This window comes from Altererythrobacter sp. Z27 (assembly GCF_052683155.1).
On the sequence record NZ_JBQYMC010000001.1, the window covers coordinates 2,169,662 to 2,225,698 of the forward strand.

Annotated in this window: 52 protein-coding genes (1 of these 52 running past the window's edge); 25 read left to right on the forward strand and 27 right to left on the reverse strand. The window is 64.8% G+C overall.

From position 1 onward, the window contains the following. Positions 1–76: 76 nt before the first annotated feature. The 4 genes from ACUJ47_RS10620 (at position 77) to holA (ending at position 4,732) form a co-directional block, all read left to right on the forward strand. Positions 77–529: a DUF3576 domain-containing protein gene (locus ACUJ47_RS10620; protein ID WP_445538366.1), complete on the forward strand. Its 453-nt coding sequence runs from the start codon at positions 77–79 to the stop codon at positions 527–529. 120 nt (positions 530–649) lie between these two features. Next, a complete protein-coding gene (gene leuS, locus ACUJ47_RS10625) occupies positions 650–3,184 on the forward strand; it encodes a leucine--tRNA ligase (RefSeq protein ID WP_445538367.1) in 2,535 nt (844 codons plus the stop codon). Continuing rightward, complete coding sequence (lptE, locus tag ACUJ47_RS10630) at positions 3,184–3,684, forward strand: LPS assembly lipoprotein LptE (RefSeq protein ID WP_445538368.1); 501 nt, start codon at positions 3,184–3,186, stop codon at positions 3,682–3,684. The genes leuS and lptE overlap by 1 nt, the downstream gene beginning before the upstream one ends. Before the next feature lie 7 nt (positions 3,685–3,691). Continuing rightward, entirely contained in the window at positions 3,692–4,732 is a 1,041-nt protein-coding gene (gene holA, locus ACUJ47_RS10635) for a DNA polymerase III subunit delta (protein WP_445538369.1), read from the forward strand. 6 nt (positions 4,733–4,738) lie between these two features. On the opposite strand, the gene ACUJ47_RS10640 is transcribed toward holA, so the two are convergent. The 3 genes from ACUJ47_RS10640 to ACUJ47_RS10650 are packed head-to-tail and all read right to left on the reverse strand — an operon-like array spanning position 4,739 to position 6,614. Further along, positions 4,739–5,305, reverse strand: a complete 567-nt coding sequence (locus ACUJ47_RS10640) for an LptA/OstA family protein (RefSeq protein WP_445538370.1) — start codon at positions 5,303–5,305, stop codon at positions 4,739–4,741. Then, entirely contained in the window at positions 5,305–5,970 is a 666-nt protein-coding gene (locus tag ACUJ47_RS10645) for an LPS export ABC transporter periplasmic protein LptC (protein WP_445538371.1), read from the reverse strand. The genes ACUJ47_RS10640 and ACUJ47_RS10645 overlap by 1 nt, the downstream gene beginning before the upstream one ends. A 26-nt stretch (positions 5,971–5,996) precedes the next feature. Continuing rightward, positions 5,997–6,614 (reverse strand): ribonuclease D, encoded by a 618-nt coding sequence (locus ACUJ47_RS10650; protein ID WP_445538372.1) that lies wholly within the window; start codon positions 6,612–6,614, stop codon positions 5,997–5,999. A 78-nt stretch (positions 6,615–6,692) separates the two neighbouring features. Between ACUJ47_RS10650 and ACUJ47_RS10655 the strand changes: the two genes are divergently transcribed. Genes ACUJ47_RS10655 through ACUJ47_RS10665 form a run of 3 tightly spaced genes read left to right on the forward strand, consistent with a single transcriptional unit; the run spans position 6,693 to position 9,028 of the window. Then, a complete protein-coding gene (locus ACUJ47_RS10655) occupies positions 6,693–7,394 on the forward strand; it encodes a uracil-DNA glycosylase (protein WP_445538373.1) in 702 nt (233 codons plus the stop codon). After that, entirely contained in the window at positions 7,391–8,233 is an 843-nt protein-coding gene (locus ACUJ47_RS10660; protein WP_445538374.1) for an acid phosphatase, read from the forward strand. The genes ACUJ47_RS10655 and ACUJ47_RS10660 overlap by 4 nt, the downstream gene beginning before the upstream one ends. A 9-nt stretch (positions 8,234–8,242) precedes the next feature. Continuing rightward, positions 8,243–9,028 carry an enoyl-CoA hydratase gene (locus tag ACUJ47_RS10665; protein ID WP_445538375.1) on the forward strand — a complete coding sequence of 262 codons (786 nt, stop codon included), beginning with the start codon at positions 8,243–8,245 and terminating at the stop codon, positions 9,026–9,028. Between the two features lies 1 nt (position 9,029). On the opposite strand, the gene ACUJ47_RS10670 is transcribed toward ACUJ47_RS10665, so the two are convergent. The 4 genes from ACUJ47_RS10670 to ACUJ47_RS10685 form a co-directional block, all read right to left on the reverse strand. After that, entirely contained in the window at positions 9,030–10,385 is a 1,356-nt protein-coding gene (locus ACUJ47_RS10670) for a carbohydrate porin (protein WP_445538376.1), read from the reverse strand. Between the two features lie 209 nt (positions 10,386–10,594). Beyond that, positions 10,595–12,031, reverse strand: coding sequence for a glutamate synthase subunit beta (locus tag ACUJ47_RS10675; protein ID WP_445538377.1), 1,437 nt, complete (start codon positions 12,029–12,031; stop codon positions 10,595–10,597). Between the two features lie 18 nt (positions 12,032–12,049). Beyond that, positions 12,050–16,690 carry a glutamate synthase large subunit gene (gene gltB, locus ACUJ47_RS10680; protein ID WP_445538378.1) on the reverse strand — a complete coding sequence of 1,547 codons (4,641 nt, stop codon included), beginning with the start codon at positions 16,688–16,690 and terminating at the stop codon, positions 12,050–12,052. 241 nt (positions 16,691–16,931) lie between these two features. Next, positions 16,932–17,516, reverse strand: a complete 585-nt coding sequence (locus ACUJ47_RS10685) for a hypothetical protein (protein WP_445538379.1) — start codon at positions 17,514–17,516, stop codon at positions 16,932–16,934. 271 nt (positions 17,517–17,787) lie between these two features. Here ACUJ47_RS10685 and ACUJ47_RS10690 point away from each other — a divergent pair, with 271 nt between their 5' ends. From ACUJ47_RS10690 to ACUJ47_RS10705, 4 genes are all read left to right on the forward strand, one after another. Then, a complete protein-coding gene (locus ACUJ47_RS10690) occupies positions 17,788–18,237 on the forward strand; it encodes a MaoC family dehydratase (protein ID WP_445538380.1) in 450 nt (149 codons plus the stop codon). Between the two features lie 56 nt (positions 18,238–18,293). Continuing rightward, on the forward strand, positions 18,294–19,475 hold the full coding sequence (locus ACUJ47_RS10695) for an acetyl-CoA C-acyltransferase (protein WP_445538381.1): 1,182 nt from the start codon (positions 18,294–18,296) through the stop codon (positions 19,473–19,475). A 1-nt stretch (position 19,476) separates the two neighbouring features. After that, positions 19,477–20,070, forward strand: a complete 594-nt coding sequence (locus ACUJ47_RS10700) for a carboxymuconolactone decarboxylase family protein (protein ID WP_445538382.1) — start codon at positions 19,477–19,479, stop codon at positions 20,068–20,070. 149 nt (positions 20,071–20,219) lie between these two features. Further along, a complete protein-coding gene (locus ACUJ47_RS10705; RefSeq protein WP_445538383.1) occupies positions 20,220–20,783 on the forward strand; it encodes a DUF4760 domain-containing protein in 564 nt (187 codons plus the stop codon). Positions 20,784–20,818: 35 nt separating this feature from the next. Here ACUJ47_RS10705 and ACUJ47_RS10710 read toward each other — a convergent pair whose 3' ends face one another. Beyond that, positions 20,819–22,054 (reverse strand): polyhydroxyalkanoate depolymerase, encoded by a 1,236-nt coding sequence (locus ACUJ47_RS10710; RefSeq protein WP_445538384.1) that lies wholly within the window; start codon positions 22,052–22,054, stop codon positions 20,819–20,821. A 148-nt stretch (positions 22,055–22,202) separates the two neighbouring features. Here ACUJ47_RS10710 and ACUJ47_RS10715 point away from each other — a divergent pair, with 148 nt between their 5' ends. The 4 genes from ACUJ47_RS10715 to ACUJ47_RS10730 all read left to right on the forward strand — a co-directional run bounded on the left by ACUJ47_RS10715 (position 22,203) and on the right by ACUJ47_RS10730 (position 27,618). Next, positions 22,203–24,074 carry an ABC transporter transmembrane domain-containing protein gene (locus tag ACUJ47_RS10715; protein WP_445538385.1) on the forward strand — a complete coding sequence of 624 codons (1,872 nt, stop codon included), beginning with the start codon at positions 22,203–22,205 and terminating at the stop codon, positions 24,072–24,074. A gap of 142 nt (positions 24,075–24,216) precedes the next feature. Next, complete coding sequence (locus ACUJ47_RS10720; protein ID WP_445538386.1) at positions 24,217–26,349, forward strand: M13 family metallopeptidase; 2,133 nt, start codon at positions 24,217–24,219, stop codon at positions 26,347–26,349. Between the two features lie 115 nt (positions 26,350–26,464). Beyond that, positions 26,465–27,277 carry an undecaprenyl-diphosphate phosphatase gene (locus ACUJ47_RS10725; protein WP_445538387.1) on the forward strand — a complete coding sequence of 271 codons (813 nt, stop codon included), beginning with the start codon at positions 26,465–26,467 and terminating at the stop codon, positions 27,275–27,277. A gap of 86 nt (positions 27,278–27,363) precedes the next feature. Continuing rightward, the gene (locus ACUJ47_RS10730) at positions 27,364–27,618 is read left to right on the forward strand and encodes a GlsB/YeaQ/YmgE family stress response membrane protein (protein ID WP_445538388.1); all 255 of its coding nucleotides are present in this window, start codon (positions 27,364–27,366) and stop codon (positions 27,616–27,618) included. Between the two features lie 22 nt (positions 27,619–27,640). Here ACUJ47_RS10730 and phhA read toward each other — a convergent pair whose 3' ends face one another. Beyond that, positions 27,641–28,582 carry a phenylalanine 4-monooxygenase gene (gene phhA / locus ACUJ47_RS10735; RefSeq protein WP_445538389.1) on the reverse strand — a complete coding sequence of 314 codons (942 nt, stop codon included), beginning with the start codon at positions 28,580–28,582 and terminating at the stop codon, positions 27,641–27,643. 34 nt (positions 28,583–28,616) lie between these two features. Between phhA and ppk2 the strand changes: the two genes are divergently transcribed. Beyond that, on the forward strand, positions 28,617–29,444 hold the full coding sequence (ppk2, locus tag ACUJ47_RS10740) for a polyphosphate kinase 2 (protein WP_445538390.1): 828 nt from the start codon (positions 28,617–28,619) through the stop codon (positions 29,442–29,444). Here ppk2 and ACUJ47_RS10745 read toward each other — a convergent pair. The 5 genes from ACUJ47_RS10745 to ACUJ47_RS10765 form a co-directional block, all read right to left on the reverse strand. Continuing rightward, a complete protein-coding gene (locus tag ACUJ47_RS10745) occupies positions 29,441–30,292 on the reverse strand; it encodes an FAS1-like dehydratase domain-containing protein (protein ID WP_445538391.1) in 852 nt (283 codons plus the stop codon). The genes ppk2 and ACUJ47_RS10745 overlap by 4 nt on opposite strands. A 2-nt stretch (positions 30,293–30,294) precedes the next feature. Beyond that, entirely contained in the window at positions 30,295–31,521 is a 1,227-nt protein-coding gene (locus ACUJ47_RS10750) for an acetyl-CoA C-acetyltransferase (protein ID WP_445538392.1), read from the reverse strand. A gap of 105 nt (positions 31,522–31,626) precedes the next feature. After that, positions 31,627–32,853, reverse strand: a complete 1,227-nt coding sequence (locus tag ACUJ47_RS10755) for a CoA transferase (RefSeq protein WP_445538393.1) — start codon at positions 32,851–32,853, stop codon at positions 31,627–31,629. A gap of 10 nt (positions 32,854–32,863) precedes the next feature. Beyond that, positions 32,864–34,042, reverse strand: a complete 1,179-nt coding sequence (locus tag ACUJ47_RS10760) for an acyl-CoA dehydrogenase family protein (RefSeq protein WP_354143645.1) — start codon at positions 34,040–34,042, stop codon at positions 32,864–32,866. A gap of 213 nt (positions 34,043–34,255) precedes the next feature. Then, the gene (locus ACUJ47_RS10765; RefSeq protein ID WP_445538394.1) at positions 34,256–34,537 is read right to left on the reverse strand and encodes a hypothetical protein; all 282 of its coding nucleotides are present in this window, start codon (positions 34,535–34,537) and stop codon (positions 34,256–34,258) included. 158 nt (positions 34,538–34,695) lie between these two features. Between ACUJ47_RS10765 and ACUJ47_RS10770 the strand changes: the two genes are divergently transcribed. Continuing rightward, on the forward strand, positions 34,696–35,589 hold the full coding sequence (locus ACUJ47_RS10770; protein WP_445538395.1) for an SPFH domain-containing protein: 894 nt from the start codon (positions 34,696–34,698) through the stop codon (positions 35,587–35,589). 18 nt (positions 35,590–35,607) lie between these two features. Beyond that, positions 35,608–35,811, forward strand: coding sequence for a toxin-antitoxin system HicB family antitoxin (locus tag ACUJ47_RS10775; RefSeq protein ID WP_445538396.1), 204 nt, complete (start codon positions 35,608–35,610; stop codon positions 35,809–35,811). Between the two features lie 106 nt (positions 35,812–35,917). On the opposite strand, the gene ACUJ47_RS10780 is transcribed toward ACUJ47_RS10775, so the two are convergent. Both ACUJ47_RS10780 and ribA read right to left on the reverse strand, forming a co-directional pair. Beyond that, positions 35,918–36,652: a hypothetical protein gene (locus ACUJ47_RS10780; protein ID WP_445538397.1), complete on the reverse strand. Its 735-nt coding sequence runs from the start codon at positions 36,650–36,652 to the stop codon at positions 35,918–35,920. Between the two features lie 115 nt (positions 36,653–36,767). Continuing rightward, positions 36,768–37,694: a GTP cyclohydrolase II gene (gene ribA / locus ACUJ47_RS10785; protein ID WP_445538398.1), complete on the reverse strand. Its 927-nt coding sequence runs from the start codon at positions 37,692–37,694 to the stop codon at positions 36,768–36,770. On the opposite strand from ribA, the gene ACUJ47_RS10790 reads away from it, so the two are divergent. Beyond that, entirely contained in the window at positions 37,687–37,845 is a 159-nt protein-coding gene (locus ACUJ47_RS10790; protein WP_445538399.1) for a hypothetical protein, read from the forward strand. The genes ribA and ACUJ47_RS10790 overlap by 8 nt on opposite strands. Here ACUJ47_RS10790 and ACUJ47_RS10795 read toward each other — a convergent pair. After that, positions 37,835–38,629, reverse strand: coding sequence for an exodeoxyribonuclease III (locus tag ACUJ47_RS10795; RefSeq protein WP_445538400.1), 795 nt, complete (start codon positions 38,627–38,629; stop codon positions 37,835–37,837). The two genes, ACUJ47_RS10790 and ACUJ47_RS10795, sit on opposite strands and share 11 nt — an antisense overlap. A gap of 136 nt (positions 38,630–38,765) precedes the next feature. On the opposite strand from ACUJ47_RS10795, the gene ACUJ47_RS10800 reads away from it, so the two are divergent. Then, the gene (locus tag ACUJ47_RS10800) at positions 38,766–40,208 is read left to right on the forward strand and encodes an alkaline phosphatase (protein ID WP_445538401.1); all 1,443 of its coding nucleotides are present in this window, start codon (positions 38,766–38,768) and stop codon (positions 40,206–40,208) included. Positions 40,209–40,566: 358 nt separating this feature from the next. On the opposite strand, the gene ACUJ47_RS10805 is transcribed toward ACUJ47_RS10800, so the two are convergent. From ACUJ47_RS10805 to pabB, 5 genes are all read right to left on the reverse strand, one after another. After that, positions 40,567–41,232 (reverse strand): LolA family protein, encoded by a 666-nt coding sequence (locus ACUJ47_RS10805; protein WP_445538889.1) that lies wholly within the window; start codon positions 41,230–41,232, stop codon positions 40,567–40,569. Between the two features lie 72 nt (positions 41,233–41,304). Continuing rightward, positions 41,305–41,472, reverse strand: a complete 168-nt coding sequence (gene rpmG / locus ACUJ47_RS10810) for a 50S ribosomal protein L33 (protein ID WP_034961594.1) — start codon at positions 41,470–41,472, stop codon at positions 41,305–41,307. A gap of 122 nt (positions 41,473–41,594) precedes the next feature. After that, on the reverse strand, positions 41,595–42,014 hold the full coding sequence (gene arfB / locus ACUJ47_RS10815; RefSeq protein ID WP_445538402.1) for an alternative ribosome rescue aminoacyl-tRNA hydrolase ArfB: 420 nt from the start codon (positions 42,012–42,014) through the stop codon (positions 41,595–41,597). Further along, positions 41,996–42,673 carry an RluA family pseudouridine synthase gene (locus tag ACUJ47_RS10820; RefSeq protein ID WP_445538403.1) on the reverse strand — a complete coding sequence of 226 codons (678 nt, stop codon included), beginning with the start codon at positions 42,671–42,673 and terminating at the stop codon, positions 41,996–41,998. The genes arfB and ACUJ47_RS10820 overlap by 19 nt, the downstream gene beginning before the upstream one ends. Continuing rightward, positions 42,670–44,478 carry an aminodeoxychorismate synthase component I gene (gene pabB / locus ACUJ47_RS10825; RefSeq protein ID WP_445538404.1) on the reverse strand — a complete coding sequence of 603 codons (1,809 nt, stop codon included), beginning with the start codon at positions 44,476–44,478 and terminating at the stop codon, positions 42,670–42,672. Before pabB ends, ACUJ47_RS10820 begins: the two co-directional genes overlap by 4 nt. Positions 44,479–44,587: 109 nt before the next feature. On the opposite strand from pabB, the gene ACUJ47_RS10830 reads away from it, so the two are divergent. Then, positions 44,588–46,162 carry a helicase HerA-like domain-containing protein gene (locus ACUJ47_RS10830; RefSeq protein ID WP_445538405.1) on the forward strand — a complete coding sequence of 525 codons (1,575 nt, stop codon included), beginning with the start codon at positions 44,588–44,590 and terminating at the stop codon, positions 46,160–46,162. 13 nt (positions 46,163–46,175) lie between these two features. Then, positions 46,176–47,258 (forward strand): glutathione S-transferase family protein, encoded by a 1,083-nt coding sequence (locus ACUJ47_RS10835; protein ID WP_445538406.1) that lies wholly within the window; start codon positions 46,176–46,178, stop codon positions 47,256–47,258. Here ACUJ47_RS10835 and ACUJ47_RS10840 read toward each other — a convergent pair. The 5 genes from ACUJ47_RS10840 to ACUJ47_RS10860 all read right to left on the reverse strand — a co-directional run bounded on the left by ACUJ47_RS10840 (position 47,255) and on the right by ACUJ47_RS10860 (position 52,586). Then, positions 47,255–48,676, reverse strand: coding sequence for an ATP-binding protein (locus tag ACUJ47_RS10840; protein ID WP_445538407.1), 1,422 nt, complete (start codon positions 48,674–48,676; stop codon positions 47,255–47,257). The genes ACUJ47_RS10835 and ACUJ47_RS10840 overlap by 4 nt on opposite strands. Beyond that, positions 48,673–49,407, reverse strand: a complete 735-nt coding sequence (locus ACUJ47_RS10845) for a response regulator (protein WP_445538408.1) — start codon at positions 49,405–49,407, stop codon at positions 48,673–48,675. The genes ACUJ47_RS10840 and ACUJ47_RS10845 overlap by 4 nt, the downstream gene beginning before the upstream one ends. A 55-nt stretch (positions 49,408–49,462) precedes the next feature. Next, entirely contained in the window at positions 49,463–50,071 is a 609-nt protein-coding gene (locus ACUJ47_RS10850) for a hypothetical protein (protein WP_445538409.1), read from the reverse strand. A gap of 217 nt (positions 50,072–50,288) precedes the next feature. Further along, on the reverse strand, positions 50,289–50,681 hold the full coding sequence (locus tag ACUJ47_RS10855; protein ID WP_445538410.1) for a VOC family protein: 393 nt from the start codon (positions 50,679–50,681) through the stop codon (positions 50,289–50,291). Between the two features lie 99 nt (positions 50,682–50,780). Beyond that, positions 50,781–52,586: an aminopeptidase P family protein gene (locus ACUJ47_RS10860; protein WP_445538411.1), complete on the reverse strand. Its 1,806-nt coding sequence runs from the start codon at positions 52,584–52,586 to the stop codon at positions 50,781–50,783. A 128-nt stretch (positions 52,587–52,714) separates the two neighbouring features. Between ACUJ47_RS10860 and ACUJ47_RS10865 the strand changes: the two genes are divergently transcribed. The 3 genes from ACUJ47_RS10865 to ACUJ47_RS10875 all read left to right on the forward strand — a co-directional run. Further along, positions 52,715–54,898 (forward strand): S9 family peptidase, encoded by a 2,184-nt coding sequence (locus tag ACUJ47_RS10865; RefSeq protein ID WP_445538412.1) that lies wholly within the window; start codon positions 52,715–52,717, stop codon positions 54,896–54,898. Next, positions 54,898–55,302: an acyl-CoA thioesterase gene (locus ACUJ47_RS10870; protein ID WP_445538413.1), complete on the forward strand. Its 405-nt coding sequence runs from the start codon at positions 54,898–54,900 to the stop codon at positions 55,300–55,302. Before ACUJ47_RS10865 ends, ACUJ47_RS10870 begins: the two co-directional genes overlap by 1 nt. 149 nt (positions 55,303–55,451) lie before the next feature. Then, positions 55,452–56,037, forward strand: the 5' portion of a protein-coding gene (locus ACUJ47_RS10875) for a TonB-dependent receptor domain-containing protein (protein WP_445538414.1). 2,303 nt of this gene lie beyond the right edge of the window; only the first 586 of its 2,889 coding nucleotides appear in the window; its start codon is at positions 55,452–55,454; its stop codon lies off the right edge, out of view.

Here is a 56,037-nt window from a genome sequence, read left to right on the forward strand (position 1 = left end):
GCGCGCAGGGAGGGCTATAGAGCCTGTTGACGAACCGGCCCGGCAGGGCCCCTTCCGTTTGAGGACGATTGCAACAATGAGCTTGATTGTGTCTGCCACCAGCCGCCCCGCCCGTCTCGTGCTTGCCTGTGCGGCGCTGGCCACGCTTGGAGCATGCGCCGGGCGCGACCGCCCGCGGGCTGACCTTGCCGCAGCGCAGGTCAACACGATCGGGGTCAATTCCTATCTCTGGCGCGCGGCGCTCGAAACCGTCAGCTTCGCGCCGCTGCTGCAGGCCGACAGTGCGGGTGGCGTGATCGTGACCGACTGGTACGCCAACCCCTCGAACCCGGGCGAACGGGTCAAGGTGACGGTGACGATCCTCGACCAGGACCTGCGCGCCGATGCGCTGCGCGTCGCGGCGAGCCGCCAGGTGCAGCAGGGCGGCGGCTGGGTCGATGCCCCGGTGCAGGCGGCCACGGTGCAGAAGCTTGAGGACATCATCCTCACCAAGGCCCGCGAGATCCGCCGCCAGACGATGGCGTCCTGATCCCGCTAAGCGGGGCCTGCGTGCCGCGCGGGCCTTGCCCTTCGCTGGGCAAGTGTTCAAATCGACATTCCGGCAGCGTGCGATCTTCCAATCGCGCGCGAAATCCCTAACAGGTTGGCCATGACCGACACGCGTTTCGATCCGTCCCAAGCCGACGCCCGCTGGCAACGCGCCTGGGAAGAGGCAGGCACTTTCCACGCCGACAGCAATTCGGCGAAGCCCAAGAGCTACGTGCTCGAGATGTTCCCCTATCCTTCGGGGCGCATCCACATGGGCCACGTCCGCAATTACACGATGGGCGACGTGCTGGCGCGCTACAAGAAGATGCGCGGATATGAAGTGCTCCATCCGATGGGGTGGGATGCATTCGGCATGCCGGCGGAAAACGCCGCAATGGAAAAGGGCGTCCACCCCGGCGGCTGGACGCGCGAGAACATCGCCAACATGAAGTCGCAGCTCAAGCGGATCGGCTTCGCGCTCGACTGGAGCCGCGAATTCGCGACCTGCGATCCCGAATATTACGGCCACGAACAGGCGCTGTTCCTCGATCTTTACGAGGCGGGGCTGGTCTATCGCCGCCAGAGCGAAGTCAATTGGGACCCGGTCGACATGACCGTGCTCGCCAATGAGCAGGTGATCGACGGCAAGGGCTGGCGCTCGGGCGCCGAGGTCGAGAAGCGCAAGCTCGACCAGTGGTTCCTCAAGATCACCGATTTCGCCGAAGATTTGCTCGACGGGCTGGGCGCGCTCGACAACTGGCCCGACAAGGTCCGGCTGATGCAGGAAAACTGGATCGGCAAGTCGACCGGGCTCGAATTCAGCTTCGACTTGTCGAATGGGGATCGCGTGCCGGTCTATTCGACCCGGCCCGACACGATCTTCGGCGCGAGCTTCGTTGCAGTCGCGGCCGACCACCCGGTAGCGCAGGGCGTCGCTGCGGCCAATCCCGACGCGGCGGCCTTTATCGAGCTGTGCAAGCGCGGCGGCACCACCGCGGCCGAGCTCGAAACCGCCGAGAAGCTCGGCTTCGACACCGGCATCACTGCGCGCCACCCCTTCACCGGCGCGCCGCTGCCCGTGTTCATCGCCAATTTCGTGCTGATGGATTACGGCACCGGCGCGATCATGGGCGTGCCCGGGCATGACGAGCGCGATTTCGAATTCGCCACCAAATATGGCTGCCCGATCCTGCGCGTGATCGCCGCTTCGGCCGAAGCGGCGGGCGATCCGATGACCGAAGCCGAAACCGGCGACGGCATCTGCGTCAATTCGGATTTCCTCGACGGGATGAGCGTCGAAGAGGCCAAGGCCGCGGTCAACGCGCGCGCCGAAGCCGAAGGCTGGGGCAAGGGCACAACCGTGTGGCGCCTGCGCGACTGGGGCGTTTCGCGCCAGCGTTACTGGGGCACGCCGATCCCCTTCATCCATTGCGGCACTTGCGGCGTGGTGCCGGTGCCCAAGGACCAGCTGCCCGTTACCCTGCCCGACGATGTCGACTTCAAGACCCCGGGCAACCCGCTGCTGCGCCATCCGACCTGGAAGCACTCGACTTGCCCGAAGTGCGGGGCAGTCGCCGAGCGCGAGACCGACACGCTCGACACTTTCGTCGACAGCTCGTGGTATTTCCTGCGCTTCGCCAGCCAGCCGGCCGACAAGCCGTTCGACCGTGACGAAGTCGCCAAATGGCTGCCGGTCGAGCAATATATCGGCGGGATCGAGCACGCGATCCTGCACCTTCTCTATGCCCGCTTCTGGACCCGCGCGCTGCAGCACATCGGCCAGCTCGATTTTGCCGAGCCTTTCGCATCGCTGTTCACGCAGGGGATGGTGACGCACGAGACCTATTCGCGCGCGGTGGACGGGCGCACCGTCTATTTCCTGCCCGAAGAGGTCGAGCGCAGCGGCAATGGCGCGACACTGAAGCAGGACGGCCAGCCGGTCGAGATCGGCCGCGTCATCAAGATGTCGAAGTCGAAGAAGAACACGGTCGACCCCGACAATATCATCGACACCTATGGCGCGGACGCGGCGCGCTGGTTCATGCTGTCGGACAGCCCGCCCGAGCGCGACCTGCCGTGGTCCGAAGCCGGGATCGAAGGTTGCTGGCGTTTCGTCCAGCGGTTGTGGCGGCTGTTCGGCCAAGTCGGCGCGGGCGGGGCCGGGGCCGATATGCACGAGGACAAGGCGCTCGACCGCAAGACGCACCAGACGGTCGCCGCGGTGGCGCAGGACATCGAAGCGCTGGGCTTCAACAAGGCGGTTGCGCGGATCTACGAACTTACCGCCGCGATCGAAAAGGCCGCGCCGTCCGCAAGCCGTTCGAATGCGATCGTCACGCTGGTTCACCTGGTCGCCCCGATGATGCCGCACCTTGCCGAAGAGGCATGGTCGACGATCGGCGGCGGCGGAGAAGGGCTGATCGCGGATGCCGCATGGCCCGAAGTCGATCCGGCGCTGCTGGTCGACGACCAGGTCACCATCGCAGTCCAGCACATGGGCAAATTGCGCGATACGCTGACCGCGCCCAAGGGCGCTTCGAAGGAAGATCTCGAAGCGATGGCGCTCGCCAGCGAAAAGGTGCAACGCTCGATCGACGGCGCTGCGATCCGCAAGGTGATTGTGGTTCCCGACAGATTGGTCAATATCGTCACCTGATGCGCGTCCTGTTCCTCCTCGCTGCCAGCCTGGCGCTTTCGGCCTGCGGACTGCAGCCGATGTATGCCGGTAGCGGCGGTGCGGCGGTGGCGCAGGGGCTGGCCGAAGTCGAAGTGAGCCCGATTGCGGGGCAGGACGGCTGGCTGGTGCGCAATGCGCTCAACGACCGGCTCAAGATCACCGGTAGCAATGCCGCGCCGCGCTATCGGCTCGACGTGATGCTCGACGATTCGCTCGAAGGGCTGGGCGTGCTCAATGACGATACGATCAGCCGCGAACGCCGTATCCTGCGCGCGCGCTTCCAGCTGGTCGACATCGCCAGCGACGAGATCCTGCTCGATTCCACCGCCGGTTCCGACGCCGGGATCGACGTGGTCAGCAGCGAATACGCCACCATTGCCGCCGAACAGACCGCGCTCGAAAACCTCGCGCGCGACGTGGCCGACCGGATGGTGCGCCGGATCGCGCTGAGGCTGCGCGAAGCCGGCCAACCGCAATGAGGCGGGCGTGAAGGCGACCCAGCGCGATTTCGCTTCCAATGCGCGCCGCGCCGCCGAACAATGCGGCATCTTCTTCTTCTGCGGGCCCGACGAAGCCGGCGCTTCGGCGGCGGCGCAGTCGATCGCGCAATTGCTGCCCGAAGCGGGCGAGCGGATCGAACTGTCGGGCGCCGATTTGCGCAAGGATCCCGCGCTGCTGGGCGACGAGGCGCGGTCGGGTTCGCTGTTCGGCGACAAGCGCCACATCTATGTCTGCGCCAATGGCGATGAAGCGCATGACGCGCTGCAGGTTCTGATCGAAACCGGCGACGCAGGCGCGGGGGCGGCTGCGCCGGTGCTGGTGGTGGCGAGCGCCGCGACCGACAAGTCGCGCACCGCCAAGCTGCTCGAAAAGCGCAAGGATGCGCTGGTGGCGATGTTCTATCCGCCCGATCTCTTGTCGGTTTCGGCTTCGGTGCGGCAAATGGCCGACGCGGCGGGGCTGCGGCTGGGCGGCGACCTGGCCGAACGGATCGCGCGCGCTGCCGGGCTCGACGTGCGGCTGGCGCAATCGGAGATCACCAAGCTCGCGACCTATTGCGACGCTTCGCCGCAATCGCCGCGCCAGCTTTCGGCGGAAGACCTCGAAGCGGTCGGTGCCGCGACCGAGGAAGACGGCTTCATGCCGCTGGTCAACGCCGTGCTCAAGGGCGACACCGGGCGGCTGGACCGCGAGCTGCGGCGCATGCGCGAACACGGGATGAACCCGGTCGGCGTGCTGCTGGCGGTGGAGCGGCGCGCGGCTCAACTGGCGCAGATCGCGGCGGCGCTGGGCCCGCGCGGCTCGTTCGACGGGCTCGATCGCGGGGCCAAGGCGCGGCTCGGCATCTTCTTCCGCGACGAGCGCGACATCCGCGAGCAGCTGGCCAGCTGGCATCGCCGCAAGCTCGAACGGCTCGGCCCGCGGCTGATCGAATTGCATCGCCAATTGCTCGGCAACAGCCAGGCGGCCGAAATGCTGCTGGCGCAGGGACTGACCGAGATCGCGCGCTTTGCCGCGCGCCGCTGACTTCGCTTACCGCTCGTCGTCTTCGTTGGCCTGGCGCTCGCGCTGGGGCACGTTGAAGCTGCCCGTCACTTGCCCGCCGGTGGCCTGGCCGCCGGTGGCGCCGCGCCCGTCGACGCTGGCGCGGCCTGAAGCGAGATCGATTACCAGCCGCCCGCCCGACAGCCGGTCGCCGCCGCGGCGCAGCTCGACATTGCCGGCCATGGTGATGATGCGCCGGTCAAGGTCGTATACCGCTGCGTCGCCGGTGGCCGTTTCCCCACCGCGCGCCACATGGACCCCGCCGGTGGCGGTGATGCGCGAAATCGAAAGCCGTTCGGCATCGCTGTAGTCGACGATCATGCGCTGCGACCGCACCGTCAGCCCGGCCTGCGTCACCGTGACCCCGCCCGACAGCACGCCGCGGTTCTGGCGGTCATCGATGTCGAGGTCGGACGCGCTGAAATCGACCCGCGCATTCGAATCATGCCCGCCCAGCCCCTGCGCGTGGAGTTCGATCCCGCCCATCGCGACGAGCGTGAGGACGAAGCCGAGTGCGGCGGAGCGGATCGCTGGTGCGGAGAACGAGCGGTTCATCAGGGCTTCCTCAATTCGCCGGGCTGCATGCTCAGCCGGACATTGCCTTTCACGGAAAAGGTGCGCTTGTCGAGATCGGCTTCGAGCTGGTCGCCCGAGAAGGTCGCGGCGGGAACCGCGCCTTCGACGCCGCCGGTGCCGACCACGCGGTGCTGCTTGAGATCGACCGAAACGCCTTGCGCCATCATCGAATAGCCGTCTGCCGCCGAGAGCCGCAGCGGCCCGTCGATCGCCACCACTTCGCTCTCGATGTCATAGCTGCCGGCATCGGCGCTGATCCGCGCCGGGCCGTCGCGCAGCAGGATCTGCGCCATCAGGTCGCGCATTCGGACGACGCCTTCGGAGCTCGAACGCTGCACCGCTTCGCCTGCGGTCAGCGAGAAGGGGCGGCCGTTGTCGTCCGCGCCGCGGTACATTGCATTGTTCACCGCCAGCCGCTCGTCGATCATCGCCACCTTGTTGCGATCGAGCAGGAAGCTCACTTCGCCGCGCGGCGAAAGCGGCGTGATTACCATCAGCGCGGCGATAATCCCCACTCCCATGGGAAGTGCGCGGGCGAGGAAATGCACCAGCTTGTCATGCGAACCGCCGGGCGCGGCGAAGTGCTGGCGCTTGCTGCGCAGTTCCTTCGCTTCGCTGGTTTCGATCCGTTCGCCGGTGGTCATGATTGCCGCGCTCGGGGCCTCCGCTGCTATTCGTGGCTGAAGATGTCGCGGTCCGGCCATCCGGCGAGGTCGAGCCGCGCGCGGGTGGGCAGGAAGTCGAAACAGGCCTGCGCGATTTCCATCCGGCCTTCGCGTTCGAGCCTTTTGACCAGTTCGGCCTGCAGCCGGTGGAGGAAGCGCACGTCGCTCGCCGCATAGTCGCGTTGCGCGTCGTTGAGCACAGGGCCGCCCCAGTCGCTCGACTGCTGGACCTTGGACAGGCTTTCGCCGAGCAATTCCTCGACCAGCATTTTGAGCCCGTGCCGGTCGGTATAGGTGCGGGTCAGCTTGCTCGCGATCTTGGTGCAGAACACCGGCGCGGCGGTGACGCCGAGATAGTGCTCGATCGCGGCCAAGTCGAAGCGGGCATAGTGGAACAGCTTGAGCCGGTTCGGGTCGCCTAGCACTGCCTTGAGATTGGGCGCGTCATAATTGCTGTTCGGGCCGAAGCGCACCAGATGCTCATTGCCGCTGCCGTCGCTCAGCTGCACCACGCACAGCCGGTCGCGGTGGGTGATCAGCCCCATGGTTTCGGTATCGACTGCGATCGAGCCTTCGCCCAGTACGCCTTCGGGCAGGTCTTCTTCGTGAAAATATATAGCCATCGCTTTGCCATTAGGCCGATTGGGGAAAGAGGGAAAGGGGTGGTGGTTGCTTCGCGCGCGGCGCGGTAAGTTGCCCCGATGACGGCCGAGGCAATCCCCGATAGCTGGCGCAATGCGCTCGATCCGGTGCTGGCTGCGCCCGAAGCGCGGCGGCTGGGCGGCTGGCTGCGCAGCGAGGAGGAGGCGGGCAAGCAGGTGTTCCCGCCGCGCGGGCAAAGGCTGGCGGCGCTGGCGATGACTCCGCTCGACAAGGTGCGCGTGGTGATCCTGGGGCAGGACCCCTATCACGGGCCCGGCCAGGCACACGGCCTCGCCTTTTCGGTGCGCGACGGGGTGCGGCTGCCGCCGTCGCTGGTCAATATCTACAAGGAGCTCGAGAGCGACCTTGGCGTCCATGCGCCGCCGGGCGGCAATCTCGAACGCTGGGCGCGGCAGGGCGTGTTGCTGCTCAACAATACGCTCACGGTCGAATCAGGGCTGGCGGGCAGCCATGCCGGGCGCGGCTGGGACGCGATCACCGACGCTTGCGTCGACGCAGTGGTGAAGCAGGGCCTGCCGACGGTATTCATCCTGTGGGGCAGCCATGCACAGAAGAAAGCGGGCCGGGTAAAGGGGCTCGGCGCGGGCGGGCACCACCTCGTGCTGCAAAGCCCGCACCCCAGCCCGCTTTCGGCGCATCGCGGATTTTTCGGCTCGCGCCCGTTCAGCCAGGCAAACGCCTTCCTTGAACGGCACGGACGTGGCACGATCGACTGGGGCGGCGAGGGAGACAAGGGATGAGCGAAAGGCGAGTCGCACGGGCAGGGCATGCATTGCTCGCGGCGTGCATGATGCTGGCGGCCTGCGCGGTCGGCCCGCTGGGGGCTGAAGCGCCCCAGGCGCAAACCCAGCCGCCGCCGCAGTTCGACCTCGGCCAGCCCTATCTCGGCGGTCCGCTGCCCGGCGGCGAACGGCTGATCCATCCTCCGCCGGAGCCGGGCACGACCCGCATGACGATCGACGAAGAGGCCAATGCCCGCGCCTTGTCGCTGCAAGGCTCGGCCCGCTGGCAGCTTGCCGCGCGCGACGCCGATCTTGGCGACGGGTGGTATGGCCGCGCTTTCTCCTGCGCAGCGGGGGTCAGGATTTCGGCCACGGCGACGCCGCGCATCGTCAATGTGCTGCGCCGCGCGGCGAGCGATTTTGGCGCTTCGACCGGCGCGGTGAAGGCACAATTCCAGCGCGCGCGGCCCTTCATGTCCAACAATGCGCCGACCTGCACTCCGCAGGACGAGCCTTTCCTGCGCGGCAACGGCTCCTATCCCTCGGGCCACTCGGCGATCGGCTATGGCACGGGCATGGTGCTGGCGAGCCTGTTCCCCGAACGCGCGGCGGATTTGCTGGCGCGCGGCCGCGGCTATGGCAACAGCCGCTGGGTGTGCAACGTCCACTGGTACAGCGACACCGAGGAAGCGCGCGCCTTTGCCGCCGCAACCTATTCCCGTCTGCAGGCAGACGAGGCGTTTCGCGCCGACATGGCGCTGGCGCGCGAAGAGGCGAGCGGGCTTTCGCCTGCGCCCGCCACCGAAATATGCGATAGCGACGGCATGGCGCCGGCCGGCCCGCAAGAGGAAGATTGAGGAGCGAAGATGAGCGAAGAAACGGTCCTGCTGGAAGTTTCGAACGGCGTGGCGCTGGTCACGCTCAATCGCCCGCAAGCGATGAATGCGCTGTCGAAAGCGCTACGTGCGCGGCTGGCGCAAGTGATGCGGCAGGTCGACCAAGACGAAAGCGTGCGCGTCGCCATCCTCACCGGCGCAGGCGAGCGCGCCTTCACTGCCGGGCTCGATCTCAAGGAACTCGGCAGCCAGCAAGGCGCGCTCGGCGCCGCCAATGCGCGCGGCGCGGACGAGAACCCGGTCAAGGCGATCGAGCAATGCCGCAAGCCCGTGATCGGCGCGATCAACGGCGTGGCGATCACCGGCGGCTTCGAAGTCGCGATCGCGTGCGACGTGCTGGTCGCGAGCACCAATGCGCGCTTCGCCGACACCCATGCGCGCGTCGGCATCGTGCCCGGCTGGGGCCTGTCGCAGAAGCTCAGCCGCATGATCGGGATTTCGCGCGCGAAGGAACTGTCCTTCACCGGCAATTTCCTCGACGCCCACACGGCCAAGGCATGGGGCCTGGTCAACCATGTCGTCGCGCCGGAGGAATTGCTGCCTTTCGCGCGCAAGCTCGCCGCCGACATGGCCAGCATCGATCCCGGATTCCTGGCGCAATACAAGCGGCTGATCGACGAGGGTTATGCGGTGAGCTTCGGCGAAGGCATGGCGCTCGAAGCGCGGATTTCCTCCGCCGCCAATTCCGAAGTCACGCCCGAGGAAGTCGAAGCGCGCCGCGCCGCGGTGCAGGAACGCGGGCGCGGGCAGGGCTGAACTAGAAGCTCGCGGTCAACCGCATCCCCGCGATCACCCCGGTGTCGCGCCGGGTCACTGCGCTGTCGATCACTTGCACATCGGCGGTGAGCTGAAGCTGCTTCGACAGGCCGAGCGTGTAGAACAACTCCACCCCTTCCTCATCCTGCAGCGCGACGCGCGGAGCGAGCACGTTCACCAGCCTGTCGGTGAGCGAATAGCGGAACCAGGCCGCGCCGAAGCGATCCTGCGGGCGGAAGCGCGGATTGCCCGAAACGCCCAGCATGGCGCTGCGATCGAGGAAGGTCGGGTCGCCATTCGAGACATAGACCTGGCCGAAGATGCCCCAGCCCTTGCCCGGTGCTTCGGGATAGACTGCAAGATATTGGTAGCCCGCCAGCACGGCGGCGAATTCACCTCGCGAATTGCCAAAGCGCGATCCGGGCGCGGGGACCAGCACTGCTGGCAGCGAATCCGCATTGATGTCGTCGCGCGTCGAACCCGAGAGCTTGAGCGCATAGTAGCCGGGCTTGCCGCCCAGCTTGACCGGGAAGGTGACCGAACCGAGGAAGCCGACCCCGCTCTTGAACGCGGTTTCGAAACCGGTGCGCCCATATTGCGAATCCGGATCGTAGACCCACAGCCGGTAGAGCACTTTTTCGGTCGGCACTTCCAGCAACGCGCCGGTGATCGTGTTGGGGATGATCGCCGACGGCGGCAATGCCATGCTGAGGTTCTGGAAACCGTAATGCCCGTCGCTTCCCACCACGGGCAGCTTGGCGCCCAGGTCGAGCACATTGACCTTGCCTACGGTCAGTCGCGCGCCCGAATTCCAGCGCTTGGTGACGCTCACCGACAGGTCGAAATTGTCTGCACCCTCGCCGCGAAACAGCGCGGAATTGTTGGGGATCAGCCCGATCGTGCCGTTTGAATCCTTGCCCCAGGTGAATTCGGGCCGGAATGTCAGCGTCACGCTTTCGTCGATGCCGAATGCGCTGCCCTTGATGTCGAAATAACCATCGACCCGCCCGCTGTATCGCAGCGTGTCGGCCGCATCGCCCGCGACCGGCATGTCGACGAATTGCGAAGCGGCGACCCGCGCCTTTACCCGTTCGGTCGGTGAGGCCTCCGGCAGCACCGATGCCGCGGGCGCCAACAATGCGCTGTTGAGGGCCCCAGCACCGCTAGCGGGCATCGTTGTGGCGGCAACCGGAGCAGCGGTGATGGCGATCGAAGTTGCTGAACCGTCCGCGGGTTCGGTTTCGCCAGAGCCTGCCAGAGCAGGTGTTGCGAGTGGCAGAACAAGCAAAGTTGTGCCCGTCGCCCAGGCCTTGCGCAGGCCCTTGCGCCCATTTGGCGCAGGTTTCGCGACCCTCATCCTTCTCCCCTGTCCTGCGAGCATGCTTCCCGGCAAGCCCAAGACTTTGCATTTCTTATCAGGTCTTTACCGTCAATGCCAACGAATATTGAATATCGCCAACACGCCACATGGCCGTTCAATGCCGCGCCAGATTGATGCAGCGGGAATCCGCTGGATTGTATGGATACGACAAACTTGCGCGACGTCCGGGCTGTGCCAAATTTGCGTCAGCGCGGCAGCTCGGTCACGCCCATCAGCGCTTCGTCGACCGCGCGCGCGCATTGCCGCCCTTCGCGGATCGCCCATACGACCAGCGATTGCCCGCGCCGCATGTCGCCGCAGGCATAGACGTTGTCGACGCTGCTGGCATAGCTCACCGTATCGGCCGCAACATTCCCGCGCGGGTCGAGTTCGACCCCCGCCTGATCGAGCAGCCCGGTCTTCTTGGGGCCGACGAAGCCCATTGCCAGCAGGATCAGATCGGCTTCGATCGTGAAATCGCTGCCGACGATTTCCTGCATCTGGCCGCCTTTCCATTCGACCCGCACGCATTCGAGCCCGGTCACTTTCTCGCCATCGCCCAGCACGCGCTTGGCCAGCACCGCCCAGTCGCGCTCGACGCCTTCCTGGTGGCTCGACGAAGTACGCAGCTTGAGCGGCCAGTCGGGCCAGGTCAGCGCCTTGTCTTCGTGTTCGGGCGGCTTGGGCATGATTTCGAGCTGGACCACGCTGATCGCGCCTTGCCGGTTGGAAGTGCCGACACAGTCCGAGCCGGTGTCGCCGCCGCCGATCACGACCACGCGCTTGCCGGTGGCGAGCAGCGAGCCGCGCGGTGCGGCGCGCACTTCGTCGTCGCCCGCATTGCGCTTGTTCTGCTGCGTGAGGAATTCCATCGCCAGCCGCACGCCGGGCATTTCGGCGCCGGGGATCGCCAGCTGGCGCGGGTCTTCCGCACCGCCCGCCAGCACCACCGCGTCGAAATTCTCGGCCAGGGTCTTGAACGAGATGTCGACGCCCACTTCCTTGCTGGTTTTGAACTCGACCCCTTCGGCCTCCATCTGCACCGCGCGGCGGTTGATGAGGTGCTTCTCCATCTTGAAGTCGGGGATGCCATAGCGCAGCAGCCCGCCGATCCGGTCGTTCTTCTCGAACACGGTGACGGTGTGGCCTGCCCGCGCAAGCTGCTGCGCGCATGCGAGCCCGGCCGGGCCGGAGCCGACCACGGCAACCGTCTTGCCGGTCTTGCGGGCGGGCACTTGCGGAGCGATCCAGCCTTCCTTCCAGCCGCGGTCGACGATCGCGCATTCGATCGATTTGATTGTGACCGGCTGGTCGACGATGTTGAGCGTACAGCTCGCCTCGCACGGGGCGGGGCAGATGCGGCCGGTGAACTCGGGGAAATTGTTGGTCGAATGGAGCACGTCGAGCGCGCTTTTCCAGTCGCCTTCATAGACGAGGTGGTTCCAGTCCGGGATGATGTTGTTCACCGGGCAGCCGTTGTGACAATAGGGTATGCCGCAATTCATGCAGCGGCTCGCCTGCGCCTGCAGCGTCGCATCGTCGGGCTGGACGACGAATTCGCGGTAATTGTGCACCCGCTCCTTGGGATCGAGATAGTCGCGATCCCTGCGGTCGAGTTCGAGGAAGCCGGTTTCCTTGCCCATTATCTGCGTCCCTGACCCTTATTCCGCCGCGACCGAAGCGGCTTGTTCACGCTCGGCTTCGAGCTGTTCAAGCGCGCGCTTGTAGTCGCGCGGCATCACCTTGACGAAGCGCGTGACTTCGGCGTCCCAATTGTCGAGCAGCGCCGCAGCCTTGGCACTGCCGGTGTGCAGCTTGTGCCGTTCGAGCAGGATCCTGAGCCGCTCGGCATCGTGCCGCAGCATGTCGCCCATGCCGAAATCATGCACCGAGCGTGGGCGCTGCGCGGGCCGTCCCGCACCGTCCTCCTCGTCGCGCGCACCGGTCATCGGCACCAGGTCGACCTGCGCCGGGTTGACCAGCTGTTCGAACTTACCTTCCGGGTCATAGACATAGGCGATGCCGCCGCTCATCCCCGCGGCGAAGTTGCGCCCGGTCTGGCCCAGCACCACCACCACGCCACCGGTCATATATTCGCAGGCATGGTCGCCCGCGCCTTCGACCACAGCGATCGCGCCAGAATTGCGCACCGCGAAGCGTTCGCCCGCGACGCCGCCGAGATAGGCTTCGCCTGCGATCGCGCCATAGAGCACGGTGTTACCGACGATGATGTTCTCGCCCGGGTCGCGGTCCACGCCGGCGGGCTGGCGCACGATGATGCGGCCGCCGGAAAGTCCCTTGCCGACATAGTCATTGGCGTCGCCGGTCAGGTCGAGCGTGACGCCATGCGCAAGCCATGCGCCGAAGCTCTGCCCGGCCACGCCGGTCAGATTGATGCGGATCGTGTCGGGCGGCAGGCCTTCGAGGCCATGCGCCTTGGCGATCTCGCCCGAAAGCATAGCGCCCACGGTGCGGTTGACGTTGCGGATCGCGTGATCGAGCTGGACCGGCTTGGCCGATGCAATTGCATCCTTGCACAGCGCGATCAGCTCATTGTCCATCGCCGCTTCGAGCCCGTGATCCTGCTCCTGCGTGTGGTGCAGCGGGGCACCTGCAGGAATGTCGACCCGCGCCAGCAGGCGCGACAGGTCGACGCCCGCGGCCTTCCAATGGCGCTCCACGCGGCGCATGTCGAGCTTGTCGACCCGGCCGACCATTTCCTCGACCGTGCGGAAGCCCAGCTCGGCCATGATGTGGCGCAGCTCTTCGGCGACGAAGAAGAAATAGTTGATCACATGCTCGGGCTGGCCGGTGAAGCGCTTGCGCAGCACCGGATCCTGCGTCGCCACGCCCACCGGGCAGGTGTTCAAATGGCACTTGCGCATCATGATGCAGCCCGCCGCGATCAGCGGTGCAGTTGCGAAGCCGTATTCGTCCGCACCCAGCAGCGCGCCGATCGCAACGTCGCGCCCGGTGCGCAGCCCGCCATCGACCTGCACTGCGATGCGCGAACGCAAATCGTTGAGCAGCAGCGTCTGCTGGGTTTCGGCAAGGCCGATCTCCCACGGCGATCCCGCGTGCGTCAGGCTGGTCAGCGGCGAAGCGCCGGTGCCGCCTTCATAGCCCGAGATCGTGACATGGTCCGCGCGCGCCTTGGATACGCCCGCCGCAACCGTGCCCACGCCCACTTCGGACACGAGCTTGACCGAGATGCGCGCCACCGGGTTCACGTTCTTGAGGTCGTGGATCAGCTGCGCCAGATCCTCGATCGAATAGATGTCGTGGTGCGGCGGCGGCGAGATCAGGCCCACGCCCGGGGTCGAATGGCGCACCGCGCCGATCCTTTTGTCGACCTTGTGGCCGGGCAGCTGGCCGCCTTCGCCGGGCTTGGCGCCCTGCGCCATCTTGATCTGGATATCGTCGGCATTGACGAGATATTCGGTGGTCACGCCGAAGCGGCCGCTGGCGACCTGCTTGATACGGCTGCGCATCGAATCTCCGCCCGGCATCGGCTTGAAACGCTCAGGCTCCTCGCCGCCTTCGCCCGTGTTCGAGCGACCGCCGATGCGGTTCATCGCGATTGCCAGGGTCGAATGCGCTTCGTGGCTGATCGAGCCGAAGCTCATCGCCCCGGTGCTGAACCGCTTCACGATTTCGCTGGCAGGTTCGACTTCGTCCAGCGGGATCGGCTGGTCGGCCTTCTTGAATTCCATCAGCCCGCGGATCGTCAGTAGCCGTTCGGACTGCTCGTTGATCGACCGGGCGAACTCCTCATAATCCTTGGGCTTGTTGCCACGCACCGCATGCTGGAGGTGGGCGATGTTCTGCGGAGTCCAGGCATGGTCTTCGCCGCGCAGCCGGTATTGGTAGATGCCGCCCGCATCGAGCATGCTCTTGTAGAGCGGATTGTCGCCATAGGCCTGCGCGTGGCGGCGCACGGTTTCCTCGGCCACAGCCGCCAGGCCGACGCCTTCGATGGTGGTGGCGGTGCCGGTGAAATACTGGTCGATCAGCTCGCTCGACAGGCCCACCGCGTCGAAGATCTGCGCTCCGCAATAGGACTGGTAGGTCGAAATGCCCATCTTGGACATGACCTTGAGGATGCCCTTGCCGACCGCCTTGATGTAGTTCTTCTGGACTTCGGCGGGGGCCAGCTCGGGGTGCTTGCGCGCGCGCAGGTCTTCCAGCGTCTCGAACGCGAGATAGGGGTTGATCGCTTCCGCGCCATAGCCCGCCAGCACGCAATAATGGTGCACTTCGCGCGCTTCGCCGGTTTCGACGACCAGCCCGGTCTGCATGCGCAGGCCCTGCCGCACGAGGTGATGGTGCACCGCCGCAGTGGCGAGCAGCGCAGGCATGGGAATGCGATCGGGGCCCTGCGCACGGTCCGACAGGACGAGGATGTTCTTGTCCTGCAGCACCGCTTCGGTCGCGGCCCAGCACATTTCCTTGAGCGCCATCTTCAGGCCCTTGGCGCCCTTGCTCGCGCGCCAGGTGATGTCGATCGTCTCGGTGCGGAAAGCGCCGTCGAGCGCGACTTCGACCGAGCGGATCCTGGCCAGATCGTCATTGGTCAGGATCGGCTGGCTGATTTCGAGCCGCTTGTGCGTGCCCGCTTCCATGCCCAGCAGGTTCGGGCGCGGCCCGATCATCGACAGCAAGCTCATCACCAGCTCTTCGCGGATCGGGTCGATCGGCGGGTTGGTAACCTGCGCGAAGTTCTGCTTGAAATAGTCGTAGAGCAGGCGCGAGCGGTTCGACAGCACTGCGATCGGCGTGTCGGTGCCCATCGAGCCGACCGGATCGTCGCCACTGACCATCATCGGTTCGAGGAAGCGGCTGATGTCTTCCTGCGTATAGCCGAAGGCCTGCTGGCGCTGCAGCAGCGAGGTTTCGTGGCTAGCGACTTCGGAAAGTTCGGGCTCGATATGGTCGATATCGGCCAGCGTGTACTGCGCCTTGTCGAGCCAATCGGCATAGGGCTGGGCGCCCGTCAGCTCCGCCTTGAGCTCTTCATCCTCGATGATGCGGCCCTGTGCGAAGTCGATCAGCAGCATCTTGCCCGGCTGCAGCCGCCATTTGCGCACGATATCTTCCTCGGCAAAGGGCAGCACGCCGCTTTCCGACGCGAGGCAGACGATATCGTCCTTGGTGACAACGAAGCGCGCCGGGCGCAGGCCATTGCGGTCGAGCGTTGCGCCGATCTGGCGCCCGTCGGTAAAGGCCACGGCGGCCGGGCCGTCCCACGGCTCCATCAGCGCGGCATGGTATTCGTAGAAAGCGCGCCGGGCCGGGTCCATCAGCTCGTTCTTGGCCCAGGCCTCGGGGATCAGCATCATCATCGCATGCGCGAGGCTGTATCCGCCGAGCAGCAGCAGTTCGAGCGCATTGTCGAGGCAGGCGGTGTCCGACTGGCCGTGCGGCACGATCGGCCACAGCTTGTCGAGGTCGGCCCCCAGCAGCGGCGATTCCATCGTGCGGCGGCGCGCGTTCATCCAGTTGACGTTGCCGCGCACCGTGTTGATCTCGCCATTGTGCGCCATGAAGCGATAGGGGTGCGCCAGCCGCCAGCTGGGGAAGGTGTTGGTGCTGAAACGCTGGTGCACGAGGCCGAGCGCGGACACGCAATCGGGATCGCGCAGATCGTCGTAAAAACTGCCGACCTGGTTCGCCAGCAGCAGTCCCTTGTAAACGATGGTGCGGCTCGAGAAGCTCGGGATGTAGAGGTCCGACAGGCCCGGCAGGCCGTGCTTCTGTTCGAGCTTGTGGAGCGGGTTCTGCACCTGCTTGCGGATCACGATCAGCTTGCGCTCGAACGCGTCCTGGTCGGCGCAATTCTCGCCGCGCTCGATGATCGCCTGCTGGATCACCGGCATCGAATCCACCACGGCCTTGCCCAGCCCGTCGAAATTGAGCGGCACGTCGCGCCAGCCGATCAGGCGCTGGCCTTCCTTGGCAGTGAACTTCTCGAACTGCTCGGTGACGAAGGCGCGCGCGGCCTCGTCCTGCGGCATGAAGCACATCGCCACCGCATAATCGCCCGGCGGGGGCAATTGCTTGCCATTCTCCTTCGCCCATTTGCGGAACAGCGGGTCGGGAATCTGCAGCAGGATGCCCGCGCCGTCGCCCAGCAGCGGGTCGGCGCCGACAGCGCCGCGGTGGTCGATGTTTTTGAGAATTTCGAGCGCCTGGGTGATGATCGCGTGCGATTGCTCGCCCTTGATATGCGCAACGAAACCGACGCCGCAGGCGTCATGTTCATTGCGCGGATCATACAAGCCCTGGGGCGCGGGGTATCCCATTAACAAAATCCATCCTGTCAGATGCCGGCGGGTGCGACCGTTCCTGGAACGCCAACCGGCAATTAAGCGCAACTATGGAGGCCGCATTACGCAGCTTTTCCATCGCTCACATCCCACATGGCGACATGAAATGATTTTTGCAACTGCGAAGAACGAAGCAATGTTTCAGCGCTGTAAGGAATAGCTATTCGTGCACCCTCGCAATTGAGGGGCGGCGCGATTTGCCGGTGCGAGCTTCGAATCAGCCCCGGGCCAATGCGGCGCGGTGCAGGTGATTGCGCAATGCTAGGAGCTCGAAAGCCATGTCTGGCGACAGGGCTTTGCCGGGTTGTTTGCCTTCTGCAGTGCGGCGGTCTTCGAGCGCGACCGCGAAGCGCTCGACCAGTTGCGGCATCGCCAGCTCGCTCGGCGCGCTGGTGCGGAGCAGGCGGACTGCCTTGCCGTGGCGCGAGCCCGTACCGGGGGCGCTTTCTCCTTCGTCGGCTGGCTGGAGGGCAGCTTGCGCCAGTTCGGCATTGCTTGTTTCCTCCAGCAACCGGGTGACGAAAGCTGCGGGCTGTGCCGGGCGTTGGCGCCCGAGCCCCTGCTGGATTGCTGTTGTCAGTCGCGCGGCGATCCAGCCCAGCCCCCCACCGATTAGCGCCGCGGCGCCTGCCAGTACCAGCTTGTCGGCGCCCTCCGCCAGCGCGGCCAGATCCGCTGCAGGGAGCACCGCCACGCAGCCGCCCAGCAGCGCCGCCAGCCATGTCGCCACCAGCGGCACGAATGCCGGGTGGCTGCTCAACGGCAAGCGCTTGGCGGGACAGGCGCGAGCGGCTCGGGCCATGGCGATGCGATTCCTTCTGTGCGACCGGCGCCTGGCGCGCCTCGCCTGCAGTCTAAGCACTTGCGGTAAAGCACTCGATAACGCGCGATCGCGGGGCTCGATCGCGATTCGTCTTCCCGGGCGCGGGCCAAGCCAACGCGGTCGGCGGCGCTGTTCCGCCATGCCGTAGCGGCAGGTTGACGTTTACGGAAACCTCGTTGCCATACGCGCCGCGATGCGCCATGAAGCCGGGCGACACGGCGAGAGTCGCCAGAGCGAAGAGGAGAGGCGCATGACCCCGCAAGAAATCGCAGCCAAGACCGGAGAGCACATCGGAACCAGCGAATGGGTGGTGATGGGCCAGGACCGCATCAACATGTTTGCCGAGGCGACCGGTGACCACCAGTTCATCCATATCGACGAGGAAAAGGCCAAGCTCACGCCGTTCGGCGGCACCATCGCGCACGGCTTCCTCACGCTCTCGATGATCCCCTACCTGTCCGCCAATTCGAACCTGCCCAAGGTCGAAGGCGTGAAGATGGGCGTCAACTACGGCGGCAACAAGACGCGCTTCATCTCGCCCGTCCGCAGCGGCAAGCGCATCCGCGGCCACTGGAAGCTGCTCGAACTGGTCGAGAAGCGACCCGGCCAGTGGCAGCAAACGCACGAGATCACGATCGAGATCGAAGGTGAGGACAAGCCCGCCCTGATCACCGAATGGATCATGCAGTTCTTCGTCTGATTTCCCCCTCCTCCCCGGTGAGGATCGGACATTCTTAGCAATCCAAGGAATTACCCATGCGTGACGCAGTCATCGTCTCCACCGCCCGTACCCCGCTGACCAAGGCGGCGCGCGGCGCATTCAACAACACCACCGGCGCCACGCTAGGCGCATGGTCGATCAAGGCCGCGGTCGAGCGCGCGGGCCTCGAAGGCGCAGAGGTTGACGATGTCGTGATGGGCTGCGCCGCGCAGCAAGGCTCGACCGGCGGCAACGTCGCCCGCCTCGCCGCGCTGCGTGCCGGCCTGCCGGTGTCGGTCCCCGGCATGACCATCGACCGCCAATGCTCGTCGGGCCTGATGAGCATCGCCACTGCGGCGAAGCAGGTCGTCATCGACAATATGGACATCTGCGTTGCGGGCGGCCTCGAAAGTATTTCGAAGGTGGTCGGCAGCGGCAAGATGTTCGTCGAGCCCGACCGCGAGCTGCTCGAAATGCATCCGCACATCTACATGCCGATGATCGGCACCGCCGAAGTGGTCGCCAAACGCTACAACATCAGCCGCGAATACCAGGACGAATATTCGCTCCAGTCGCAGCAGCGCACCGCCGCGGCGCAGGCAGCGGGCAAGTTCGATGACGAGATCGTCGCCTGCACCGCTACCATGGCAATCGTCGACAAGGAGACCAAGGAAGTCTCGTTCAAGGAAGTCACTGCAGATCGCGACGATTGCAACCGCCCCGACACCACGCTCGAAGGTCTCGCCAGCCTCAAGCCGGTGATGGGCGAAGGCCACACGATCACCGCGGGCAATGCCAGCCAGTTGAGCGACGGTTCGTCCTCCTGCGTGGTGATGGAAGCCAAGGTGGCCGAAAAGCGCGGGCTGCAGCCGCTCGGTCGCTATGTCGGCATGGCCGTGGCCGGCACCGAGCCCGATGAAATGGGCATCGGCCCGGTCTTCGCGATCCCCAAGCTGCTCGAACGCTTCAACCTCAAGATGGACGACATCGGCCTGTGGGAGCTGAACGAAGCATTCGCGGTGCAGGTGCTCTATTGCCGCGACAAGCTCGGCATCCCTGACGAGCTGCTCAACGTCAACGGCGGCTCGATCTCGATCGGCCACCCCTTCGGCATGACCGGCGCACGTTGCGCGGGCCACGCGCTGATCGAAGGCAAGCGCCGCGGCGTGAAATATGCCGTCGTGACCATGTGCATCGGCGGCGGCCAGGGCGCGGCCGGACTGTTCGAGGTATTCTGACGTGAGGCTTTCTGCCCCTCGCATCAAGCCGGTCGACATGGACCGGCTCGACGAGGAGCAGGCGGCCGTGCTGGCGCCCTTCGCCAACCCCGACAACAAGGTCGGGGGCGGCAGGGTGCTCAACATCTTCCGCACGCTTGCCCATGCGCCCAGGGCGCTTCAGGGGTTCCTCGCCTGGGGCAATTACATCCTGTCGCGCCGCAACAGCCTTGGCCCGCGCGAGCGCGAGCTGGTGATCCTGCGCACCGGGTGGAACTGCCGTTCGGGCTATGAATTCGCGCAGCACACGCGCATCGGCAAGGATTGCGGCCTTACCGCGGATGAGATCGAGCGGATCAAGCAGGGGCCGGATGCGCCGGGGTGGACGCTGCTAGAGGCTGCCATGCTGCGCGCCAGCGACGAGCTGGTGTCGAACCATCACGTATCGGACGAGACTTGGGCCGCGCTGGGCGAACTGGGCGACCGGGGCCGGATGGACCTCGTCTTCACAGTCGGGCAGTACACTCAGGTCTCGATGCTGCTGAACAGCTTCGGCGTGCAGCTCGAAGAAGGCGACATGGCCGATAAGGATCTTGGGGTTTTTCAGGTTCCTTAACCAGTTACGAATATGCTTGCTTTGTAGGGTACGCCGCCTTAATTTGCTATTTGGAGGCAAACTTCAATGAGATCTGTAAAGTCCAAAATTTGAATCAGAAGCCCCTGTTTTCAGGGGCTTCTGATTCAAGCGCCAAGTGGAGAAGCAACTTGGATCAGGGGGTCGCAATCCTGATTTCTGCGGTCATCGCAGTCACCAGCTTATTTATCACTGGCACATTTAATCGCAGGCTCATGCGAAAGCAGCACACTTACCAAGTTCTTGAGAAACTCAACCCTTCAGAACGCTTTGACGAGGCAGTGTCGAAGGCTGCAAAATTGATCTCTGATGGCCGAATGCCGCGTTTAGATTGTCGGGAAGACGAAGCAGAATGTGATAATCTTGACTTCATCCTCAATCATTATGAATTCATATCAGCAGCAATTGTCTGCGGGGATGTTGATGAAAAGCTAGTTCGTCGTGTTGAAGATGGTCGAATGCGCAGGACTTACCTGAAATTTCTGCCCTACATTGAAGATAATAGAGAATTGCGTTCCGATATCAAAATGTGGGAGAATCTCGAATTCTTGATACATCGTTGGGAGTTGCAAGAATCGGATCAGTTCACGAATTTTGTTGATCGGTTGATTGGGCGGCCCCCGCTTGCTAACTTTCACAATGAGCGAGCCGAGATTGCTACATCTCTCAGAGATCTTGCTGCTCGCATCAAGTAATGCAATATTCAAAAACTCTTGATCTGACTTAGCCATTAGCTTTGCGTTTCGATAAATTCCTCTACCACCGGGGCGATCGTCTGGCGCCATTTGCTGCCGTTGAAAATGCCGTAGTGCCCGGCGCCTTCGGCCATGTAATAGCGCTTCTTCTTGCCCGGCAGGCCGGTGGCGAGGTCTAGCGCGGCCTTGGTCTGGCCCAGCCCCGAAATGTCGTCGCGCTCGCCCTCGATCGCGAGCAGCGCGGTGTCGGTGATCTTCGTCAGGTCGACGATCTCGCCCTTGTGGCGGAACTCGCCATTGGGGATCGAGTGCTTCTGGAACACTTCTTCCACCGTCTGGAGGTAGAATTCGGCGGTCATGTCGCACACCGCGCGATATTCGTCATAGAAATCCTTGGTCGCCTTCGCGCTGTCCTCGTCACCCACGGTGAGGTGCTTGAACATCTCGTAATGGCTCATCATGTGGTTGCCGAGGTTCATGCTCATGAAGCTCGCCAATTGCATGAAGCCCGGATAGACTTTGCGCCCCGCGCCCCGATAATTCATCGGCACGTCAGCGATGACCGAGTGGCGGAACCATTCGATCGGGCGTTCCATCGCCATATTGTTCACAGAAGTCGGCGAACAGCGCGTATCGATCGGCCCGCCCATCATGGTCAGCGTCTTGGGGGTTGCCGGATCCTTGTGCAGGTTCATCAGCGCCGTGGTCGCAAAGGCCGGGACCGACGGCTGGCACACCGCCATCATATGGGGCCGTTCGCCCTGGCCTTCGACACGGATCTGTTCGAGAAATGCGATGAGGTAGTCGATGTAATCATCGAGGTCGAACGTGCCTTCATGCAATGGCACCAGCTTCGCATCGGCCCAATCGGTGATGTACACGATGCAGCTTTGCAGCATGCGCTCGACCGTTCCGCGCAGCAGGGTGGCATAGTGCCCGCTCATCGGCGCCACGATCAGCAGGCGCGGCGAAGTTTCGGGCAGGCCAGTGTGGCGGAATCGCTTGAGGTCGCCGAACGGGCGGTTGACGACTGTCGCTTCTTCGACCGGATGGCGTACGCCGTCGAGGTCGATATGCTGGATGCCGAAAGCCGGCTTGCCATAGGCCGCGGTTGCGTGCGCGAACACATCGAGTGCCGATGCGGCCATCGGGCCAAGGCCGAAATATGACAGCGGATTGGCCGGGCTGGCCAGCATCTCGGCGCTGATCGACGCAACGGCGCTGGCGCTGTTGAGCCAGGATTTCTGCAACTCGTATGCGTGGTAAAGCAAGGCGTTCCCCTGTTCGTCTGTCCTGCTACGCCTCTTGGCGGGCGCTTGGGCCGCACTTCTTGGACCCATCCCGGCGATTGTGCAATGCACAATTTTTCGGTTCGCCGCGATTGCGCGGCCCGGTGCGGATTTTGCACGTGAAATTTGGATGCAGGATGTCTACCTGTCACGCGCAATGGACGGGCAGGACGATACGGAACAGGCGGAAACCCGCCCGAATGACGCATTCAGCGGCGAGGGGAATGGCGCGGGCGAACCGCCCAAGGCGCGCACGCTCGGCCCGCTCAAGATGGTATTCACCGCTGCGGCGCAATATCCCGCGCAGATCGGGCTTGCGCTGGTCGCATTGCTGATCACCGCCGGGGCGACGCTGGCGATCCCGTGGCGCTTCAAGGTGATCATCGACGAGGCCTTTGGCGGTACCGCCGGCCCGCAGGAAATCGGCCATGCCTTCCAGTATTTGCTGATGATCGTGCTGGTGCTGGGCATCGGCACGGCACTGCGCTTCTATTTCGTCAGCTGGATCGGCGAGCGCGTGGTCGCCGATATCCGCACAAGGGTGCAGCAGAACCTGCTGCGGCTGGCGCCGGGCTTCTATGAGGAAAACAGCCCGAAAGAGATCTCGAGCCGGATGACCAGCGACACTGCGGTGATCGAACAGGTGGTGGGCACCACGGTCTCGATCGCGCTGCGCAATACGCTGACAGCGATCGGCGGCACCATGCTGCTGCTCTATCTCGCGCCCACGCTGACGATCGGCCTGCTGGTGGGCATCCCGCTGGTCATCGCGCCGATCGTGTTCTTCGGCCGCCGCATCCGTTCGGTCTCGCGCTCGAGCCAGGACCGCGTCGCCGATGTCGGCGCGATGGTCACCGAAGTGCTCTCCGCGATGAAAGTGGTGCAGGCTTTCGGCCAGGAAAACCGCGAAGGGCAGCGGTTCGGCGATGCGGTGGAGCGTACTTTCGCCACCGCACGCCAGCGCATCCTGCTGCGTGCGGTGATGACTTCGATCGTGATCCTGCTGATCTTCGGCGGGATCACCATGGTGATGTGGCGCGGCGCGCTTGCAGTCTCCGAAGGCGCGATTTCGGGCGGCACGATCGCGGCTTTCGTGATCACGGGCGGGCTCGTGGCGGGATCTTTCGGCGCGCTGACCGAAGTCTATGGCGACTTGCTGCGCGGTGCCGGTGCGGCAAGCCGGCTCAGCGAGTTGCTCAATTCGCGGCCCACGATCGCTCCGCCCGCGCGGCCCGAGAAACTGCCCGAGCCGCCGCGCGGCAGCCTGTCGTTCCGCAATGTCACCTTCCGCTATCCCACGCGGCCCGAAGCCGCCGCGCTGAGGGACTTCACGCTCGAGGTCGAGCCGGGCGAAACGGTCGCCATCGTCGGGCCTTCGGGTGCGGGCAAATCGACCATCTTCCAGCTGGCCGAGCGCTTCTACGATCCGCAGGCGGGCACGATCCGGCTCGACGGGGTGCCGCTGACCAAGGCCGATCCCGCCGATATCCGCGCGCGGATGGCCTTAGTGCCGCAGGACGGCGTGCTGTTCAGCGCCAATGCGCGCGACAACCTCCGCTATGGCAAATGGGATGCGAGCGACGAGGACATCTGGGAAGCGGCGCGCGCGGCCAATGCCGAAAGCTTCCTGCGCGACCTTCCTCAAGGGCTCGACACCTATCTCGGCGAAAGCGGTACGCGCCTTTCGGGCGGCCAGCAGCAACGCATCGCGATCGCCCGCGCCCTGCTGCGCGATGCGCCGATCCTGCTGCTCGACGAAGCGACCAGTGCACTCGATGCCGAAAGCGAGCAATTGGTGCAGCAGGCGCTCGACGAGCTGATGCGCGACCGCACCACGCTGGTGATCGCGCACCGGCTGGCGACCGTACGTGCGGCGGACCGGATCGTGGTGCTCGATGACGGAAGGATCGTAGAGCAGGGCACGCACGAAGTGCTGACTGCTGCGGGCGGGCTCTATGCGCGGCTTGCGCGACTGCAATTTGCCGCCAGCGAAGCCGCATAGGCACCGTTCCACCGGCGAATAATCGACCAACTGCAAATTTGCCCGACCAATGGCAACGCGGGAAATTTCCGCGCGCTAAGGCGTTGTGCGGGAATCGGTGCCGGGGCGCCGAGTTTTACGGATTTCTTGGGGACGCATTCACATGATCAAGACCTTGCTTGCAGCAAGCGCCAGCGCGATGGCGCTGGCCCTCGCCACTCCTGCCTTTGCCGATGACAATTCCGGTGCCGCTACCGAAACCGCGCCCGCCGCGCCGGTGATGACCTATGGCACTTGGGGCTTCGACCCTGCGACGATCGATCCTTCGGTCAAGCCGGGCGATGACTTCTTTGCCTTCGTCAACGGCAAGTGGGTCGCCGAAAACGAAATTCCGGCCGACAAGTCGCGCTATGGCGCCTTCGACGCGCTGGGCGAGGACGCGCGCGTCAACGTCAAGAAGGTGATCGACGAATTGCTTGCCGGCACGCATGAAGCGGGCTCGGACGGGCAGCGCATCGTCGATGCCTTTAACGCCTTCCTCAACGTCGAAGCGATCGACGCTTCGGGCCTCGCTCCGGCGCAGCACTATCTCGCGAAGATCCAGGGCGCTTCCTCGCTTGAGGAACTGGCAGTGATGTTCGCCGACCCGGCCTTTGCCAGCATGGTGGGTGCAGGCGTTACGGTCGATTCGAAGGCACCCGACACGCACGCCGTTTCGCTTGGCTTCGACGGCATGGGCCTGCCCACGCGCGACTATTATTTGGTCGACAGTGATCAGAACCTGGCGATCCGCAAGGCATACAAGGACTACCTTGCCGTGCTGCTCGGCCATGCGGGCTATGCCGATCCGGTCGCGGCGGCCGAAACCGTCTATGCCTTCGAAACCGAAGTGGCGAAGATCGAATGGTCGCGCGTGGCGCGCCGCAATCGCGACCTCACCTACAACCGCCTGACGCCCGAGGAACTCGCTGCGATGGCCGGCGATTTCCCGATCCAGACGCTGCTCGACGCATCGGGGCTGGGCGGGCAGGAATTCTATCTCGCCGCGCAGATCGCGCCGAGCGAGGAAGAAGCCGCCGAACTGAAGCTGAGCGCGGAAATCCGTGAAGGGATCGGCGAAGGCCTGCCGGGCATGATGAAGCTGCTTGCCCGCACCGACCTCGCCACGATCAAGGCCTATATGGCCAAGAGCTTCCTGTCATCGAACGCGGCGGTGCTTTCGAGCGAACTTGACGAAGCCAATTTCAACTTCTTCGGCAAGGTGCTGAGCGGGCGGCAGGAGCAGGAACCGCGCTGGAAGCGTGCGGTCGATGTGGTCGAAGGCCAGCTCGGCGAATTGCTCGGCAAGGAATATGCCGCGCGCTATTTCCCCGCCGAAAGCAAGGCCGCGATGCAGGAACTGGTCGGCAACCTCCGGCTCGCGATGGCCGAAGGGATCGCGCAGAACAACTGGATGACCGACGCGACCAAGCAGGCTGCGCTGGGCAAGCTCGAGGCGTTCAACACCAAGATCGGCTATCCCGACGGCTTCGAGACCTATGAAGGGCTCGCAATGTCGAATGATCCGCTCGCCAACCGCATGGCGGCACGGGCGTGGGATCGCGCCGACAATCTCGCGAAGCTCGGCCAGCCGGTCGACAAAAGCGACTGGTTCATGCTGCCGCAGACGGTCAACGCCTATTATTCGCCCAACTATAACGAGATCGTGTTCCCCGCCGCGATCTTGCAGCGCCCGTTCTTCTCGATCAGCAACGATCCGGCGATCAATTACGGCGCCATCGGCGGCGTGATCGGCCACGAAATCGGCCACGGCTTCGACGACCAGGGCTCGAAATATGACGGCACCGGCACGCTGCGCAACTGGTGGGAAGAGCAGGACCGCGCGGCGTTCGACGCCAAGGGCGATGCGCTGGCTGCGCAATACAGCGCGTTCTGCCCCTATGACGAAGGCAAGACCTGCTCGAACGGGCGCCTGACGCTGGGCGAGAACATCGGCGACGTCGGCGGCCTGTCGATGGCCTACCGCGCCTATCGCATGTCGCTGAACGGACAGGAGGCTCCGGTGATCGACGGGCTGACCGGCGACCAGCGCTTCTTCCTTGCCTGGGCGCAGGTGTGGCGCGCGATGGGCCGCGAGGAAGACAACCGGCGGCGGCTGGGCCTTGGCCCGCACTCGCTGCCCGAATTCCGCGTTAACGGCCCGGTCCGCAACCACGACGCCTGGTACAAGGCGTTCAACGTGACCGAAGGCGACGCGCTATACCTGCCGCCCGAAGCTCGCGTGCGGATCTGGTAAGCGGCCCTTCCGGCTGGCGAAACAGGGCCTCGGCATATTGCCGGGGCCCTTTTTGCATGTACCGTTAGCGTATTGGGTTTGACTTCGCGGCGCGCTGCGCCATGACGCGAAACTCATGAGCATCACTCTCACAGCGATCATCCTCGGCATCCTCGAAGGGCTGACCGAATTCCTGCCGGTCTCTTCGACCGGGCACTTGATCCTCGCCACCGAACTGTTCGGTTATGACGCCGCGCAATGGGCGCAGTTCAACATCGTGATCCAGCTTGGCGCGATCATGGCGGTGGTGGTCAGCTATTTCCGCACCTTCTGGACGATGGGGATGGGCTTGCTGAAGTGGGAGCCGACCTCGGTCCGCTTCGTGCGCAACATCCTGGTTGCCTTCATGCCCGCCGCGATCATCGGGCTGGCGGTGAAGGACACGATCGACATGATGCTCGAAAGCCCCACGGTGGTGGCCTGGGCGCTGGTGATCGGCGGGATCGCGATGCTGGGGCTGGAAAAGACCGTCCGCCCGGGCGAGGATAGCGGGGTCGCTGCAGTTCCGCTGAGCAAGGCGATCGGCATCGGCTTCATGCAATGCCTCGCCATGATTCCCGGCACCAGCCGTTCGGGCGCGACCATCCTGGGCGCGCTGGCGATGGGCGTGGGCCGCAAGACTGCCGCCGAATTCAGCTTCTTCCTTGCGGTGCCGACCATGCTCGGCGCGGCGACAGTGAAGATCCTGGCCGAGCCGGACAAGCTGCTTTCGGGCGGCGGGCTGATCGGCTGGGACCATATCGCGATCGGATTCGTGTCGGCATTCATCGTCGCGCTGGTGGTGATCCGCGCCTTCGTCGCCTATGTCAGCCGCTATGGCTTTGCGCCCTTTGCATGGTATCGCATCCTGCTGGGCGGCGCGGCGCTGGCATGGCTGGCGATGCGATGAATGGGGGCAGGCAGGAACCAATCGGCTCGCTGCCTGTTTTTCCAAGCAAACGCGGGCATTGGGTCCGTACGAGAGACTGGGGCCTTATGTCGGTTATCTGTCTTGTCCTGATTGGAGCGTTGATCGGCTGGCTGGCCGCGATCGTCACGCGTGTGGAAGACGTGCCGGGCATCCGGCGTGACCTTTTGCTGGGCGTCGCCGGGGCGCTTGTGGCCGGATTGCTCGCCAACAAGGGCGTGATGCTGGGCGGGCTCAGCTGGCTCGCGCTCGCCGCAGGGATATTCGGCGGCGTGCTGGTGCCGGCTGCCTATAAGATGATCGAAAAGCGCCGCTCGGCCTGAGCCGGGCTTTCCTTCCCGCCAATCAGACCGGTTTTGCGCCGCTGCCGCGCCCGCCGCGCAGCAGGTATTCCTGCGTGCCGCGATGGATCACATTGTCGACGTCGATCACTGCCGCATTGGCATAGGTGAAGGCCGGCGGCAGCGAGCGATAGAGGCGGTCGAAATCGCGCTCTACCGTCTGGCGGTAGAGGTCTTCGAAGCTCTCGATCACGAAATAGGTCGGCTGCAAATCGCTGATCACGTAATCGGTGCGCATCACCCGGTCGACATTGAGCATGATGCGGTTGGGGCTTTCCGCCTCGACCGAGAACACCGCTTCGGTCGGGCCCGACAATATGCCCGCGCCATAGGCACGGATATCGTCCGGCGCTTCCTCGATCAGCCCGAATTCGACCGTGTACCAGTAGAGCGCGCCAAGCGCCTTCAAGTGGTTGTAGCGCATCGCCTTCCACCCGGCACGGCCATATTCCTGCATATAGTCTGCGAAGACCGGATCGGTCAGCATCGGCACATGGCCGAACACGTCGTGGAAGACGTCAGGCTCCTGGATGTAGTCGAAAGTCTCGCGCGTGCGGATGAAATTGCCCGCGGGGAAACGGCGATTGGCCAAGTGCCAGAAGAACACGTGATCGGGGATCAGCATCGGCACGGGCACCACGCTCCAGCCGGTCAGCGCGCCCAGTTCCTCGCTCAGCTTGCCGAATTCGGGCACTCCGCCGCGCCCGAGGTCGAGCTTTTCCAGACCTTCCATGAATGCGGTGGCGGCGCGGCCGGGCAGGACCTGCATCTGGCGTGCGAACAGATCGTCCCACACGCGGTGGTCTTCCGAAGTGTAGTCGGTCTGCGCGGGCTCAAGCCAGTCAGCCCCGACATGCGCCGGCTTTTTGAGCGGCGCAGTAAAGACATCCGCCGGCAATTCGGGCAGGATCGAAAAGTCCTGCTTGGGTTCTGCGATCGTAGCCATAGTTACAATTGCAACTATATCATGGCGGGGTGCGATGTGCAAACGCCCGATAGGTTCGGGATTGGGGGTGTCGGTGGAGACGATCAAGCGCCAGCAGTATGAAGACCTGATCGAACCGCTCGAGGAAGAGCTGGTCGCCATGGCGCGCTGGGCCAAGGCCACCGGCGCGCGGATCGTGGTGCTGTTCGAAGGGCGCGACACCGCGGGCAAGGGCGGGGCGATCCGCGCGGTGAGCGAGCCGCTCAATCCGCGCCAGTGCCGGATCGTCGCGCTGTCCAAGCCGACCGAAGTGGAAGCGAGCCAATGGTATTTCCAGCGCTATGTCCCGCATTTGCCCAGCGCGGGCGAAATCGTGCTGTTCGACCGCAGCTGGTACAATCGCGCTGGCGTCGAACGGGTGATGGGCTTTGCCTCGGAGGCGCAGGTTGCGGGTTTTCTCGAGCATGCGCCGAAATTCGAACGGCAGCTGGTCGATGACGGCATCCTGCTGTTCAAATACTGGCTCGCGACCGACCAGGCGGAGCAGGAAGCGCGGCTGAGAGAACGGCTTGACGATCCGCTCAAGCGCTGGAAGCTTTCGCCAATCGATCTTGCCGCGCGCGAGAAATACCAGGCCTATACCGATGCGCGCGAAGCGATGCTTGCCGCGACGCATACCGAATGGGCGCCGTGGACGCTGGTCGATTTCAACGACCAGAAGCTTGGGCGGCTGACCCTGATCCGCGACTTGCTCGACCGGCTGCCCGATACGCATATCGCACCCGCGCCGCTCGATTTTCCCGCACTGGGGCACGAGCCGCTGAAAGAGGCCTATGGCGTGCTCAAACCAATCGCGGACTATCCTGTGCCGGACGCGAATTAGCCGGTAGCACTCGCTCTTACACACTGGCGACCGTCAGTTGCGAAGGTCCCGAACTCGTAGCCTTCGTCGGTCTTGCGCATCGCGAGGTGCAGCGGCTCGTCGACGATCGCCGGGCGCACCGCGCGGAAAGCGAAGGTCCCGATCGCGTGCTCACCCAGCTCGCGCGCTGCCATCTGCAGCAGCAGGCTCGCCATCAGCGGGCCATGGACCACCAGCCCGCGATAGCGCTCCACGTCGCGCGCATAGGGCAAATCGTAATGAATGCGGTGCGTGTTGAAGGTCAGCGCCGAATAGCGGAACAGCAGCCGCGGATCGGGCGTGATCATGCGATGTGCATCCCAGCCCGAAGGGTCGAACTGCCCCTCACCCGCCGGAGGCGGGCTGAGCGGGGCGTCGGCGGGCATGGCGTCGCGATAGACCAGAGTCTGCTTCTCGCGGATCGCAACTGCGCCGTCGGCGCTGGTGACATGCTCGACCTCGACGAAGCCGAGCTTGCCGGTCGAACCATCCTTCTCGGCAATCGACGCGATCCGGCTGGTGCGCTCTATCGCGGCGCCGACCCGGATGGGCGCGACGAAAGCGATGTCGCTTGCCGCCCACATGCGGCGCGGCAGCGGGATCGGCGGGAAAAAGCTCGCCGGGCTGTTGTCGCGGGCGGGGTGCCCGTCTTCGCCGAGCGCAGCTTGCGGCGCTTCGGGCGTGCACAGGCACAGATGGATGCCCTGCGGCATGATGCCGTCGGCCGGGGTTGCCAGGTCGAATGTCGCGCACCAGCGCCGCGCCAGTGCGGGGTCGAGCGTGTCGGACTGGACAAGCTCGCGCCCCAGCCAGGCGTCCCACTCGCCCATCGTTACGCCGCGCGCTCGAAGATCGCAGCGATGCCCTGTCCGCCGCCGATGCACATGGTCTCGAGGCCATAGCGCACCCCGCGCCGGTGCATTTCATGCGCCATGTCGGCAAGGATGCGCCCGCCGGTCGCGCCGATCGGGTGGCCGAGCGAAATGCCCGAGCCGTTTACGTTGAGCATGTCCATGCGGCTGTCGCCTTCCGACCAGCCCCAGCCTTTGAGCACCGCCAGCACCTGCGGGGCGAAAGCTTCGTTGAGTTCGACCAGGCCGATATCGTCCCAACCCATGCCGGTTCGCGAGAACAGCCGCTCGACCGCCGGAACCGGGCCGATGCCCATGCGGCTCGGGTCGCAGCCTGCCGGTGCCCAGCCGTGGAACCACAGCATGGGTTCGAGCCCGAGCTCGTCGAGCTTGTCTTCGGCCACGACCAGGCAGGCCGCCGCCGCGTCGTTCTGCTGGCTGGCGTTGCCCGCGGTCACTATGGCTTCGGGATCGCGCTTGAGGTCGATCGCGCGCAGGCTGCCGAGCGATTCCATGCTCGCGTCTGCGCGGTAGCCCTCGTCATGGTCGAACACCACCGGGTCTCCCTTACGCTGCGGGATCTCGACCGGAACGAGCTGTTCGGCGAATTTGCCCTCCTGCCATGCCGCCGCTGCATTGCGGTGGCTGCGTACGGCATAGGCGTCGGCGGCTTCGCGGCTGATGCCGTAATCCTTGGCGAGGTTTTCGGCAGTCTCAATCATGCCGGTGATCACGCCGAAACGCTCGATCGGCTGGCTCATCAGCCGCCCGCGCGTCAGGCGGTCGTGCAGAACCATGTCGCCCATGCGAACCCCGCCCCGCAGGTCAGTGGTGTAGTGTTCGACATTCGACATGCTTTCGCAGCCGCCCGCGACCACCACATCGGCCATGCCGGTTTCGACCATCATCGCGGCGGTCGCCACCGCCTGCACGCCCGAGCCGCAGCGCCGGTCGAGCTGGAAGCCGGGCACTTCGAGCGGCAGGCCCGCGGCGAGCCAGCTCCAGTGGCCGATCGCGGGTGCTTCGCCACTGCCATAGCCCTGGCTGAACACGACATCGTCGACCCGCGCAGGGTCGATCCCGCTGCGCTCTACCAGCGCCTTGAGGATCACGGCGCCCAATTGCCCGGCGTTAAGCGGGGCAAGCGAGCCCTGGAACCTGCCGACCGGGGTGCGGAGCGGCGATACGATGGCGGCGCGTCTGGTCATTTTTCTCAACTCCGTTCGCCCTGAGCTTGTCGAAGGGCGGTCCTTCATTCTTGCAGTCGGGCTGGAAGAAAACGCCGGGCTTCGACAAGCTCAGCCCGAACGGTTTCAGTTCCTGTCCGACAATGCCACGGTGCCGGCATCGATCAGCCGGCCGATCTCACCTGATGACAGCCCCAGCCTCTCGGCCAGGACTTCTTCGCTGTGCTGCCCCAGATAGGGGGCGGGTCTGGGGTCGCCGACCTGCTTTTCGGGCATGTGCGCAAAGCTGCGCGTTGCCGGATAGCCGAAGCCTGAGGGGTTGGCGGGCGAAGGGCCGAACAGCGGGTTGTCCGCCACCAGCACCGGATCGTTCGCGGCTTCGTGCATGGTGCGATAGCGCTCGAAAGTACAGCCTTGCCCGGCCAGCCGCGCAGCCAGGTCGGCATAATCGTGCCGTTCGGAAGCGGCCTGGAACAGGTCGAACAGCCGCTTGCGGTGAACGAAGCGGGGCGTGTCGCCATCGGCGAAGCGGACCCCTAACTCGGCTTCGAGTTCGGCGATCTCGTCAGCGACATCGAAGGCGGCGACCAGCCCGCTCCACTGCTTGGGCGTGAGCGCGGCGACCATGAAGCGCTGGCCGTCGCGGCTCCTGAAGTCGCGCCCGAAGGCGCCCCAGATCGCATTGCCCAGCCGCGGGCGGTCCGAACCCCGATAGAGCATTTCGGCGAGCGAGCCCGAATTGGCCATGGTCCCGATCGCGACATCGCCCAGCGGCACGCGCACTTCGCTACCTTCGCCGCTTGCGTCGCGATGGCGCAGCGCGGCCAGCAGCGCGAAAGCCGAATAGGCGCCGGTGATGAAATCCCATGCGGGCAGCACCTGGTTGACCGGCGGGGCCGTGGCCGGGTCCCACTCTTCCGGGCCGCACATCAGCGGGTATCCGCTGGCGGCGTTTACGGTGAAATCCATCGCTTGCCGCCCGTCGTGCCAGCCCATGATCCGCACGCTGACCATGTCCTGCCGGCGCGCCGCGAGCGCGGCATGGCTCATGAAGCTCTTCTTAGGCAGATTGGTGATGCACTGGCCGGTTTTCGCAGCGAGTTCGACCAGCAGTTCGCGCCCTTCGCCCGATTGCAGGTCGAGCGCGACCGACTTTTTCGCGCGGTTGAGGTTTTCCCAGCTGAGAGAGCGGCCTTCGCTGGTCAGCATGTAGCGGTTGTAGTCGAGCCCGCCCGCCTTGTGATCGACGCGGATCACTTCCGCGCCCATCTGCGCGCAATAGAGCCCGGCGGTGGGCGAGGCGACGAAGCTCGACACCTCGATGATCGATAGTCCCGAAAGCAGCTGGTACATTTGCGGTCCCTCAGCCGTGCTCAGCAGCCCACTCGCGCAGCATGTGCTTGGCGATTTGCAGCTGCAGGATCTGAGTGGTGCCTTCGTAGATGCGGTAGATGCGCGCATCGCGGAAGAAGCGCTCGGCGTCATATTCGGCGAGGTAGCCCGCGCCGCCATAGATCTGAACCACGCGGTCGACCACGCGGCCGCACATTTCCGAAGCGAACACCTTGAAGGCGGCGGCCTTGCGCAGGATGTTCTCGCCCGCATCGGCGCGCGCGGTCACATCGGCCATCATGCATTCGGCAGCGTAGATCTCGGTCTCGCTTTCTGCCAGCATCTGCTGGATCAGCTGGAAATTGGCGATGGGTTCGCCAAACGCCTTGCGCTCATTGGCATAGCGGATAGCGCTGTCGAGCGCGCGGCGGGCATAGCCGGTCGAGGCGGCGCCAACCGAGATGCGACCATTGTCGAGGCTCTTCATCGCAAAGATGAAACCCTTGCCGGTCTCGCCGCCCAGCAGCGCTTCGCCCGGGACATGGACGTCTTCCAGGATAATGTCGGCGATGTGGCTGCCCGACTGGCCCATCTTGTGATCGGCGCTGCCCACGGTTACGCCGGGGGCATCCATCGGGACCAGGAAAGCGCTGACATGCGCGTTCTTGGGCAGGTTTTCCTTTTCGGTGCGCGCCATGATCAGCCCGACATTCGCATGCGGCGCATTGGTGATGTAGCGCTTGGTGCCGTTGAGGATCCAGCCATTGCCCGAAGGATCGGGCTTGGCGAAGGTCTGCATCGCGGCGCTGTCCGATCCCGAGCCGGGTTCGGTCAGGCCGAAGCAGGCGATCTCGCCCGCGGCGATGCGCGGCCACCATTCGGCCTTCTGCGCTTCGGTCGCGCCGTTCTTGATCGCCGAATTGAACATGCCGACATTGATCGAGAAGATCGAGCGGAAGGCCGGCGCGGCATAGCTCATGCACTTCACCGTGCGCGCATATTGCGTGACGTTGAGACCGGCGCCGCCATATTCTTCCGGCACCGTCAGCCCGAACAGCCCCATGTCCTTCATCTCCTTGACGATGTCGTCAGGGATGCGGTCGTTGGCGATTACTTCCTTTTCCGCCGGGATCAGCCGCTCGCGTACATAGCGTTCGAGCTGGTCGATGAACTGTTCGAAGATTTCGGGGTCCATGCCGGTCTGCTGCATCGATCTGGTATCCTCTCGCTGTTGCCCAGCTGTGGTGGCGTTGGCTCGGTTTGGGCCTGCTCATCCAAGCGTGCGGTTCGACTGTCGCCTGCCCATTATGGCAGGAGTGTGCGCCCACTCCATAACGCCCGTGTCGAAAAGGAAAAGCGGACGAATCGCCGCCTGGCAATCCGTCCGCTCGTTCGTCCGTCAGCGCAAGCGGCGCTGCGCGTCTTATTCGGTGGCGTCGGCGGCGGTCCCGGCGGCAGCTTCCGCAGCGGCGGCGACATCGGCGGCGGCATCGGCGGCTTCGGTTGCGGTCTGTTCGCTCACGGCGGTTTCGTCGGTATTGGCGTCGGCGTCTTCCGCCGGAGCGTCAGTCACGCCTTCGAGCGCGGCATCCGCCGGCATTTCGACAGTGTCGGCCTCTGCGTCGATCGAGGCGTCGTCGGCACCGCCGCATGCAGCGAGCGCGAACGTGCCGGCCAGAGCGAACAGCAGCGTGGTCTTCTTCATTTCATTCTCTCCTGAAAATTTCCCGGCATCGGGCAAACACACGGTTCGATAACCCGTGAGGCCCGATCGTGCAATCGCGCTTGCAATTGCCACCGGATGATATAAATATGATATCATCATTTACGAGGTGGATTGCTATGACAATGGAACTCAAAGGGATGAAGACGAGCAGCGAAAGCGCGGCGCACAGCTATAATGGCTATGTCATGCTGATCGTGCTGACGCTGCTCGTGGTGCTCATAATCTGGTCGATCAGCGGCGGCGCTCCGCCCATGGGTGCGGAGAAGAGCGCCAAACTGCTGTTTGTCGGGCGGCTGCTGGGCGCGGTCTTCGGCATCCTGATCGTCGCATCGGGCTTCTTCATGATCCAGCCCAACCAGGCGGCGGTTATCACGCTGTTCGGCGAATATCGCGGGACCGAACGCCGCGAGGGTCTGCGCTGGGTGTGGCCGTGGATGATGCGCAAGAAGATTTCGGCGCGCGCGCACAACGTCCATTCGGAACGGGTCAAGATCAACGATTTGCGCGGCAACCCGATCGAGATCGCCTGCAATGTCGTGTGGCGCGTTTCGGACACCGCGCAAGCGGCCTTCGATGTCGACGACTATAAGGAATTCGTGAACATCCAGATCGAAGCGGGGCTGCGCACAGTTGGTGCGCGCCATCCCTATGACGACATGAGCGACGAGGACGAAACGACGCTGCGCGGCAGCGCCGATGTGGTCAATCGCGAGCTGTGCGAGGAACTGAACGACCGCCTGCGCGTGGCCGGGATCGTGGTCGACGAAGCGGGCCTGACGCACCTTGCCTATGCGCCTGAAATCGCCGGGGCCATGCTGCGTCGGCAGCAGGCCGATGCCGTGATCGCGGCGCGGCAAAAAGTGGTGCTGGGCGCAGTCGGCATGGTCGAGGACGCGCTGGGCAAGCTCGCTGCCGACGGCATCGTCGAGCTCGATGACGAGCGTAAGGCGACCATGGTTTCGAACCTGATGGTGGTGCTGTGCGGCGAGCGCGACGCCCAGCCGGTCGTCAACGCGGGATCGCTTTACTAAGCGAGGGAGCCTCGGCGCATGACGGGCGCAAGCAAAAAGGCCTTCGCTTTGCGGCTCGACCCGGCGGTGCACGCCGCGGTCGAGCGGCTGGCGGCGGCTGAATTGCGCAGCGCCAATGCCGAGATAGAAATCCTCCTGCGCGAAGCGCTCGCTCGCCGCGGCATCAAGGTAACCCCCAGCGACAAGCCGCGCCGTGGCAGGCCACCCAAGCCGGAAAGTTGATTCAGCTGGAGGCAGGGCTCACTTTAGCAAATGCCCCGATCGGTCGCGTTTTGTGGCGAGATAGCGCGCATTGTGCGGGCTTCTAGGCAGCTGATGCGGCAGTAAGCTATTCGCCTGCCGGACGATAGGCTATTTCATCGCCGTATTTTGAATCCCGCTTGCTGCCAAGCGTTACCACGACGGTTCCCAATCTGCGCTCTGTCGAGTTGGGGGTTATCATGCTGCCAGCAGGGGCCACGCCAGAGAACAACCTTTTGTCGACCTTTTGATCGTTTACGAACAGACCCGACGAACCGTCACTGTCGACAAGTATTCCTGCGCCCTCTCCGAGCTTGCTGTCCATGCCCATGACTACTCGATCAAGCTTGCCTTCCTTGTTCTTGATGAGGCCGAACCCGCCTCGCTCCAACCCATTCACATCAGCAAACGTGATCCCGTATTGGTTACCGATCCGCACGCCGTTGAGCGGGTCCGGAACCGGGCCACCAACAGCGACGCGATCATGACCGTTTTCATCAATCACGAGCATTCCAAAGACATCGTTGTCGAGCCCTGCCATCGGTGAAGTGTCGCCGCCCCGATAGAGCCACGAGAAGGACTCGTTGCGCTTTTCGAGATTGGTTCGCAGCCGTTCCGCCACCGTCGGTGCCGGCGCGCCAATCAGAATGCGCGCACGCCCTTCGCTGTCTTCAATTACGATACCTTTCGTTCGAATAACCTCATCCTGCGGCGCAGCAAATCCCGCCGCCAGAAGGACTATGAGCAAACAAGCGAGCACGGTCACCGCCAGCTTGAGATTACGAACTGAAGCTTGAAGTTGACTCGTTTCTGCTATTGTCATTTTCCGTGCCCAGATCAAGGATTGCCAAGCGATGAGAATGACAGGCTGCTGAGACAGATGCGATTGATTTGATGTACTAGTTTACAAAACCATGACTGCTCAGCAGCTGCCAGGTTCACTTGAGCAAATGCCCCGATCGGTCGCGCTTGGTGGCGAGATAGCGCGCATTGTGCGGGTTTTCGGGCAGCTGGTGCGGCACGCGCTCGGTTACTTCGATACCGGCGGCTTCAAGCGCCGCGACCTTCTTCGGATTGTTGGTCATCAGCCGCACCTTTCGCGCGCCGAGCAATACGAGCATGCGCGCTGCGGTGGGGAAATCGCGCGCTTCGTCGGGCAGGCCCAGCCGCTGGTTGGCTTCGACCGTGTCGAAGCCCTGATCCTGCAGGCGATAGGCGCGCAGCTTGTTGACGAGGCCGATCCCGCGCCCTTCCTGCCGCAGGTAGAGCAGCGCGCCCCAGCCGCCGCGCGCGGCCTCTTCGGCCACCGCCGCCAGCGCCGCATCGAGCTGCGGGCCGCAATCGCACTTGAGGCTGCCGAGAATGTCGCCGGTGAGGCATTCGGAATGGAGCCGCACCAGCGGAATGACATCGCCGCGCTGCGCGCCGATCACCAGCGCGACATGTTCGCGCGTGTCGTCGGCGCTGCGGAAAGCGACGATCTCGGCGGTGTCGCTGGCGCTGACGGGCAGATGCGCGCGGGTCGCGATCGACAGCTGCGCGCGGTCGGCCCAGTCGGCAAGGTCGCTTGCAGCGACCGGCACCGCTTCGCCCGCATTGTCGGGACCGACCAAAAACGCCGGCAAGATTCCCGCAATCCGCGCGAGTTCGAGCGCGGCTTCGGCCACTTCGCGCCAGTCGAGCGCTTCGGCCCGGTATGGGCCCTTGAACGGGTTGGCGAGATCGAGCGCCGGATCGGCCACTGCGCGCGCTTCGAGCAGCTTGAAAGGCTCGCCGCTGCGGATCAACACTGGGGCATGCGGCACGGCGGCTTCGCGCTGGTTGGCGAGCTTGAGCGTGGCGGCGCGCGCCGCCGAAATGAGCATAAGATCGGCGCTGGCGCCCGGTGCCGCGGCGGTTTCCACGGGCAGCAGCACCGGCCCGCCTTCGAACGCCAGCGGCCAGCCGTGGCGCAGCGCATCGATCGCCTGCGCGACCCGCCGCGAGGGCGAAGGCGCATGGCCCGTCAGAGGCTGAACTCCGTGATCAGCGGCACGTGGTCGCTCGGCTTTTCCCAGTCGCGCGCATCCTCGCGCAGCCGGTGGCCGCTTGCCTGCTGCGCCAGCTCGGCGCTGGCCCACATATGGTCGAGCCGCCGCCCGCGATCGTTCGCCTTCCAGTCCTTCGCGCGATAGCTCCACCAGCTGTAATAGCGCTCGGGATCGCGGATGAACTCGCGCCCGATATCGGTCCAGCCATGCGCGTCCTTGAAGCGCTGCAAGGTATCGACCTCGAGCGGCGTGTGGCTGACGACATTGAGCAGCTGCTTGTGGTTCCACACGTCGCTTTCGAGCGGGGCGATGTTGAAATCGCCGACGATCACCGTGGGTCGGTCGAGCTTGTCGGCCCAGCGCGTCATCCGCTCGAGGAAATCGAGCTTCTGCCCGAACTTGGGGTTGATGCTGCGGTCTGGCTCGTCGCCCCCGGCGGGGATGTAGACGTTCTCGACCACGATTCCCTGGCCCGGGCCAAGCAGCTCCACCCCGACATGGCGCGCTTCGCCATTGTCCTGCCAGTCGTGCCGGGAGAATTCGCGCAGCGGGATGCGGCTCACGGTTGCGACGCCGTGATAGCCCTTCTGCCCGTGCACCGCCTGATGCTCGTAACCCAGCGCCGCCAGCGCCTCGGCAGGGAACTGGTGCTCCTGGCACTTGATCTCCTGCAGGCACAGCACATCGGGCGCCTCTTCCTTGAGAAAACGTTCGACGATCGGCAGCCGCAGCCGCACCGAATTGATGTTCCAGGTAGCGATAGAAACCATGGCGGGGGGCTTAGGATGAGCGCGCAGGAAAATCCACCGCCCTCATGTAGCGAAGCGGTAGGGCGCAAAATCAACCTTTCGCTTTCCCGTCACATTGTTTGCGGATAGCGAGCGCTGGCAATTAGGAGATTCTGCCATGATCCGCGCGCGTCGCACGCTCACTTTCGCTGCCTTGTTGGCCCTTCCGCTGGCCGCCTGCACCACTGCGGCCGCATCGCAAGCGCCGGTGGTGAGCGCTTCCGCACCGGCGACCGTACAGGCCGAGCCCAAGGCGAAGAACGTGATCCTGTTCATCGGCGACGGCATGGGCATCTCCACCATCACCGCCGCGCGCATCTATGCCGGGCAGAAGCATGGCCAGACCGGCGAGGAATATGTGCTGCCGTTCGAGCGGTTCCAGAACGTCGCGCTGGTCAAGACCTACAACACCAATGCGCAGGTGCCCGACAGCGCGGGCACGGCCAGCGCCATGCACACCGGGATCAAGACGCGGATCGGCATGCTCGGGGTCGGCCCCGAAACGCCGCACAGCGATTGCCCTGCCGCGCTGGCGCATCGCCTGCCGACTTTGGGCGAACAGGCGAAGGAGCGCGGGCTTGCGCTGGGGATCGTCAGCACCGCGCGCATCACCCATGCGACGCCTGCGGCGGTCTATGCGCATGTGCCCAACCGCGATTGGGAAGCCGATGCCGCCATGCCCGCCGAAGCGCGCGAACAAGGCTGCACGGACATCGCTTCGCAGCTGGTGTCGAAGGATTTCGACTTGGCGCTGGGCGGCGGGCGCGGCGCCTTCTTCGGCAAGGACAAGCGCGGGATGCGGCTCGACGCCGGTGCAGACCTGCCCGCAGCATGGGTGGCGCGCAGCGGCGGCACCTATGTCGAGACTGCGGCGCAGCTGGCTGCCGCGCCCGAAGGCAAGCCGGTGCTCGGCCTCTTTTCGCCGAGCCACATGACTTACACCGTCGACCGCGCCGCGGATTCGACCGAGCCGACGCTGACCGAGATGACCGCCACGGCGATCTCGCGCCTCGATGGCGATCCGCAGGGCTATTATTTGATGGTCGAATCGGGGCGGATCGACCACGGCCACCACGCCGGGCAGGCCGGATATGCGCTGGAAGAAGCGGTCGAATTCGCCAATGCGATCCAATATGCGATCGAGCACACCGATCCGGCGGAAACGCTGATCCTGGTGACAGCCGACCACAGCCACGTCTTCACCATGTCGGGCTATCCGCGCCGGGGCAACGACATCCTCGGCTATGTCCATTCGCCCGCTGGCGGCGAAGGCGCGGGCGGCGCTGACGACGGCCCCGCGCTGGCCGAAGACGGCAAGCCTTACACCACGCTCGGCTATGGCAACGGTCCCGGATCGATCGCGGGAATGGCCGAACGCCCGATGCCCGAAACCGGGGTGAAGGCGCACCAGCAGGCGACTATCCCGCTCGGCAGCGAAACCCATGGCGGCGAGGATGTGGCGCTGTACGGGCAGGGCCCGGGTTCCGAGCGCGTGCGCGGCGTGATCGAGCAGAATTTGATCTACGACATCATCGTCAAGGCGCTCGGCTGGAAGGATTGAACAGCACAGCGCTGTTTGATGGCACGAAACGGGCTGGCGCAGCCGGACCGCAAGGCCGACCGGCCGTCCGCAGCGGCGCGGACCTGTCCGCAAGCCGCGAGGAAATCGCGCTCGCGGACGCGAGTGCGGAATACAAGAAGTGCAAACAAAAAACCCTCGTGCCGGGGGCATTGGCACGAGGGTTCATTTGAGCGTTCGTCACGCTTGTACAAGGCATCCTTGCGGAAGGTTCGGGCAACAGGGGGGAAACCCGCCTTCGCTCGCCTTGCAAATGCAAGCTACTCCTGTTCGGCTTTCGCGTAAATGAATGGAACGCGACATTTTGTCGCATTCCTACAACCGCAGGGGGTCGAAGCGTTCAGCGCGGGCGACGAGACGACTGGCGCGGATCCTTGAAGGTGAACGCGCTGTCAGCCACTCCGACTCCGTAGCGGTGGTTGCGCAGCCGCACGGTGGTGCGCTGGTTCTGCGCATCGAGCGCCACCCAGGTATTGAGCTCGAGCCCGCCCGGTGCACCGGCGTCACGCACGAAGATCATCGTGATCATGCCGAATTCGGGCCGCTTGGGGTCGCGCACTTCGATGCTGATCACGTCGGGATTGCCGGTCGGTATCAATTTGCCGAAGCGCGAGATATCGCGAGTGGGATCGAGCAGCGCGCCCAGCGGCGAATTGCGGATCGGCCAGCGCTGGACCTGGTTGACCTCGTAATCGACGAGGTAGAGCGACCGCCCGTTCGACACGACCAGCAGCGGGATGCTCTTTTCATATTCGAAGCGAATCTTGCCGCCCTGCTTGAGCGTCATCACGCCGCTTGCGACCTGCCCCATCCGGTCGGTTTGCGAGAAATCGGCCTGCATGGTCGAAATCGAGCGCAGCGCGCTCACCGCGCGGTCGAGATCGCCTTCGGCGGCTTCGAGCTTCTGCTGGGGGGCGAACAGCGCGGCGGCTGGAGCGGCAACAAGCAAAGCGGCCGCTAGCGCGTTGCGCAGCGGCCGTGCCTTGATCGGGAAGGATTTGGTCATCATGCCTCGCCTGTTAGCCGCGAAGCATTGAACCGTCACTGAACTTCGGGCGCACCCGAAATCCATGCCAGATCACTTGATCTTGGCTTCCTTGAACTCGACGTGCTTGCGCACGACCGGGTCATACTTGCGGAAGGTCATCTTCTCGGTGATGTTCCGCGGGTTCTTCTTCGTGACATAGAAGAAGCCGGTGTCGGCGGTCGAGACCAGCCGGATCTTGACGGTTGCGGGCTTCGCCATGGCGTATTCCTAAGATCGAATGGGGGCCGTTGGGCCAAAAAACAACAGGCGACGCGCACAGCGCCGCCTCTTCGCGGCGCGCATTTGCCGATTCACGGGCAAAAGTCAAGCTGGGACAGCGCTCACCAGTCGTTGCGCGTCACCTTGCCGCGACTGGCCTTCACCGCGCCGCGCGCCTTCTTGGTCTTGAGCCGTTCGACCTTGCCCACACGGTTGAGCCGGCTCTTGGCGCGCTTCTTGGGCACGCGCTGCGCTTCTTCGAGCAGCTGCGCCAGCTTTTCGCGCGCTTCGGCCCGATTCGCTTCCTGTGTGCGGTGTTCCTTGGCGGTGACGAGCAGGTCACCCGAGAGGGTGAACCTGCTGCCCGCGACCTGCCGCAGCCGCGCGAAGACCTCGGGCGACAGGCGCAGCTTGTAGGCGTTGACCCGCAGCTGCACTTCGGTCGCGACCTTGTTGGCGTTCTGCCCGCCCGGCCCGCTTCCGGCGAGGAAGCTTTCCTCGGCCAGCGCCAGCGCGCGTTCGATCAGGCCGGGATCGCCCATTGTTCCACCGGGGGAATGCCGAAAGCGGCGAAATCGGCAGGCAGCGGGCTCGCCGCGACGATCGGCGTCTTGCCTGCGCGCTGCACCTCAAGGGTCGAGGCATGCAGCATGGTGCGGCGGCAGCGCGGATCGGGCTTGCCGTAAACCGGGTCGCCCACCAGCGGGAAGCCGAGCCCTGAAGCAGCATGAACGCGGATCTGGTGGGTCCGGCCCGTCACCGGACGGAACTCGACCAGCGTCACGCCGTCGCCTACCCACAGCCGCCGCCAGTCGGTAATCGAAGGCTTGCCTTTCTTCGCCGGAATCATGCGCCAGCCTTTCTCCTTCGAGCTGATCTTGGACAGCGCCAGCTCGATCCGGCCTTCCGCCTCATTCAGCTCGCCGGCGACGAGGCCAAGGTAGGTCTTGGCCACCGCACGCTCCTCGAAAGCGCGCGAAAACCGCGCCAGCGCCTTCGGGTTGCGTGCCAGCAGCAGGCAGCCGCTGGTGTCGGTGTCGAGCCGATGGACCGGCACGGGCGCGCGCTGGAAACCCAGCTTGAGCTGGTCGAGATGGTCTTCGAGCGAAGGCCCGCCCTTGCGCGGGCGCTCGATCGGCAGCCCGCCGGGCTTGTCGATCACCAGCGCTTCGCCGTCTTCGTAAACAATGTCGATTTTCATATCAGTTGTGCCTTGACCAGCCCGCGCACTGCGTTGCCGAGCAGGAATCCGTTCGCGAGGTCGTCCAGCGTCAGCTCGGCTTCGCGCGCCTTGCCCGCTTCGATCAGCGAGCGGCGCAGCACGCCCGGCAGCAGGCCGAGCTGCAGCGGCGGCGTGAGCAGCATTCCGTCGCGTTCCAAGAAGACGCTAGTGAAGCTGCCTTCGGTGACGAAACCGTCAGGGTGCACCAGCAGCGCTTCGTCCGCACCTTCGCCATGCGCGGCGGCGAGCGCTTCGGCATAGAAGCCGCGATCGCTGGTCTTGTGGCGCAGGCGCCAGTCGCGCGGATCGACCGGCAGCGGGAGGGCGATGCAGCACAAGGGCGCTTCCGGAGGAGCGGGGGGCGGCCCGGCTTCGAGCGCCAGCGCGCCGCGGCGCGATGCGAGCAGCCGCACCTTGCTGCGGGTTTCGAGGTTGAAGCACAGCGCCTGGATCTGGTTGCGTGCCGCATGGCGATCGAAGGAGAAGCCCAATTCGTGTGCCGAGGCCTTGATCCGCTCCAGATGCAGTTCGAGCAGGTCGATCCCGCTCTCGGGATCGAACAGCATGGTCTCGATCAAATCGCAATCGGCGACATGCTGGTCGGGCGTCGCGCGGCGCAGGAAGCCCGCCTTCACTTCGCATTCGCGCCGTTCGGCCATGGCTTCGCTGTCGGCGACGATGGCCGATCCGACCCCCATCACCGCGCGCCCGCGATTGTTCTCTTCAGGGGTCAGCCGCAGCGTGCGGATGGCGACGTTGAAGGCGGCATCGCCATTCGGGTCGATCCGGCCGATCGCTCCGCAATAGGGGCCGCGCGCATCGCGCTCGACCTCGCCGATCAGTTCCATCGCGCGGATCTTGGGTGCGCCGGTGATCGAGCCGCAGGGGAAGATCGCGCGGACGAGGTCCACCGCGCCCTTGCCCGGCTGCAGCCGGGCGCGCACGGTCGAAACCATCTGGTGCACGGTGGGATAGCTTTCGACCGTGAAGGGCGCATCGACCCGGACGCTGCCCGCTTCGGCGACGCGCGACAGATCGTTGCGCATCAGGTCCACGATCATCAAATTCTCGGCCCGGTCCTTCACCGAACCCGCGAGTTCATCGACCAGCGCGCGGTCGGCCTCTTCGGTGGCGCCGCGCGGGCGCGTGCCCTTCATCGGCTTGGCTTTCGCTTCATCGCCCCTGAGCGAGACGAACAGCTCGGGCGAAAGGCTCAGCAGCCAGTGCGACCCGTCGAACAGCAGCCCGCCATAGCCGGCCTCGGCCGCGGGGCGCAGAGCGGCGTAAAGTGCCAGCGGATCGCCGCGATAGGACCCGGCGAGCTGGTAGGTGAGGTTGACCTGGTAGATGTCGCCCGCACGGATCGCTTCCTGCAGATGGTCGAAGGCTGCGGCATAGCCACCGGTCGAAAGTTGCGGCTCCATCGGGCCGATCGAGGCTTCGCCTTCTGCCCGCTCCGCGAGCCATGCAGGCACATCGGCGGCAGGGATTTCCTGCGGGTCGTCGAACAGGCCGAGCCACACCAGCGGGCCCGCAGCTCCGCTGCGCGCATCGGCCAGCGCCGCCAGCTTCGGTTCGAGCGCAAGCCCGGCTTCATAGGCGATATAGCCCGCCAGCGTGCCGCCGCTTTCCTGCCGTGCGGCATCGGCGGCGGCGAGCGCTTCAGCGACGTCCCCCGCGAGCTGCGCCACGAAGACCTGGCGCGGGTTCTCGAACAAATGCGCAGGTGCGGCGCCGTGCGCGCGCGCGTCGTCGAGCAGGATGAAGGGAGCGGGTTGGCCCATGCGCCCTGCCTTACCGCATTCGCGCGACAAGTCGAGCACTTGACCGCGCCACCTGCGCTGCTCCACACATGGCCTCCAACTCGAGACCACAAGGACGCCAGCCACGCCCATGAGCACCATCTTCATCGGTCTCGCCGACAATGGCGAAATGCAATATCTCGACCTCGCGCGCGCCAACCGCCACGGGCTGATCGCGGGGGCCACTGGCACCGGCAAGACAGTGACGCTGCAGGGGCTGGCGGAAAGCTTTTCGGCAGAAGGCGTGCCGGTGTTCGTGGCCGATGTGAAAGGCGATTTGTCGGGCATCGCCATGCCCGGTTCGCCCACGTTCAAGCATGCCGACAAGCTGGAATCGCGCGCGAAGGAACTGGGCATGGACGACTATGCCTATTCGGACAATCCGGTGATGTTCTGGGACCTCTATGGCGAACAGGGCCACCCGATCCGCACCACCATTTCCGAAATGGGGCCACTGCTGCTCTCGCGGCTGCTCGATCTCAACGAAACGCAGGAAGGCGTGTTGCAGATCGTGTTCCGTCATGCCGACGAGAACGGGCTGCTGCTGCTCGATTTCGGCGATTTGCAATCGGTGCTCGCCTGGGCGGCGGAGAATGCCAAGGAGCTTTCGGGCACATATGGCAATGTCACCAAGCCGACAGTCGGCACGATCCAGCGCCAGCTGCTGAGCTTCGAGGCGCAGGGGGCGGACCTGTTCTTCGGCGAGCCCGCGCTCGAGATCGACGATTTCCTGAAAGTGGACGAGCAGGGGCGCGGCTATGTCAATGTGCTCGCCGCCGACAAGCTGATGCGCAGCCCCAAGCTCTACGCCACTTTCCTGCTGTGGCTGCTCGCCGAACTGTTCGAGACGCTGCCCGAAGTGGGCGACCCGGAAAAGCCCAAGCTGGTGTTCTTCTTCGACGAGGCTCACCTGCTGTTCGACGATGCGCCCAAGGCGCTGCAGGACAAGATCGAACAGGTTGTGCGCCTGATCCGTTCGAAAGGCGTGGGCGTCTATTTCGTCACGCAGAACCCGATCGACATACCGGAAGAAGTGGCGGGCCAGCTTGGCAACAGGGTGCAGCACGCCTTGCGCGCCTTTACCCCGAGGGACCAGCGCGCGATCAAGGCCGCCGCCGAAACCTTCCGTATCAACCCCAGGCTCAACGTCGCCGAAGCGATCACCGAGCTCAAGGTGGGTGAAGCGCTGGTCTCTACGCTCGATGGCGACGGTGCGCCCACCGTGGTGCAACGCACGCTGGTGAAGCCGCCGCGCAGCCGGCTGGGGCCGGTGACGCCGAAGGAGCGCGCGATCATCCAGTCGGTCAGCCCGCTCGACGGCAAATACGACCAGCTGGTCGACCGCGAGAGCGCGGAGGAAGTGCTGGCGCAGAAGGCGCTCGATGCCGCGTCCACCGCTGACGAAGTGGCGGAAAAGGGCGTGGAGGAAGTCGGCAAGCGCAGCCGCAAGACCACTTCGATCTGGGAAAAGGCGGGCAAGCGCGCGATGGGCGCCGCAGCGGGCAGCGCGGCGTCGATCGCGGCGGCGGCGGTGCTGGGCAAGAAATCGCGCGCCAACCCGATGAAGTCGGCCGCGACTTCGGCGGCGGGTGCGATCGCGACCGAGTTCGGCGGGAGCATCGCCGGGCGCTTCGTGCGCAATTTGATCGGCGGGCTGATGCGCTGAAGGGAGCCGTGCGATGTGGAAGGTCTACGGCTCGCGGGTTTCCTATTACACCGGCAAGCTCGAAGCCTATCTGCGCTACAAGGGCATACCCTACCAATCGTTGCCCACGCCCTATGGCGAAAGCCGTATGCTGGTCGAAAAGGTTGGCGCGGTGCAGATGCCGATCGTCGAGCGCGACGACGGGCGCTGGATGTCAGACACCACGCCGATACTGCTGCAGCTTGAGCGCGAGCGGCCCGAGCCAGCGATCCTGCCCGGCGACCCGGTGGTCGGCTTCATTGCGCGCCTGATCGAGGATTTTGGCGACGAATGGCTGTGGCGCCCCGCGATGCATTATCGCTGGAGCTATCCCTATGACCGGCTGCTGATCTCGAACATATTGGTCGACGAAGTAGGCGGCTTCATCAAGGCGCCGCGCTGGCTCAAGCGGCGGCGGATCGCGCATCGCCAGTTCACCAATTTCGTCGTGAAAGACGGGGTGAATGACGCCACTCGCGCGCATGTCGATGCGACCTATCTTGCGGCGCTCGACGCGATGTCGGCCATGCTGGCCAACCGGCCATACCTGCTGGGCGATGCGCCGTCGCTGGCGGATTTCGGGATGATGGGGCCGATGTTCCGCCATTTCGGGCAGGACCCGACCCCGGCGGAGATCATGCGCAATCGCGCGCCGCTGGTGTTCGAATGGGTCGCGCGGATGTGGAATGCGGACGGTGTTTCGCAGCCGTATTTCGTCGATGCGGTGCCCAATGATGCTGCCGCGCTGCTGCGCGAGATCTGCGAGACGCATCTTGTCCAGTATCGCGAGAATGCGGCGGCCTATGCGCGCGGCGACACGCATTTCGCGATGACAGTGCAAGGCGTCCATTACGCGAAGCTGCCCGTGTCGCGCTATCGGCTGTGGTGCCTCGAACAGTTGCGGGCGGGTTTTGCCGCACTGGATGCACAGGCGCAGGAGCGGGTCCGCGCCCTGCTGCCGCATCATGACGCTGCGATCCTTTGGGAAGGCGAGGTCACCGCTTCGGGCTTCAATGAAGACGATCACTTGCCGTTCGGCAAGGCGATCAACGTCTATGGGCAGGGAACCCCGCCCTAGCGCAGCGGCAGGCGGATTTCCGCGCGGAGCCCGCCTTCGGGCCGATTGGCGAGGACCAGCGAACCGCCGTGCTGTTCGGCGATTGCGCGCGACAGCGTAAGTCCCAGCCCCGCGCCACCGGTGGCGCGGTTGCGGCTTGCGTCGCCGCGCGCGAATGGCTCCATCATCGCTTCCATCAGGTCCTCGGGAATTCCCGGCCCGTCGTCGTCGATGCGGATCGTGGCAGAAACAGGCCCCTGCAAGATTGCGACCCGCGCCCCGCCACCATAGCGCAGCGCATTGTCGATTAGATTACGGATCGCGCGGCGCAACAGTGTAGCGCGCAGCGGCAGCGCAATGCGCGGAGTTTCGCCCAGGCTGACCGGCTCGCCCAAATCCTCATATTCGCCGACCACTGACGCGACCAGCGCGGACAAGTCGGTCCGCTCGCTGGCTTCGCCGGACCTACCCAGTCGCGCCAGTTCGAGGATGTCGTCGAGCGTGCGGGTGATGTCTTCGATGCTTTGCGCCATGCGCGCGCGCTGCGTTTCGTCCGGCACACTTTCGATCCGCACGCGGAGCGCGGCGAGCGGAGTCTTGAGGTCATGCCCGATCGCGCCAAGCATCACGTCCTTCTCGTCGAGCAGCGCGAGGATGCGGGTTTCCATCGCATTATGCGCGGCAATCAGCCGGCGCATGTCGTCCGGCCCGCGCTCTTCGAGTAATGGCGCACGTTCGGGCTTGTTCGAGAAATGGCTGACCCGGTCGGTGAGTTCGGCGAGCGGGCGGGTCATGCGCCGCAGCACCACGAACAGCAGCGTGAACAGGACCGTGAAGATCACCAGCGTCTGGAGCAGGATCGAACCGATCATGCCGCGCGCGCGGGGAGGGAGCGGCTGGCGCACCACAGCCCATCCGCTGCCGTCGGCGCGCTCGATCCCGGCCACCAGGATCTGGCGTTCGCGCCAGTCGCGCGGGCCAAGCCGACGCTGCATGCGCGGCCGCTCCGCCACCAGCGGATCCGCGCCCGCGAGCCGGATGGTGATCGCGATGTCGAGCGGAGTGAGGCCCTGCCCAGCCAGCACTTCGGCCAGCGCCTCTTCATAGCGCGGCAGGCGCTGTTCGCCGGGCAGCAGGGGTGAAACGTCGCTTCGTTCGATCCCGTCGCGCCTCATACGCGCCATGCGGCGCGGCGGCAGGCCGCGCTCTGCCCGCATGGCCGCGCGCATCGCTTCGCGTTCGGCGGAGCGCTTGTCTTCAGTGATCAGGCGCAGCGCGATCTCGTTGATCGCGGTCGCATCGCGGCGTTGCTCGGCTGCGCGGTAGAGCAGCACGCCCGAGATTGCCTGGCCCACCAGCAGGCCGAGCGCGAGCACCAGCATGACCTGCCCCAGCAGGCTGCTCGGCAGCAGGCGGCGGGGATCGAGCCGCGCCATCATTCGTTCGGCCCGATCCGCGCGACGTCGGCGGCGAAGCGATAGCCGCCACCGCGCACGGTCAGGATCAGCTGCGGGTTGCGGCTGTCGACTTCGATCTTGCGGCGCAGGCGGCTGATCTGGTTGTCGACCGCGCGATCGAACAGATGTGCCTCGCGGCCCTGCACCATGTCGAGCAGGCGGTCGCGGTCGAGCACTTCGCGCGGGAAATCGAGGAAAGAGCGGAGCATGCGGAATTCGGCGGTAGAGATCGGCACCAGCGTGCCTTGCGGGTCGGTGAGGCGGCGCTTGAGCGGATCGAGCCGCCAGCCTTCGAACTGGTAGTGCCAATCCTCGATGCCGGTGGGGGCGGGCCCTCGCCCCGCGCGGCGCAGCACCGAACGGATGCGGGCGACCAGTTCGCGCGGCTCGAACGGCTTCACGATATAATCGTCGGCGCCCATTTCGAGCCCGACGATACGGTCCATCGCTTCTCCGCGCGCGGTGAGCAGGATCACGGGAACCTGGCGGGTTTCGACCAAATGGCGAGTAAGCGAGAGCCCGTCTTCGCCCGGCATCATGATGTCGAGCAGCACCAGATCGGGATGCTCGCGCGCCAGCTCGCTGCGCGCCAGCGCGGCGTTTTCGGCCTGGCGAACGCTGAACCCCTGGCCGGTGAGATACTCGGCCAGGGGTTCGCGCAGGGTCGGTTCGTCATCGACCAGCAGCAGTTTGATGGGCGCGTCTTGCGTCATGCCCCGCCACCTTGCCGCACTAGCCGCCCCTGCTCAACCGGAAGTGACGGCTGGCTCAGTCGGCCGGACGCTGCTGGCGGCGTTCCTGCATGCGGGCACGCATCGCTTCGTGCGCGGCCTTGCGTTCTTCGGCCGTGATCCCGCCCGAACCGTCCGCATCCATGCGCGCGAAACGCTTGGCAGCTGCGGCTTCGAATTCGGCGCGGGTGATTGACTTGTCGCCATCGGTGTCTGCGCCGCGCAACATCATGCCGAGGCCGCCCGGGCCACGACGTCCGCCGGGGCCACGCATCTCGCCATCGGGGCGCTTGCCGCCACGTTCCGCCATTTTGGCGCGGCGTTCGCCCATTTTGGCGGCGCGCGCTTCGCGTGCAGCCTTGAGTTCGGCCTGGCTCAGTTCGCCATTGCCGTCGGTATCCATCTTGGCGAAACGCTGCGCCTGGCGCGCTTCGCGATCGGCCTTGTTGAGCAGGCCGTCGCCATTGAGGTCCATCCGGTCGAACATCTTGCCGACCTGGGCATTGTGTTCGGCCAGCGTCACGATGCCGTCGCCGTCGGCGTCGGGATTGGCGCCGCGCTTGCCGCCGTGGTGGTCGGCATGGGCGATCGTTGCGCCGCCGAGCGCGAGCGCTGCAGCCGAGAGAGTGAGAGTGAACTTACGCATAATCCTTGCTCCTGCGGTTTTCAGGGGAGCTGCGAAGGGCCCGCCCGGCCACCAAGGGGGAGGAAGAGGCCGTGAAATCGGGACAGAAGCCCTTCGCAACTCACCCTGCCGTTCTAACCCCGCTGTGTCGCAGGATTATGCCGGATTTGCGCGAGTTTGTCGCGGTTTGTATTGCGCTGCACGCGGCGTTCACCCGCGCGCAAGCCCGGAGCGGTCGCTAGGCGTCCGCCATGCAGAAAGCATTGAGCTTGTTGCCGTCGGGGTCGCGGAAATAGCCGGCGTAGAACACCTTGCCATTGGCGTCGGCGTCACCGCGCGGGCCGGGCGCGCCTTCATCGCTGCCGCCATGCGCCATCGCGATATCATACAGCCGGTGGACCTGCGCGGTGTCGTTCGCCTGGATCGCAACCATGGTGCCATTGCCGACGGTGGCTTCCTTGCCATCGAAGGGCTTGGTCGCAGCGATCCCGGCGCCGCCGTCCCACGTGCCCCAGGCGATGAAGCTGTCGAATTCCATCATCCGCCCGACGCCCATTTCCGCCGCGATCGCATCGTAGAAGCGCGCCGCCAGCGCCAAATCATTGGTGCCCAGCGTGACATATCCAATCATGCATCTTCTCCCATTCGCGCCGCGCCGATCGCGACTCGCCGAATGGAACATTACGGGAACACACGAATTCCTACAAGCGGAATCCCCGCCCCGGCAGAGCTAGAGCTGGGCGCAATGCCGTTCGAGCCACGCCAGATCCTCGCCTTCGAGCTGCGGTGCAAGGATCGCGCGGACCTGCGCATGGTAGTCGTTCCACCAGGCGATCTCGGTTTCAGTCAGCAGGCCCTTTTCGACCAACGTCCGGTCGATCGGCACGAAAGTGAGCGTCTCGAAGCCGAGATAGTCGCCTTCCGCGCCCTCGATCGTGCGCTTCTCGACCAGCACCAAATTCTCGATCCGGATGCCGAAATGGCCCTGCTTGTAATAGCCCGGCTCGTTCGACAGGATCATGCCGGCGAACAATTCCTGATCGGTGCCCGCCTGCCCGCCCGAAGGCTTGGCGATCCGCTGCGGCCCTTCGTGCACCGACAGGAAGCTGCCCACGCCGTGGCCGGTGCCGTGGGCATAATCGACCCCGGCTTCCCACAGATACTGCCGCGCGAAACCGTCAAGCTGCCCGCCGCTGGTCCCCTGCGGGAACACTGCGCGCGCGATCTGGATATGGCCCTTGAGTACGCGGGTGTAGCGGTCTTTCATCTCCGCCGTCGGCTCGCCCGGGCCGATCCACACCGTGCGAGTGATGTCAGTGGTGCCCGCTGGGTACTGCCCGCCCGAATCGACGAGGTAGATGCTAGAAGGCGGGATCGGGATATTGCTGTCTTCATCCACCTTGTAATGCGGCAGAGCGGCGTGCGGCCCGGCAGCCGAGATCGTGTCAAACGACAGGTCCCTGAGGTTGCCCAGTTCCTCGCGGAACTCGCGCAGCTTGGCAGCGGCGGCCAGCTCGTCGACTTCGCCCGAAGGGGCGGTTTCCTCGATCCAGCGCAGGAAGCGGGCCACTGCCGCGCCGTCGCGCGCTTGCGCGTCGCGCTGTCCCTGCTGTTCGACCGGGTTCTTGATCGCGCGCGGCAGGATGGTGGGGTCGCGCTCGAAGCTCACCGTCGCGCCGCCCGCTTCGAGCAGCTGCGCGATCGCGTCGACGCCGTAATTGGGATCGACCGCCACGCTTTTGCCCTTCATCGCGCCTAAAGCCGAAGCGAAGCTGCTGCGTTCGCGCACCGAAACCGCATTGCCGAGATGCTGCGCCAGTTCGGGCGTGACCTTCTCCGAAGCGATGAACAGTTCCGCCGTGCCGTCGGCATGGGCGACGACATAGCTCAGCGCCACCGGCGTATGCGACACATCGGCGCCGCGGATATTGAGCAGCCAAGCGACGGAATCGAGCGCCGAGATCACTGCCGCATCATGCCCTTCGCGCTTGAGCCAGTCGGCGATTTCAGCGCGCTTTTCCGACGAGCTGCGCCCGGCGAGCGCATTGTCCTGCACGATCGCGGGCGCGGGAGAGGGTTCGGGCTGGTCCTGCCACACCGCGTCGATCGGGTTGCTGTCGACCGCGACCAGTTCGGCCCCGGCCTTGGCGGCAGCCTTGGCGGTGGCTTGCGCCCACTGGCGGCTGTGCAGCCACGGGTCGTAGCCGATCCGCGCACCCTGCTGCGCCTGCTCGCCGATCCAGCCGCCGATCGTATCCTTAGGCACCGAGCGGTATTCGAACAGCTTTTCGTCGACCTGGTCGCGCACTTGCACGGTGTAGCGCCCGTCAACGAAGATCGCCGCCTTGTCGAGCATAACGACCGCACTGCCGGCCGATCCGCCGAAGCCGGTGAGCCATTGCAGCCGCTGGGCATAGGCGCCGACATATTCGCTCATATGTTCGTCGGAAATCGGCACGATGAAGCCGTCGAGCCCGCGGCGCTTGAGTTCCTGACGAAGCGCGGCGAGGCGGGCTTCATGGGTCTGCATAAGCATTTGATCGATCCTGCATTGGCGGTGCTTGGCGCTTGCGGCAAGCACGCAGTCCTCTAAATGACCTCCACATAGTCTCCCCGCGCGACTGATACCAGCCGCGTCGGGCCGCAAGGAAGGAAGCCGACCACGTGACCATCGGTAATTTCGCGTCGACCGCACTCGCGGCCTGCCTGGCAATCGCACCGCTGGCCGCACCGGCCGCCGCCACCAATGAGGACAATGAAACAGTGACCACCAAGGCCCCGACCTCTCCGCCGGTCGCCGAGAAGCGCGAGCACAGCTACACAAATCACGGCATCACGCTGACCGATCCTTATCACTGGCTGCGCGACAAGTCCTATCCCACGGTCGATGACGAGGATGTGCTCGATTACATCAAGGCCGAAAACGCCTGGTTCGAAACGCGCATGGCGCCGCAACAGGCGCTCACCGACGCGCTGTTCGAAGAGATGAAGGCGCGGATCAAGGAAGACGACAGCAGCGTTCCGCAGAAGGATGGCGACTGGATCTACTGGTCGAAGTTCGAGGAAGGCGCGCAATATCGCAAGCACTACCGCAAGCCCGTGGCAGGCGGCGATGACGTGTTGATCCTCGATGAGAACGAGCTGGCCGAAGGGCACGAATATTTCCGCCTCGGCGCGGCCTCGATCAGCATGAACGGGCGCTACCTCGCCTATTCGACCGACACCAACGGCTCGGAACGCTACACGGCGCGGATCAAGGATTTGCAGACCGGCGAACTGCTGGCCGACGAGCTGACCGGGCTGCGCGGCGGCCTGACCTGGGTCGCGAAGGATACTGCGCTGGTCTATGGCCCGGCGACCGAAGAATGGCGCACGCTCGAAGCCAGGCTGCACGTCATCGGCACGCCGGCCGAAAGCGATGTGACGCTCTACAAGGAAGCGGACCAGAGCTTCGGCGTGGGTACGGGCCTTTCGGCGCAGGACGACTGGCTGATCATCGGCGCGGGCGACAATGAAACCAGCGAAGTGCGGCTGGTGCGCGCCGACAACCCCACCGGCGAACAGATTTTGGTCAAGCCGCGCCAGAAGGGCGTCGAATATTCGGTCGACGTAAGAGATGGCGAAGTGTGGGTGTGGACCAATGACGACCACATAAATTTCCGCCTCGCCAAGGCGAAGCTGGAAACGCCGGGCGACTGGCAGACGGTGATCGCGGGATCGGACGAATTCTACTTGACCGGTTTCGACCTGTTCAAGGACTTCTTCGTCACCGAAGGGCGGCTCGACGGGCTCGACCAGGTGCAGGTCCGCTCCTACGCACAGCCGGGCACGGCGAAGCCGATCGCTTTCCCCGAAGCGAGTTATTCCGCGGGCCTGTCCAACAATCCCGAATATGACGTCAAGAAGCTGCGGCTGGCCTATGAAAGCATGGTCACGCCGGATTCGGTCTATGACTTCCACCTCGCCGACGGCAGGCTGGAATTGCTCAAGCAGCAGGAAATCCCCAGCGGCTACGATCCCTCGCTCTACACCACTGAACGGGTGATGATCGAAGCGCGCGACGGCACCAAGGTGCCGGTCAGCGTGGTGATGCGCAAGGATCGCGACAAGATGAACGGCGGGCCGGGCGGGCCGCTGCACCTCTATGCCTATGGCTCCTATGGCTATGCCATGCCGCCGAGCTTCTCGACCACGCGGTTGAGCCTGGTCGATCGCGGCTTCGCCTATGCCATCGCGCATGTGCGCGGCGGCGACGATCTCGGTCGTCGCTGGTATCTGCAGGGCAAGCTGTTCGAACGCCGCAATACCTTCAACGATTTCGTCGATGTCGGGCGCGGGCTGATTGCGCTGGGCTATACGGCGGAAGGCAAGGTCACGGCATCGGGCGGTTCGGCCGGCGGCGAGGTGATGGGCGCTGTCCTGAACCAGGACCCGGCGCAATATGGCGCCGTGGTGGCGCATGTGCCCTTCGTCGATGTGGTCAACACCATGCTGGACGAGAGCCTGCCGCTGACTCCGGGCGAATGGCAGGAATGGGGCAATCCGATCACCGACAAGGAAGCCTTCGCCTACATGCTCAGCTATTCGCCCTATGACCAGGTCAAGGCGCAGGCCTATCCGCCGCTGCTGGTGACGGCCGGGCTCAACGATCCGCGCGTGACCTATTGGGAACCGGCCAAGTGGGTCGCGAAGCTGCGCGACACCAAGACCGACAGCAACGAGCTGCTGTTCAAGACCAATATGGGCGCGGGCCATGGCGGCAAGTCGGGCCGCTGGAACTCGATTTACGAAGTGGCCGAGGAGTTCGCCTTCATCCTGTGGCAGATGGGCATGGCCGGCGAGAAGTAATGTCCGGGCGCTTCACTCGGCAATTCACGGCACTGCCCGGGCACATCGACGAGCTCGGGCACGTCAACAACACCGTGTGGGTGCAGTGGGTGCAGGATATCGCCACCGCGCATTGGGAAGCGGCGGCGCGGCCCGAGGACAATGCCCAATATTTCTGGGTCGTGATCCGGCATGAGATCGATTACCGCGGCAATATCGCCGAAGGCGAGAGCGTGACGGGCGAGACATGGATCGATGGGCCTGCCCAAGGCGCCAAGTCCGACCGCCGGGTCGATTTCCGCAACGAAGCGGGCAAGGTGATCGTCTCGGCGCGGACCACATGGGCGATGCTCGATCGCGCGACCCAGCGCCTCGTGCGCGTGCGGCCCGAAGTAGTCGCGCCGTTCCAACTATCGCTAGGCTGACGGTCGCGAACAGTCGCAGGGGTACGCAGACGTGACTGTGTCACAATTGTAACACAGCAAATATATTACACCGGCTGGCAACAAATTCCTCTGTCAGAACGCCAAGAAATGCGCGATTTTAGAGGCTCCCTAATATAAGGAGTCTTGTGATGCGCCGTTCTCTTCTTCTGGCTGCAAGTGCTTCAACACTCGCTATTTTCTCCCCTTCAATCGTTTACGCGCAAGACGCCGGAACTGGCGCCGATGACGCCGCCGAGCAGGGTTCAGGCTCCCAGATCATCGTCACCGGTTCGCGCATCCGTCGCGACCCGCTCGACAATCCCTCGCCGGTGATCAGCCTTGACGAGAGCGCATTGCAGCAGACCGGCCTTTCGGCCGTCGCCGACGTGCTCCAGCGCCTGCCCAGTGCGGCGGGCGGCCTGAACACCAAGGTCAACAATTCGGGCAATATCGGCAACCCGCAGGACGGCGGCGGTGTTGGTGCCGGTACCGCGGAAATCGACCTGCGCTACCTGCTCGCCAAGCGTACGCTCGTGCTGGTTGACGGGCTGCGTTACGTTCCCGCTACGGCGGCGAGCGGCATCCCCTCGACGATCGACCTCAACTCGATCCCGCAGGGCATGATCCAGCGGATCGAAGTGCTCCAGTCGGGCCAGTCGCCGCTTTACGGTTCGGACGCTATCGCGGGCGTCGTCAACATTATCACCAAGGACCGCCAGGACGGGCTCAGCGCTT

Bases quoted from the DNA above. Each gene is read 5' to 3' on its own strand.
- ACUJ47_RS10620 (WP_445538366.1), top strand. From the start codon at position 77: ATGAGCTTGATTGTGTCTGCCACCAGCCGCCCCGCCCGTCTCGTGCTT.
- leuS (WP_445538367.1), top strand. From the start codon at position 650: ATGACCGACACGCGTTTCGATCCGTCCCAAGCCGACGCCCGCTGGCAA.
- lptE (WP_445538368.1), top strand. From the start codon at position 3,184: ATGCGCGTCCTGTTCCTCCTCGCTGCCAGCCTGGCGCTTTCGGCCTGC.
- ACUJ47_RS10640 (WP_445538370.1), bottom strand. From the start codon at position 5,305: ATGAACCGCTCGTTCTCCGCACCAGCGATCCGCTCCGCCGCACTCGGC.
- ACUJ47_RS10645 (WP_445538371.1), bottom strand. From the start codon at position 5,970: ATGACCACCGGCGAACGGATCGAAACCAGCGAAGCGAAGGAACTGCGC.
- ACUJ47_RS10650 (WP_445538372.1), bottom strand. From the start codon at position 6,614: ATGGCTATATATTTTCACGAAGAAGACCTGCCCGAAGGCGTACTGGGC.
- ACUJ47_RS10655 (WP_445538373.1), top strand. From the start codon at position 6,693: ATGACGGCCGAGGCAATCCCCGATAGCTGGCGCAATGCGCTCGATCCG.
- ACUJ47_RS10660 (WP_445538374.1), top strand. From the start codon at position 7,391: ATGAGCGAAAGGCGAGTCGCACGGGCAGGGCATGCATTGCTCGCGGCG.
- ACUJ47_RS10665 (WP_445538375.1), top strand. From the start codon at position 8,243: ATGAGCGAAGAAACGGTCCTGCTGGAAGTTTCGAACGGCGTGGCGCTG.
- ACUJ47_RS10670 (WP_445538376.1), bottom strand. From the start codon at position 10,385: ATGAGGGTCGCGAAACCTGCGCCAAATGGGCGCAAGGGCCTGCGCAAG.
- ACUJ47_RS10675 (WP_445538377.1), bottom strand. From the start codon at position 12,031: ATGGGCAAGGAAACCGGCTTCCTCGAACTCGACCGCAGGGATCGCGAC.
- gltB (WP_445538378.1), bottom strand. From the start codon at position 16,690: ATGGGATACCCCGCGCCCCAGGGCTTGTATGATCCGCGCAATGAACAT.
- ACUJ47_RS10685 (WP_445538379.1), bottom strand. From the start codon at position 17,516: ATGGCCCGAGCCGCTCGCGCCTGTCCCGCCAAGCGCTTGCCGTTGAGC.
- ACUJ47_RS10690 (WP_445538380.1), top strand. From the start codon at position 17,788: ATGACCCCGCAAGAAATCGCAGCCAAGACCGGAGAGCACATCGGAACC.
- ACUJ47_RS10695 (WP_445538381.1), top strand. From the start codon at position 18,294: ATGCGTGACGCAGTCATCGTCTCCACCGCCCGTACCCCGCTGACCAAG.
- ACUJ47_RS10715 (WP_445538385.1), top strand. From the start codon at position 22,203: ATGCAGGATGTCTACCTGTCACGCGCAATGGACGGGCAGGACGATACG.
- ACUJ47_RS10720 (WP_445538386.1), top strand. From the start codon at position 24,217: ATGATCAAGACCTTGCTTGCAGCAAGCGCCAGCGCGATGGCGCTGGCC.
- ACUJ47_RS10725 (WP_445538387.1), top strand. From the start codon at position 26,465: ATGAGCATCACTCTCACAGCGATCATCCTCGGCATCCTCGAAGGGCTG.
- ACUJ47_RS10730 (WP_445538388.1), top strand. From the start codon at position 27,364: ATGTCGGTTATCTGTCTTGTCCTGATTGGAGCGTTGATCGGCTGGCTG.
- phhA (WP_445538389.1), bottom strand. From the start codon at position 28,582: ATGGCTACGATCGCAGAACCCAAGCAGGACTTTTCGATCCTGCCCGAA.
- ppk2 (WP_445538390.1), top strand. From the start codon at position 28,617: ATGTGCAAACGCCCGATAGGTTCGGGATTGGGGGTGTCGGTGGAGACG.
- ACUJ47_RS10745 (WP_445538391.1), bottom strand. From the start codon at position 30,292: ATGGGCGAGTGGGACGCCTGGCTGGGGCGCGAGCTTGTCCAGTCCGAC.
- ACUJ47_RS10750 (WP_445538392.1), bottom strand. From the start codon at position 31,521: ATGACCAGACGCGCCGCCATCGTATCGCCGCTCCGCACCCCGGTCGGC.
- ACUJ47_RS10755 (WP_445538393.1), bottom strand. From the start codon at position 32,853: ATGTACCAGCTGCTTTCGGGACTATCGATCATCGAGGTGTCGAGCTTC.
- ACUJ47_RS10760 (WP_354143645.1), bottom strand. From the start codon at position 34,042: ATGCAGCAGACCGGCATGGACCCCGAAATCTTCGAACAGTTCATCGAC.
- ACUJ47_RS10765 (WP_445538394.1), bottom strand. From the start codon at position 34,537: ATGAAGAAGACCACGCTGCTGTTCGCTCTGGCCGGCACGTTCGCGCTC.
- ACUJ47_RS10770 (WP_445538395.1), top strand. From the start codon at position 34,696: ATGAAGACGAGCAGCGAAAGCGCGGCGCACAGCTATAATGGCTATGTC.
- ACUJ47_RS10775 (WP_445538396.1), top strand. From the start codon at position 35,608: ATGACGGGCGCAAGCAAAAAGGCCTTCGCTTTGCGGCTCGACCCGGCG.
- ACUJ47_RS10780 (WP_445538397.1), bottom strand. From the start codon at position 36,652: ATGACAATAGCAGAAACGAGTCAACTTCAAGCTTCAGTTCGTAATCTC.
- ACUJ47_RS10790 (WP_445538399.1), top strand. From the start codon at position 37,687: ATGAGCATAAGATCGGCGCTGGCGCCCGGTGCCGCGGCGGTTTCCACG.
- ribA (WP_445538398.1), bottom strand. From the start codon at position 37,694: ATGCTCATTTCGGCGGCGCGCGCCGCCACGCTCAAGCTCGCCAACCAG.
- ACUJ47_RS10795 (WP_445538400.1), bottom strand. From the start codon at position 38,629: ATGGTTTCTATCGCTACCTGGAACATCAATTCGGTGCGGCTGCGGCTG.
- ACUJ47_RS10800 (WP_445538401.1), top strand. From the start codon at position 38,766: ATGATCCGCGCGCGTCGCACGCTCACTTTCGCTGCCTTGTTGGCCCTT.
- ACUJ47_RS10805 (WP_445538889.1), bottom strand. From the start codon at position 41,232: ATGACCAAATCCTTCCCGATCAAGGCACGGCCGCTGCGCAACGCGCTA.
- rpmG (WP_034961594.1), bottom strand. From the start codon at position 41,472: ATGGCGAAGCCCGCAACCGTCAAGATCCGGCTGGTCTCGACCGCCGAC.
- arfB (WP_445538402.1), bottom strand. From the start codon at position 42,014: ATGGGCGATCCCGGCCTGATCGAACGCGCGCTGGCGCTGGCCGAGGAA.
- ACUJ47_RS10820 (WP_445538403.1), bottom strand. From the start codon at position 42,673: ATGAAAATCGACATTGTTTACGAAGACGGCGAAGCGCTGGTGATCGAC.
- pabB (WP_445538404.1), bottom strand. From the start codon at position 44,478: ATGGGCCAACCCGCTCCCTTCATCCTGCTCGACGACGCGCGCGCGCAC.
- ACUJ47_RS10830 (WP_445538405.1), top strand. From the start codon at position 44,588: ATGAGCACCATCTTCATCGGTCTCGCCGACAATGGCGAAATGCAATAT.
- ACUJ47_RS10835 (WP_445538406.1), top strand. From the start codon at position 46,176: ATGTGGAAGGTCTACGGCTCGCGGGTTTCCTATTACACCGGCAAGCTC.
- ACUJ47_RS10840 (WP_445538407.1), bottom strand. From the start codon at position 48,676: ATGATGGCGCGGCTCGATCCCCGCCGCCTGCTGCCGAGCAGCCTGCTG.
- ACUJ47_RS10845 (WP_445538408.1), bottom strand. From the start codon at position 49,407: ATGACGCAAGACGCGCCCATCAAACTGCTGCTGGTCGATGACGAACCG.
- ACUJ47_RS10850 (WP_445538409.1), bottom strand. From the start codon at position 50,071: ATGCGTAAGTTCACTCTCACTCTCTCGGCTGCAGCGCTCGCGCTCGGC.
- ACUJ47_RS10855 (WP_445538410.1), bottom strand. From the start codon at position 50,681: ATGATTGGATATGTCACGCTGGGCACCAATGATTTGGCGCTGGCGGCG.
- ACUJ47_RS10860 (WP_445538411.1), bottom strand. From the start codon at position 52,586: ATGCTTATGCAGACCCATGAAGCCCGCCTCGCCGCGCTTCGTCAGGAA.
- ACUJ47_RS10870 (WP_445538413.1), top strand. From the start codon at position 54,898: ATGTCCGGGCGCTTCACTCGGCAATTCACGGCACTGCCCGGGCACATC.